The sequence below is a fragment of the Rhodococcus ruber genome (genome assembly GCF_027270735.1).
Lineage (GTDB): Bacteria > Actinomycetota > Actinomycetes > Mycobacteriales > Mycobacteriaceae > Rhodococcoides > Rhodococcoides rubrum_A.
On record NZ_JAPWIJ010000017.1, the window covers coordinates 1 to 55,827 of the forward strand.

At 63.8% G+C, this 55,827-nt stretch carries 57 protein-coding genes, 2 tRNA genes and 1 riboswitch (1 of these 60 only partly in view); of the genes, 32 read left to right on the forward strand and 27 right to left on the reverse strand.

Annotated elements, in window-relative coordinates:
• Positions 1–1,250: 1,250 nt before the first annotated feature.
• The gene (locus O4220_RS26035) at positions 1,251–1,535 is read right to left on the reverse strand and encodes a GNAT family N-acetyltransferase (protein WP_269608446.1); all 285 of its coding nucleotides are present in this window, start codon (positions 1,533–1,535) and stop codon (positions 1,251–1,253) included.
• Between the two features lie 186 nt (positions 1,536–1,721).
• Here O4220_RS26035 and O4220_RS26040 point away from each other — a divergent pair, with 186 nt between their 5' ends.
• Complete coding sequence (locus O4220_RS26040) at positions 1,722–2,492, forward strand: hypothetical protein (RefSeq protein WP_269608447.1); 771 nt, start codon at positions 1,722–1,724, stop codon at positions 2,490–2,492.
• Between the two features lie 229 nt (positions 2,493–2,721).
• The gene (locus tag O4220_RS26045; RefSeq protein WP_269608448.1) at positions 2,722–3,042 is read left to right on the forward strand and encodes a homoserine dehydrogenase; all 321 of its coding nucleotides are present in this window, start codon (positions 2,722–2,724) and stop codon (positions 3,040–3,042) included.
• Between the two features lie 4 nt (positions 3,043–3,046).
• Here the strand turns inward: O4220_RS26045 and O4220_RS26050 are convergent, their stop codons facing one another.
• Positions 3,047–3,409 carry a helix-turn-helix domain-containing protein gene (locus O4220_RS26050; protein ID WP_269608449.1) on the reverse strand — a complete coding sequence of 121 codons (363 nt, stop codon included), beginning with the start codon at positions 3,407–3,409 and terminating at the stop codon, positions 3,047–3,049.
• A 65-nt stretch (positions 3,410–3,474) separates the two neighbouring features.
• On the opposite strand from O4220_RS26050, the gene O4220_RS26055 reads away from it, so the two are divergent.
• Together O4220_RS26055 and O4220_RS26060 are read left to right on the forward strand one after the other, a co-directional pair.
• On the forward strand, positions 3,475–4,131 hold the full coding sequence (locus tag O4220_RS26055; protein ID WP_269608451.1) for an FMN-dependent NADH-azoreductase: 657 nt from the start codon (positions 3,475–3,477) through the stop codon (positions 4,129–4,131).
• Positions 4,132–4,151: 20 nt separating this feature from the next.
• Positions 4,152–5,429 (forward strand): LCP family protein, encoded by a 1,278-nt coding sequence (locus O4220_RS26060; protein WP_269608452.1) that lies wholly within the window; start codon positions 4,152–4,154, stop codon positions 5,427–5,429.
• Positions 5,430–5,477: 48 nt separating this feature from the next.
• Here the strand turns inward: O4220_RS26060 and O4220_RS26065 are convergent, their stop codons facing one another.
• The 6 genes from O4220_RS26065 to O4220_RS26090 all read right to left on the reverse strand — a co-directional run bounded on the left by O4220_RS26065 (position 5,478) and on the right by O4220_RS26090 (position 11,071).
• On the reverse strand, positions 5,478–6,218 hold the full coding sequence (locus O4220_RS26065; protein ID WP_269608453.1) for an ABC transporter ATP-binding protein: 741 nt from the start codon (positions 6,216–6,218) through the stop codon (positions 5,478–5,480).
• Positions 6,211–7,047 carry an ABC transporter permease gene (locus tag O4220_RS26070; protein WP_269608454.1) on the reverse strand — a complete coding sequence of 279 codons (837 nt, stop codon included), beginning with the start codon at positions 7,045–7,047 and terminating at the stop codon, positions 6,211–6,213. Before O4220_RS26070 ends, O4220_RS26065 begins: the two co-directional genes overlap by 8 nt.
• Positions 7,025–8,038, reverse strand: a complete 1,014-nt coding sequence (locus O4220_RS26075; RefSeq protein ID WP_269608455.1) for an ABC transporter substrate-binding protein — start codon at positions 8,036–8,038, stop codon at positions 7,025–7,027. Before O4220_RS26075 ends, O4220_RS26070 begins: the two co-directional genes overlap by 23 nt.
• Positions 8,035–8,757: a TenA family protein gene (locus O4220_RS26080; protein WP_269608456.1), complete on the reverse strand. Its 723-nt coding sequence runs from the start codon at positions 8,755–8,757 to the stop codon at positions 8,035–8,037. The genes O4220_RS26075 and O4220_RS26080 overlap by 4 nt, the downstream gene beginning before the upstream one ends.
• Positions 8,751–8,850: riboswitch (TPP riboswitch) on the reverse strand. (Overlaps the previous gene by 7 nt.)
• A 63-nt stretch (positions 8,851–8,913) precedes the next feature.
• Positions 8,914–10,311 (reverse strand): sugar porter family MFS transporter, encoded by a 1,398-nt coding sequence (locus O4220_RS26085; protein ID WP_269608457.1) that lies wholly within the window; start codon positions 10,309–10,311, stop codon positions 8,914–8,916.
• Between the two features lie 118 nt (positions 10,312–10,429).
• Positions 10,430–11,071, reverse strand: a complete 642-nt coding sequence (locus O4220_RS26090; RefSeq protein WP_269608458.1) for a hypothetical protein — start codon at positions 11,069–11,071, stop codon at positions 10,430–10,432.
• A gap of 98 nt (positions 11,072–11,169) precedes the next feature.
• On the opposite strand from O4220_RS26090, the gene O4220_RS26095 reads away from it, so the two are divergent.
• From O4220_RS26095 to O4220_RS26140, 10 genes are all read left to right on the forward strand, one after another.
• Positions 11,170–12,732 (forward strand): carboxylesterase/lipase family protein, encoded by a 1,563-nt coding sequence (locus O4220_RS26095; RefSeq protein WP_269608459.1) that lies wholly within the window; start codon positions 11,170–11,172, stop codon positions 12,730–12,732.
• A 130-nt stretch (positions 12,733–12,862) separates the two neighbouring features.
• A complete protein-coding gene (locus O4220_RS26100) occupies positions 12,863–14,383 on the forward strand; it encodes an ATP-dependent DNA ligase (protein ID WP_269608460.1) in 1,521 nt (506 codons plus the stop codon).
• 111 nt (positions 14,384–14,494) lie between these two features.
• Positions 14,495–15,334 carry a nitrilase-related carbon-nitrogen hydrolase gene (locus O4220_RS26105; protein ID WP_269608519.1) on the forward strand — a complete coding sequence of 280 codons (840 nt, stop codon included), beginning with the start codon at positions 14,495–14,497 and terminating at the stop codon, positions 15,332–15,334.
• Entirely contained in the window at positions 15,334–16,755 is a 1,422-nt protein-coding gene (hydA, locus tag O4220_RS26110) for a dihydropyrimidinase (protein WP_269608461.1), read from the forward strand. The genes O4220_RS26105 and hydA overlap by 1 nt, the downstream gene beginning before the upstream one ends.
• A 3-nt stretch (positions 16,756–16,758) precedes the next feature.
• On the forward strand, positions 16,759–17,790 hold the full coding sequence (locus O4220_RS26115) for a TIGR03842 family LLM class F420-dependent oxidoreductase (RefSeq protein WP_269608462.1): 1,032 nt from the start codon (positions 16,759–16,761) through the stop codon (positions 17,788–17,790).
• Positions 17,787–18,722 (forward strand): ABC transporter permease, encoded by a 936-nt coding sequence (locus O4220_RS26120; protein ID WP_269608463.1) that lies wholly within the window; start codon positions 17,787–17,789, stop codon positions 18,720–18,722. Before O4220_RS26115 ends, O4220_RS26120 begins: the two co-directional genes overlap by 4 nt.
• Entirely contained in the window at positions 18,719–19,498 is a 780-nt protein-coding gene (locus O4220_RS26125) for an ABC transporter ATP-binding protein (protein ID WP_269608464.1), read from the forward strand. Before O4220_RS26120 ends, O4220_RS26125 begins: the two co-directional genes overlap by 4 nt.
• Positions 19,495–20,238, forward strand: a complete 744-nt coding sequence (locus O4220_RS26130) for an ABC transporter permease (protein WP_269608465.1) — start codon at positions 19,495–19,497, stop codon at positions 20,236–20,238. The genes O4220_RS26125 and O4220_RS26130 overlap by 4 nt, the downstream gene beginning before the upstream one ends.
• A gap of 12 nt (positions 20,239–20,250) precedes the next feature.
• Positions 20,251–21,387: an ABC transporter substrate-binding protein gene (locus O4220_RS26135; RefSeq protein WP_269608466.1), complete on the forward strand. Its 1,137-nt coding sequence runs from the start codon at positions 20,251–20,253 to the stop codon at positions 21,385–21,387.
• Positions 21,388–22,692: an aspartate aminotransferase family protein gene (locus O4220_RS26140; protein WP_269608467.1), complete on the forward strand. Its 1,305-nt coding sequence runs from the start codon at positions 21,388–21,390 to the stop codon at positions 22,690–22,692.
• 103 nt (positions 22,693–22,795) lie between these two features.
• Here the strand turns inward: O4220_RS26140 and O4220_RS26145 are convergent, their stop codons facing one another.
• On the reverse strand, positions 22,796–24,178 hold the full coding sequence (locus tag O4220_RS26145; RefSeq protein ID WP_269608468.1) for an FAD-binding oxidoreductase: 1,383 nt from the start codon (positions 24,176–24,178) through the stop codon (positions 22,796–22,798).
• Positions 24,179–24,410: 232 nt separating this feature from the next.
• Here O4220_RS26145 and O4220_RS26150 point away from each other — a divergent pair, with 232 nt between their 5' ends.
• Complete coding sequence (locus O4220_RS26150) at positions 24,411–24,722, forward strand: hypothetical protein (protein WP_032378924.1); 312 nt, start codon at positions 24,411–24,413, stop codon at positions 24,720–24,722.
• Positions 24,723–24,729: 7 nt separating this feature from the next.
• Here O4220_RS26150 and O4220_RS26155 read toward each other — a convergent pair whose 3' ends face one another.
• Both O4220_RS26155 and O4220_RS26160 read right to left on the reverse strand, forming a co-directional pair.
• On the reverse strand, positions 24,730–25,374 hold the full coding sequence (locus O4220_RS26155) for a Type 1 glutamine amidotransferase-like domain-containing protein (protein ID WP_269608469.1): 645 nt from the start codon (positions 25,372–25,374) through the stop codon (positions 24,730–24,732).
• A complete protein-coding gene (locus tag O4220_RS26160) occupies positions 25,371–25,811 on the reverse strand; it encodes an HIT family protein (protein ID WP_269608470.1) in 441 nt (146 codons plus the stop codon). Before O4220_RS26160 ends, O4220_RS26155 begins: the two co-directional genes overlap by 4 nt.
• 253 nt (positions 25,812–26,064) lie before the next feature.
• Here O4220_RS26160 and O4220_RS26165 point away from each other — a divergent pair, with 253 nt between their 5' ends.
• From O4220_RS26165 to O4220_RS26175, 3 genes are read left to right on the forward strand one after another with little or no spacing between them, the layout of a single operon-like run.
• The gene (locus O4220_RS26165) at positions 26,065–27,183 is read left to right on the forward strand and encodes a Re/Si-specific NAD(P)(+) transhydrogenase subunit alpha (RefSeq protein ID WP_269608471.1); all 1,119 of its coding nucleotides are present in this window, start codon (positions 26,065–26,067) and stop codon (positions 27,181–27,183) included.
• A complete protein-coding gene (locus O4220_RS26170; RefSeq protein ID WP_269608473.1) occupies positions 27,183–27,506 on the forward strand; it encodes an NAD(P) transhydrogenase subunit alpha in 324 nt (107 codons plus the stop codon). The genes O4220_RS26165 and O4220_RS26170 overlap by 1 nt, the downstream gene beginning before the upstream one ends.
• The gene (locus tag O4220_RS26175) at positions 27,506–28,927 is read left to right on the forward strand and encodes an NAD(P)(+) transhydrogenase (Re/Si-specific) subunit beta (RefSeq protein WP_269608474.1); all 1,422 of its coding nucleotides are present in this window, start codon (positions 27,506–27,508) and stop codon (positions 28,925–28,927) included. The genes O4220_RS26170 and O4220_RS26175 overlap by 1 nt, the downstream gene beginning before the upstream one ends.
• 51 nt (positions 28,928–28,978) lie before the next feature.
• On the opposite strand, the gene O4220_RS26180 is transcribed toward O4220_RS26175, so the two are convergent.
• Complete coding sequence (locus O4220_RS26180; protein ID WP_269608475.1) at positions 28,979–29,692, reverse strand: hypothetical protein; 714 nt, start codon at positions 29,690–29,692, stop codon at positions 28,979–28,981.
• A 581-nt stretch (positions 29,693–30,273) separates the two neighbouring features.
• Here O4220_RS26180 and O4220_RS26185 point away from each other — a divergent pair.
• Both O4220_RS26185 and O4220_RS26190 read left to right on the forward strand, forming a co-directional pair.
• A complete protein-coding gene (locus tag O4220_RS26185; RefSeq protein ID WP_269608476.1) occupies positions 30,274–30,600 on the forward strand; it encodes a hypothetical protein in 327 nt (108 codons plus the stop codon).
• A 103-nt stretch (positions 30,601–30,703) separates the two neighbouring features.
• Positions 30,704–31,729 (forward strand): phosphotransferase family protein, encoded by a 1,026-nt coding sequence (locus O4220_RS26190; RefSeq protein ID WP_269608477.1) that lies wholly within the window; start codon positions 30,704–30,706, stop codon positions 31,727–31,729.
• Positions 31,730–31,734: 5 nt separating this feature from the next.
• Here O4220_RS26190 and O4220_RS26195 read toward each other — a convergent pair whose 3' ends face one another.
• Both O4220_RS26195 and O4220_RS26200 read right to left on the reverse strand, forming a co-directional pair.
• Positions 31,735–32,208 carry an acyl-CoA thioesterase gene (locus O4220_RS26195; protein WP_269608478.1) on the reverse strand — a complete coding sequence of 158 codons (474 nt, stop codon included), beginning with the start codon at positions 32,206–32,208 and terminating at the stop codon, positions 31,735–31,737.
• 10 nt (positions 32,209–32,218) lie between these two features.
• The gene (locus tag O4220_RS26200; RefSeq protein ID WP_269608479.1) at positions 32,219–33,436 is read right to left on the reverse strand and encodes a benzoate/H(+) symporter BenE family transporter; all 1,218 of its coding nucleotides are present in this window, start codon (positions 33,434–33,436) and stop codon (positions 32,219–32,221) included.
• Positions 33,437–33,615: 179 nt separating this feature from the next.
• On the opposite strand from O4220_RS26200, the gene O4220_RS26205 reads away from it, so the two are divergent.
• Positions 33,616–34,362, forward strand: a complete 747-nt coding sequence (locus O4220_RS26205; protein WP_269608520.1) for a GntR family transcriptional regulator — start codon at positions 33,616–33,618, stop codon at positions 34,360–34,362.
• Between the two features lie 2 nt (positions 34,363–34,364).
• Here O4220_RS26205 and O4220_RS26210 read toward each other — a convergent pair whose 3' ends face one another.
• Together O4220_RS26210 and O4220_RS26215 are read right to left on the reverse strand one after the other, a co-directional pair.
• Positions 34,365–34,829, reverse strand: a complete 465-nt coding sequence (locus tag O4220_RS26210; protein ID WP_269608480.1) for a PTS sugar transporter subunit IIA — start codon at positions 34,827–34,829, stop codon at positions 34,365–34,367.
• Positions 34,826–35,056 (reverse strand): PTS glucose/sucrose transporter subunit IIB, encoded by a 231-nt coding sequence (locus O4220_RS26215; protein WP_269608481.1) that lies wholly within the window; start codon positions 35,054–35,056, stop codon positions 34,826–34,828. Before O4220_RS26215 ends, O4220_RS26210 begins: the two co-directional genes overlap by 4 nt.
• A 179-nt stretch (positions 35,057–35,235) precedes the next feature.
• Between O4220_RS26215 and O4220_RS26220 the strand changes: the two genes are divergently transcribed.
• Genes O4220_RS26220 through nagB form a run of 3 tightly spaced genes read left to right on the forward strand, consistent with a single transcriptional unit; the run spans position 35,236 to position 38,462 of the window.
• Complete coding sequence (locus O4220_RS26220) at positions 35,236–36,483, forward strand: PTS transporter subunit EIIC (protein ID WP_052065898.1); 1,248 nt, start codon at positions 35,236–35,238, stop codon at positions 36,481–36,483.
• Positions 36,480–37,673 (forward strand): N-acetylglucosamine-6-phosphate deacetylase, encoded by a 1,194-nt coding sequence (locus O4220_RS26225; protein ID WP_269608482.1) that lies wholly within the window; start codon positions 36,480–36,482, stop codon positions 37,671–37,673. Before O4220_RS26220 ends, O4220_RS26225 begins: the two co-directional genes overlap by 4 nt.
• Positions 37,674–38,462, forward strand: a complete 789-nt coding sequence (nagB, locus tag O4220_RS26230) for a glucosamine-6-phosphate deaminase (protein ID WP_269608484.1) — start codon at positions 37,674–37,676, stop codon at positions 38,460–38,462.
• 1 nt (position 38,463) lies between these two features.
• Here nagB and O4220_RS26235 read toward each other — a convergent pair whose 3' ends face one another.
• The 4 genes from O4220_RS26235 to O4220_RS26250 all read right to left on the reverse strand — a co-directional run bounded on the left by O4220_RS26235 (position 38,464) and on the right by O4220_RS26250 (position 41,337).
• Positions 38,464–39,291 carry a shikimate 5-dehydrogenase gene (locus tag O4220_RS26235; protein ID WP_269608485.1) on the reverse strand — a complete coding sequence of 276 codons (828 nt, stop codon included), beginning with the start codon at positions 39,289–39,291 and terminating at the stop codon, positions 38,464–38,466.
• Positions 39,292–39,301: 10 nt separating this feature from the next.
• A complete protein-coding gene (locus tag O4220_RS26240; protein ID WP_420030470.1) occupies positions 39,302–40,024 on the reverse strand; it encodes an HNH endonuclease family protein in 723 nt (240 codons plus the stop codon).
• 94 nt (positions 40,025–40,118) lie between these two features.
• The gene (locus O4220_RS26245) at positions 40,119–40,346 is read right to left on the reverse strand and encodes a hypothetical protein (RefSeq protein ID WP_269608486.1); all 228 of its coding nucleotides are present in this window, start codon (positions 40,344–40,346) and stop codon (positions 40,119–40,121) included.
• Positions 40,347–40,416: 70 nt separating this feature from the next.
• Positions 40,417–41,337 (reverse strand): NADP-dependent oxidoreductase, encoded by a 921-nt coding sequence (locus O4220_RS26250; protein WP_269608487.1) that lies wholly within the window; start codon positions 41,335–41,337, stop codon positions 40,417–40,419.
• Positions 41,338–41,440: 103 nt separating this feature from the next.
• On the opposite strand from O4220_RS26250, the gene O4220_RS26255 reads away from it, so the two are divergent.
• The 7 genes from O4220_RS26255 (at position 41,441) to O4220_RS26285 (ending at position 50,487) form a co-directional block, all read left to right on the forward strand.
• Positions 41,441–44,269: a DEAD/DEAH box helicase gene (locus O4220_RS26255; protein ID WP_269608522.1), complete on the forward strand. Its 2,829-nt coding sequence runs from the start codon at positions 41,441–41,443 to the stop codon at positions 44,267–44,269.
• Positions 44,269–45,021, forward strand: coding sequence for an SWIM zinc finger family protein (locus tag O4220_RS26260; protein ID WP_269608489.1), 753 nt, complete (start codon positions 44,269–44,271; stop codon positions 45,019–45,021). The genes O4220_RS26255 and O4220_RS26260 overlap by 1 nt, the downstream gene beginning before the upstream one ends.
• A 78-nt stretch (positions 45,022–45,099) precedes the next feature.
• Positions 45,100–46,608, forward strand: a complete 1,509-nt coding sequence (locus tag O4220_RS26265; protein WP_269608490.1) for a CoA-acylating methylmalonate-semialdehyde dehydrogenase — start codon at positions 45,100–45,102, stop codon at positions 46,606–46,608.
• A gap of 6 nt (positions 46,609–46,614) precedes the next feature.
• Positions 46,615–47,754, forward strand: coding sequence for an isobutyryl-CoA dehydrogenase (locus O4220_RS26270; protein WP_269608491.1), 1,140 nt, complete (start codon positions 46,615–46,617; stop codon positions 47,752–47,754).
• Positions 47,751–48,809: an enoyl-CoA hydratase/isomerase family protein gene (locus O4220_RS26275; RefSeq protein WP_269608492.1), complete on the forward strand. Its 1,059-nt coding sequence runs from the start codon at positions 47,751–47,753 to the stop codon at positions 48,807–48,809. Before O4220_RS26270 ends, O4220_RS26275 begins: the two co-directional genes overlap by 4 nt.
• Complete coding sequence (gene mmsB / locus O4220_RS26280; protein WP_032402879.1) at positions 48,806–49,714, forward strand: 3-hydroxyisobutyrate dehydrogenase; 909 nt, start codon at positions 48,806–48,808, stop codon at positions 49,712–49,714. Before O4220_RS26275 ends, mmsB begins: the two co-directional genes overlap by 4 nt.
• A complete protein-coding gene (locus O4220_RS26285; protein ID WP_269608493.1) occupies positions 49,711–50,487 on the forward strand; it encodes an enoyl-CoA hydratase in 777 nt (258 codons plus the stop codon). The genes mmsB and O4220_RS26285 overlap by 4 nt, the downstream gene beginning before the upstream one ends.
• A gap of 44 nt (positions 50,488–50,531) precedes the next feature.
• Here O4220_RS26285 and O4220_RS26290 read toward each other — a convergent pair whose 3' ends face one another.
• Genes O4220_RS26290 through O4220_RS26300 form a run of 3 tightly spaced genes read right to left on the reverse strand, consistent with a single transcriptional unit; the run spans position 50,532 to position 53,371 of the window.
• Positions 50,532–51,404 (reverse strand): hypothetical protein, encoded by an 873-nt coding sequence (locus tag O4220_RS26290; protein WP_269608494.1) that lies wholly within the window; start codon positions 51,402–51,404, stop codon positions 50,532–50,534.
• Between the two features lie 54 nt (positions 51,405–51,458).
• The gene (locus O4220_RS26295) at positions 51,459–51,992 is read right to left on the reverse strand and encodes a MarR family winged helix-turn-helix transcriptional regulator (protein WP_269608495.1); all 534 of its coding nucleotides are present in this window, start codon (positions 51,990–51,992) and stop codon (positions 51,459–51,461) included.
• Between the two features lie 35 nt (positions 51,993–52,027).
• Positions 52,028–53,371, reverse strand: coding sequence for a DUF2254 domain-containing protein (locus O4220_RS26300; RefSeq protein ID WP_269608496.1), 1,344 nt, complete (start codon positions 53,369–53,371; stop codon positions 52,028–52,030).
• Between the two features lie 106 nt (positions 53,372–53,477).
• On the opposite strand from O4220_RS26300, the gene O4220_RS26305 reads away from it, so the two are divergent.
• Positions 53,478–53,548 (forward strand) — tRNA-Cys (locus O4220_RS26305).
• Positions 53,549–53,595: 47 nt separating this feature from the next.
• Here O4220_RS26305 and O4220_RS26310 read toward each other — a convergent pair.
• The 4 genes from O4220_RS26310 to O4220_RS26325 all read right to left on the reverse strand — a co-directional run.
• Complete coding sequence (locus O4220_RS26310; RefSeq protein WP_269608497.1) at positions 53,596–54,183, reverse strand: class I SAM-dependent DNA methyltransferase; 588 nt, start codon at positions 54,181–54,183, stop codon at positions 53,596–53,598.
• Between the two features lie 14 nt (positions 54,184–54,197).
• Positions 54,198–55,115, reverse strand: a complete 918-nt coding sequence (locus O4220_RS26315; protein WP_269608498.1) for a hypothetical protein — start codon at positions 55,113–55,115, stop codon at positions 54,198–54,200.
• 60 nt (positions 55,116–55,175) lie between these two features.
• Positions 55,176–55,248: transfer RNA gene (locus O4220_RS26320), tRNA-Arg, on the reverse strand.
• A gap of 69 nt (positions 55,249–55,317) precedes the next feature.
• Positions 55,318–55,827, reverse strand: partial view of a DUF305 domain-containing protein gene (locus O4220_RS26325; RefSeq protein WP_269608499.1) — the 3' portion only. 207 nt of this gene lie beyond the right edge of the window; the window shows 510 of its 717 coding nt (coding positions 208–717); its start codon lies off the right edge, out of view; it ends in the stop codon at positions 55,318–55,320.

Below are 55,827 nucleotides of genomic sequence, written 5' to 3' on the forward strand. Positions count from 1 at the left end.
CCAGTATGCCCCCGACCATCCGGTCGGGGGCATACTGCATTTCGAAACCATCGCCTCCACAACGCATTCGAGTGCGATCTCCCATCCGATTCCCAGGGCGTCGAACATCCATGTCTCACGATTGTGTGCGGTGTCCGAAGACTGCATATCGGAGCGAACAGATCGAGGCGCCGCCGGCTAACCCAGCGAAGGAGTTCAGCAAACGCGTTCGCGTTTGTCAGGCGCGAGCGGAATCGTCAACGAATTCGTATGCGTCTGACAAACGCGAGCGCATTCGCCAGACGCGTGCAGGTTCGCCACACCGATGAACGCCAATCCCGCGAATCTGACCAATGAGCACGCATCTGCCAGAAGCCCCGCGCAGATCGACCGGTCCTCCCGAGTGTTCCGTGCACCGCTGCACGCACGAAAGACACTGTCGAGTCCGGGGACATATGAGACACGCACGGCCACGGTCCACACCGCTGACGGCGTAGGGCTTCCGCACCGCACGAACGCGCGCGCAGCCGCCAGTCGCCCGCAGAATCGCATCCAGTTCAATGACCGATCCCCACGCATCTGACACACACGCGCGCACATGCAGCTGCGACAACCCGCACACGTTCGATCCGACGGTTGTGCCTTCGGCCGCGTCGAAGCTCCACTGCTCAGATCGCACGCCGGCAGCATCGACGTGTGGCTGAGTGCGCACGGACCTGTATGTCCACTCGAAATCATCTATCTTGCAATGACATTCGAGACAACTGCCCGGTCCCCGCTACCGAATGAATTAATTCGGTGGAGTTCGAGACTCAGGCCGTGCATGATCATTGCACAGGCACATCGTAGAGACCGTGGAGGTGGACAATGGCAGCAGAATCGAAGTACGCGAGCCGACGAGTCGTCTGCGCTCGGTTTACGGTTATTGCCAATCATACTCTCTGAGTAGAGCTTCGGTCCGAAGGTGATGGTGACACCCTTCGAATTCTTCGCCGCGCAGCACATCGCTGTCTTCGGCATCCATACTTGTTGTAGGAGAACAGATGTACCACTACGAACAAATCATGAACGAACATCGACAACGCGTCGAGCGTGGTGTTCGGAACTACGAACGGCTTCGCATCTCGGCGGAAAGGGCAGCGAAACCGTCTGCTAGCGAGGGAAACTCGCGAGAAGCGGTGGCTGTCGACGATGGGGTATCCAACGACGGCGATGATCCGACGTCCGAGTCCAACCTCCGCGTCGAAACGTCGTCGTCCGTGAGCTGAGGCTCAATGTACGACCAGATCGGAATAGCGATCGCCCGCCGCCGCGATGAAGTCGCGAACGAACCAGCACGCAGGGACCACCCGGAGTCCCTGCGTGCTGGTGTCGTCGAGTGCGTGCTCGGTGAGTGTGGCTGCGAGTCCACGGCCACGAAATCGAGGAAGCGTGACGGTGTGATGGAACGTCCTGAGGCCGTCGGATTCGATGTATTCCGAGTAGCCGGCCAGCTGAGAGTCGACGTGGATCTCGAACCGAGTGTTCGCACTGTCATGGGTGATCGTCACCTGCATGGTGGTACCTCCTGGCCGAGTTCGCTCACCTCACCGTAACCGGCACTCGTCCGGCGGGGTGTTCGGCGGTTACTCGAGCGTGGGTCGAAGCAGTAGGGTGAGGTAAACCGAGTCGTGCAAGCGCCACCCGTCGCAACACCGCTCTTCATAAGTACGGGGCGCTCTCGAGGCTGAAGGTGGCAATCCGTGGAAGACACATCCGACCGGGGAATCAAGGCATTCATTCGAACCGTGGCGCAGCGCGGTGGACGCGCGGAGCGGCTGACCACTTCTCGCCGTAACCCCGTGCAGGTCTGGTCGATGGACGGGAAGTCTTCGTGCATCGTTCGAGTGCGATCGAAGGTGACCGGGGACTGGAAGGCTCGCAGGCAAGACGAGTCACTCGAGAGCGACGACACCGGTTCGTCGTATTGGGTGTTCGTCGACCTCGCGAACGAAGAGCCGCGCTTCTACATGGTGTCCTCGGAAGAGATGGCTACCGATATTCGCGGAGAAGTCGATCTGTGGGTTCAGGATTCGCCTCTCCGTACCAGAACCGGGCATCACGCAATCGCGGTGGACCGGGTGGCGCATGGCAGTGAGCGGTGGGACTTGTTGGGGCTGAGCTCCACGTTGGACACCACGCTCGATGTCGGACCCGAGCAGACGTGGGTTCGTACCCCGCGGGTGAAGGCACCCCGCAAATCGGCCAAGGTTGCCGTGGAGGAAGAAGTCGTCGACAACCGCGTGCGGGTCGTCGCCGATTGCGAGGGCTATCGACTGAGCGGCCGCTACGACCCCGAGACCCAGCGACTGGAGATCACCGCCGGTCCGATGGAGGGGCGACGGTTCGACAACCCGTCCGTCGCCGCCAGTGCCGTCGCCACCCACATCAGCGGGGATGTCGAAGAACGCGACGGCTGGCAGTTCTGGCAATTGGACACCCCCGATCGCGCTCCGCTGGGATCGTTTCAGTAGAGAACATCTGACCGAACCGGCTTCGTTGTGAGTCCTCACCAAATTGTTCTATCTCGGTTAAACGGGCCAAGGGCCCGATTAACCTTGCGCTCGTAGGACGAGCTCCCTGTTTTAGCCACTGGGTCGAATCGATGTTCGAGAGTTCGTTCGTACATCGAAGTTCGAGTATCAGCGAGCTCAACGGTCGACAGTGCGAGGGGTGCTGTCGACCGTGGGAGAGGTATTCACCATGGAGCATTCCTACCGGTCAGGGTCAGCCCACGCGTCCCGTTTCGTGTTCCTCATCGCGCAGTTCGTCGATCGACGGATCCCAGCCGAGTTCTTCTCGGCCCGGTTTCGCGAGCTGCAGAACACTCAATCCGTGTACCTCGACGCCGACGTGTCGTCCGTCATCGGAATGTTGTCGGTGGACGTCGGCGCGTATCTGGGTGACGTCGAGATCCGCGGAGTCGACTACATCGACTCCGAACAGTTGTGGAGGGCGGCCGGGCAGGCGTTCCGCGATCTGATGACCGTCCAATCCGAGCACATCGAGCGTGAGGCAGGCTGACGGTCTACCTGAAGCGATCGCGTTGCCGCAGCAGATCTTCGAGCCTGAATCGGCGATGGGTTCCGCGCATTTCGATAGGTAGATCGCCCGCATCTGCCAACCGCCTGACATAGGTGTCGGAGACCCCGAGTACTGCCGCGGCCTGCGAGGTCGTGAGTAACTCGTCCACCGTTCCGATTGCCACTGCTCGGCCGGTAGACAGCTGGGTGAGGAGTTCGAGCACAGCACTGCGTGCCGCGTCGTCGAGTGGAACTGCCGAATCTCCGATTCTGACGTCGACGTCCGTGCCGCTCCGCTTGTGCACGACGGCCGCGAGTTGAGTGGCCGCGCGCGAGCTGAGAGCGGGCATGACGAATCGGAAGTCCATTCGACCAGGATAGGAGCGGGCAGTACGCATAGGCTCGAGGCACCCGACTCGCAAGGAGTGTTTCAGTGCCGCAGTTGTTGCATCTCGATTCGTCCGCCGACCCGGTGCGTTCGATCAGCCGTCAGGTGACGGCCCGCTTCTCGGACGGTTGGCATTCGATCGGAACCGACCATTCCGTGATCCATCGAGACCTACACCTGAATCCGCTGCCGCACCTCCCCACTTCGGCGTTGCACTGGGCACCCCACTTGCGTACAGCCGACGAAAATGTGGAGGCGTCCGCCGAGGCTCTGCAGATCGAACTGATCCAAGAACTGATCTCGGCAGACGTCGTGCTCATCGGCGCACCTATGTACAACTGGTCGATCCCGTCGACCTTGAAGGCATGGATCGACTACGTGCATGTTCCGGGCATCACCGTCCCGTTCGACGGCGATACGGCACCCCTCGTCGGCAAACCTGCAGTTGTGGTGACCAGCCGCGGCAACGACTACAGCCCCGGTACCGACGCTGCGTCGGCCGACCACACCACGGCCCAGCTGCGGCAGGTCCTCGGGGTCGCGCTCGGAATGGACGTCCACTTCGTCCCGATCGATCTGACTCTTGCCGCACGGGTGCCGGCGCTGGCACCTCGGATTCCGCAGGCGCAGGCCAATCTCGAGGCTGCGTTTGTCGCCGTCGAGGAACTCGCTCTGCAATTGGGCGGGGCATTGCCCAGGTAGGACCCGAGTAGCCTGGCGAGGTGCTACCGAACGGCCCAGGCAACGACACCACCCGCGGCAACCGCGGATCGGGTCGGCATCGTATCCACACGGCGTCGCGTCATCGTGGTCTCGCGCTTCGTATCGGACGGGTCGTCGTTGCCACTGCTGCGGTTGCTTCGGTTGCGGTGAGTGGCATCGGGTTCGCGGTCTACCGTGAGGCGACCACCGGACTGACCACATCCGACGCTCTCGACGGTATCGCGAACAACGATCCGAGCGGCAACGGCCAGGACACCAACATCCTGTTGATCGGCCTCGACAGTCGCAAGGACATGGACGGAAACGACCTGCCCGCCGAGTTCGTCACCGATGAACTACACGCGGGAGACAGCGATGTCGGCGGCTACAACACCAATACGCTGCTGCTGCTTCATCTTCCGGCCGATGGCGGACGTGCGACTGCGTTGTCGATTCCTCGTGACGACTACGTGGACGTCCCCGGGTACGGCAAGCGAAAGATCAAGGAGGCGTACGGGCTTGCCAAGGCCGACGCCGACACGGAGTTGCTCGACGAGGGCGTCACCGATCCGGCCGAGCGTGAACGGCGAGCGAGAGAAGCGGGCCGGCGATCGACGTTGACTGCGGTTCGCGACCTGCTCGACGTGCCGATCGACCATTTCGCCGAAGTGAACCTCCTGGGTTTCTACGACGTGGCGACGGCCGTCGGCCCCATACAGGTGTGCTTGAACAATCCGGTCGACGACAGCTATTCGGGGGCGAACTTTCCAGCCGGGGCTCAAGAGCTGAGTGCCTCGCAGGCGCTGTCCTTCGTACGGCAACGTCACGGCCTCGACAACGGCGATCTCGACCGAACCAAACGGCAGCAGGCTTTTGTCGCCGGGGTGATGGCCAAGCTCAGCTCCTCCGGTGTTCTCGCGAACATCGGCGAACTACGCGCGCTGGTGGCGGGAACCAAGAACGATATCGTCATCGACGCGTCACTGGATCCGATGACGCTCGCCGGGCAAGCCGGTGCGGTCATGCAGGGCGACATCGACTTCTACACGCTGCCGATCATGGGTTACGACACGATCAACGGTCAGGACGTCAATCTCGTCGACGTCGACTCCATCAGGGCCGAGACCGCACAGTTGATCGGCAATGCACCGCTGCCCACACCGTCGATCACCGAGGCGCCAGCCCCGACGACGGGAGCTCAGCCACTGGCGATTGCCCCACCGAATCCGATCGAGGATCTGCCCGCGGCACCCGACGAGGGTGTGCACAGCGACGGCGGCATTCCCTGTGTCGACTGAGCCCTGTGTCGACCGAGCCCTGCGTCGACCGAACTCGCGCCGGTCAGGTCACGGCGCGCTCAGCAGAACATCCATCAGCTGCTTCTCCACCGCAGCGAACTGAGGTGTCGTTACGATCTCCAGTCCGCGTGGGCGGGGCAGGGCCACCTCGACCTGCCGTCGGACATGGGCCGGCCTGGGGGAGAGGACGATGACACGATCGGAGAGGTAGACCGCCTCGCGGATGTCGTGCGTGATCATCAGCACCGTCCATCGAAACTCCGACCAGACCTGCTGCAACCAGGACTGCATGTCGCTGCGGGTCAACGAGTCCAGCGCTCCGAACGGCTCGTCGAGCAGTAGCACCGACCGCCCCTGCACAACAGTGCGCAGTAGCGCTGCTCGCTGGCGCATGCCACCGGAGAGCTCGGATGGCCTGGCCGACTCGTATCCGTCGAGGCCGAACACCGGGAACAGTTCCCGCGCCCGCGCCCGCGCTTCCTTCTTCGCGACCCCCTGCACTTCGAGTCCGAGAGTCGTGTTGTCCAGCACGGACCGCCAGGGAAACAGAAGATCCTTCTGCGGCATGTAGGCACACGGCGGCACATTAACCGTGCCGGAATCGGGTCGGTCGAGCTCGGCCAGCATGTTGAACACCGTGCTCTTGCCGGATCCACTGGGTCCGATGATCGAGACGAATTCGCCGGGTTGCGCACCGAACGACACGCCGTCGAGCACAAGCTTGTCGCCGAACGATTTGGTCAGTTCGCGAACATCGATGCTGTTGTCGGAGGTATTCGGGTCAGACATGTAGTCCCGCCGAACCGTGGCGTGCCCACGGAGCAACCAATCGCTCCACCACGAAGGTGGAGACGAAGAGGACCACACTGATCACGGCTGTGACGGCCACGGCGGCAAGGACCAGGTCGGTTCTGAACGAGTTCTTCTGTTGGCTCATGTAGATGCCGAGCCCTGCACTGGCTCCGGCGTATTCGGCGAAGATCGCCCCGACGACGGCGTAGGTGATGCCGATACGCAGCGCTGTGAAGAACCGGGGGAGAGCCGACGGTAGTCGTACGTACCGAAACTGTTGCCAGCGTGAGGCTCCCATGCTCACGAGAAGAGATCGAGCATCGCGATCGGCCGCCGCGAAGCCCTCGATGAGCCCGATGGCCATCGGGAAGAACGTGGCCAGAGCGATCACCAGAACCTTGGGCAGCAAGCCGAAGCCGAACCAGATGATCAGCAAGGGTGCGATCGCAATGATCGGCAGTGTCTGCGACACGACGAAGAGCGGTACGAACGCGCGCCGGAGCCACGGCGAGAAATCCACCGCAACAGCCAATAGCCAGGCGAGGGCCAGGGAGACCGCGAAACCGACGAGCGTCACCTGCAGGGTCGCGGCCGCGTTCTCGGTGATCGCGTCGCGTTGCGCCCAACCCTGCACGACGACGCGACCGGGCGATGGCAGCACCTGCGGGCGGATGCCGCTGACCTGGACGTAGATCTGCCAGGCGGCTACCAGTGCGACGACGACGGTGACTGCGGGCCACGCCCAGCGGACCGAGGCTCGGATTCCGCTGAAGGAGAACGTGTCTCGCTCAGCGGTAACCGGCTTACCGATCGCCGAGATAGTCATTGGTGAAGTAGGTCGACCAGTCCGGCTCCGTCGTCAGAGGGGCACCGTTCTGATCGGCCAGTACGCCGCTCTCGTACAGGAACTTCGAGTACGCCGTCCACTTGTCGAGGCTCTGTCTTCCGACCTCGCCGGAGGCATCCTTCATGTACTTCGCCGCGAGCATTTCCTGGCTCTCGAAAACGAGCGACTCGTCGGTGAAGGTTCCGGGGTTGGCGTCGATCAGATCCTGGGCAGCTCTGTCCGGATCGTCGGCAGCGAGTTGGTACCCGCGTTGCAGGGCCTGGACGAACTTCTTCGCCTCGTCCGGGTGCGCAGCGAGCCAGGGCTCGTTGCCACTGATGGTGAGAGCATAGGCATCGGGAAATCCGTAGTCGGTGTAATCGAAGTACTTCATCGGGGTTCCGCTGTGTTCGGCTTCGATGCCTTCCCACGCGAAGTAGGAGACGGTGAAGTCCGCGGTACCGGAATACACCGCCTCGTACGCCGAGGTTCCCAGCACTACGGTCTCGTATTCGCCTGTGCCACCGTCGTTCTTGATGACCTGCTGGAGTCCGGCTTGCTCACCGGATTCGCCGAAGCCGGCATAGACCTTGCCGTCGAGTGCCTTCGGGCTGGGGATGTCGTCTCGATCTGCGCGAACTCCGATGCCTGTCGCCCAATGCTGCAGTGGTGCGAGAACGGATACGGTCTGTGCGCCCGCCGAGGTGGCGAACACCCCCGAACTCTGTGTGCTGATGCCGAACTCGGCGTTTCCGGCATCGACGAGGGTGTCCGCTGCAGTGTTGTTGTAGGGCAGAACTTCGACGTTCAAGCCGGCGTCGGCGAAATACCCTTCTTGCAGAGCAACGTAGAGACCGGTGTGATTGGTGTTCGGGGTCCAGTCGAGGGCGAACCGAATGGTGTCGGAATCGGTCGATTCCGAGCATCCTGCCAGTCCCGTGGTCGCCACGACCGCCGCTGCAAGCGTGGCGAGAATGCGAGCGGTTCTCATGCGTACACCGCACTTTCGGCCAGGGGCCACGGTGTGGGATGTAAAGCGCTGTCCCAGAACATCAGTTCGTATCTCGACGCGACGACGAAGGCGTCGATCATCTGCTCGCGCTGATCGAGTGTCGCGGCCGCGGCGGCGTCGTCCACGAAAGTCTTCGCAGCGTCGACGATGGCATGGAATTCGGGTGCGTCGTAGGCAGCGACCCACCGCGCGTAGGGGTGATCGGGATCGCGATCGAGAACCGTCTTCGCTGCTTCGGCGAGTGAGCGGCCGACATCGGCGTAGATCCAGAAACACGGCAGCACCGCCGCGGCCGCCACGGGATACGGCTCGGTTGCCGACGTGGCGGTCAGATACGACGTGTAGCCCAGGCACGCAGGTGAAGGCTCCGGCGTAGCCGTCGACGAGGGGAGTGAACCTCCGGTCAGCATGGCCTCGTGCGACGACGCCTCGTCCATGGCGCTCGCGGCGGCGCTCGCCCAGAATGCCCCGGCGAGCGGGTTCGGAGCGTGTGCTGCCAGCAAGGACAAAGACTTCACGTACCCGCTCAGATAGAGCGAATCCTGCTCGAGGTACCGACGGAACGCGTCGAGCGGAAGCGTCCCGGCACCGAGCAGTCGGAGAAATTCCAGGTTGTCGATCGCGTGTCGAATGTCCGCAGAGGCATCCCACAGGAGATCGGTGAAGCGGACCGGGTCCGCAGATACAACAGGCGTCATCGCCTTGACATCCCTTCGTCAGTATTACCTGCATCAGGTTCGGCGGGTTTGATCTCAGCATCCGCATCGGCGGACACACCCCGTGTCAGAACGAAAGCGACAGTAACACCGGTCACCTGGTGTGGGTGCCGTCGCCCCTGTATCTGCGGTCCGGACTCACCCCAGCATGTCCTCGAGTTCCATGCCCTTGGTCTCCGTGATCTTGGCCTTGACGAAGAAGAACGACAAGGCGGCGAACAGTGCGAAGCCGGCGTAGATGACCCACAGTCCCACCGTCGACGTCAAGGGCGGGAAGGCAAGGGTGACAGCGAAGTTGGCGACCCAATTGGCTGCGGTGCCTATTCCGAGTGCCATGGCTCGCATGCGGTTGGGGAACATCTCGCCGAGCATGACCCACATGATCGGACCCCAGGTGGATGCGAAGAAGATGACGAAGAGATTGGCACCGACCAGAGCGATAGCACCCCACGGAGCGGGGAGCGTGACGTCGTCGCCGCTGCCGATCGACTGCGAGAAGGCGACGGACGCCATGACGAGACCGACGAACATGCCGAGTGAACCCGCCAACAGCAACTTGCGCCTGCCGATGCGGTCGACGAACAGGATGGCCACGAACGTCATGACCACGTTGATCACCGCGGTGATGACGGAGGTGGTGAACGACTGATCCTCGCTGAAGCCGACCGAGCGCCACAGCGTCGTCGAGTAGTAGAAAATCGCGTTGATGCCGACCAACTGCTGCAGCACGGCCATCGTGATGCCGACCCACACGATCGGTTGCAGGCCGAACTTGGGCCCGCGGATGTCGGCGAACGACGAACGCGACTCCTTGCGCAGAGTCAGCCTGATCTCGTGCACGCGCTCGTCGGGATGCAGTTCGCCGGTGATCTCGGCGAGCACTCGCGCTGCTTCCTCATCGAGATGCTGACCCACCAGATAGCGCGGGGATTCCGGAATCAGTGTTGCCAGCAGCCCGTACACCAGTGCGGGAACGACGCCGACGAGAAACATCCAGCGCCATGCTTCGACGCCGAACCACAGGTCGTTGGACGCCCCGTCTGCAGCGCCTGCGAGAAGCGCGTCGGACAGCAGGGCGGCGAAGATGCCGATGGTGATGGCCAGTTGCTGGAGCGAGGCCAGGGAGCCGCGCCATTTGGCCGGTGCGATTTCGGCTATGTAGGCCGGTGCGATCACCGAGGCGATGCCGATGCCGAGTCCGCCGAGCACTCGCCACAGCATGAGATCGGGAACGCTGAACGCGAATGCCGAACCGACCGAGGAGATGGTGAACAGGGCCGAGCCCAGCAGCATCACTCTCTTGCGTCCCCAACGGTCCGCAAGGCTGCCGGCGAACCATGCACCCACTGCGCATCCGATCAGGGCGATCGCCACCACGAAGCCGGTGGTGAACGAGCCGAGGGAAAAGTGATCTTCGATCGAGTCGACGGCTCCGTTGATGACCGAGCTGTCGAAGCCGAACAGGAAGCCGCCCACAGCTGCGGCGACACTGACGCCGATGACCTTCGCTGTGTGGTGGTCCGAGGTCTGATTCATGAGTGACGCACCTTCTGGCCGCGCGCATGGGCGTCGGCCGCTGGGGAGACCGTACGGCAGAGATTGTCGTACCGTCCCCGGACATTACGCCTGGTCCTTCGCCGCGCGAACGACGCCGTCAGCGGAGGTCGAAATCCTCGGCCGAGACGGTGAAGCCATGGCCGACCTGATCGGTGCAGGTCACCCCGGACTCCTCGTCGACGCTGCACTGCAGGCCGTTGGTGGATCCGCTGCCGGGGACGGTGAGCACCTCGCCGTACGGTAGCGCCGCCGCGGGGCCGTCGAAACGATGGAACTTGGGATCGCCGAGACTCTCGAACTTCGCCGGAGATCCAGCGATCAACTGCACGGCATTGGGTTTGACGGCTGCTTCCGAAGCGCCGCTTCCGGGAACCTTCGGTGCCGAATCGGGGAGCGAACCGTGGCAACCGGCGATCGAGGTGTTCAGGACGGCGATACCGCACTCGAATTTTCCGCTGGGGCTCGAAAAGTAGTACCAGCCCGGTGCTTTGCCTGCGTAGTCCTTCGAATTGGCCTGCGCCGCTGCCGAACTCGTCGGCGTTGCCGTGGTGGACGTCGTCGGCGTCGTGGACGTAGGTGGGGATGCCGGCGTACTGCGGGGCGTCGTCGGAAGAGCGGTGATCGGGGTGGGACGGTCGGTGACGATCGTCGCCATCGGCCCGTCGCCTCCACCGGAACCACAGGCGGCCAGTAGGCCGACTGCCACGACTGCCGCTGCCGCACATACGATTCTTTTCAACGTCGATTCCTTCGCTCGGGGGCGTCGACGCCGAACGTAGCGCCGCCGAGCCCAGGGATGATGTTGGTACGTTGGGCAGCGACCGAACAGGAGGCTCGATGGGCAACGCGTCCGACTCCACCGTGCGTGTGAGCACGCCGTACGGCGACGTCCTCGGCTATCCGGTTGCCGCCGACGCATCGCCTGTCGTGGCGTGGAGAGGTATTCCCTACGCGACACCGCCGGTGGGGAAGCTTCGGTTCGGATCGCCGCGACCGTTGCAGCCGTGGTCCGGAGTACTCGACGGTCTCGAGTTCGGCGCGATGGCACCACAGGGTCGCGACAGTCCGGTGCCGATCGATCCGTCGCTGTCGATCTCCGAGGACTGCCTCACGCTCAACGTGTGGGCCCCCCGGCCCGATGGAGAGCAACGTCCGGTGCTCGTGTGGATCCACGGCGGTGCGTACTCGCTCGGATCGTCCGCTCAGCGGGTGTACGACGGGCGGAACCTGAGTGAGAACGGCGACGTGGTGGTGGTGACCGTCAACTTTCGCCTCGGTGCCTTCGGGTTCCTCGACCTGTCGTCGTTCTCCACCGACGAGCACACCTTCGAGACCAATCTCGGACTGCGAGACCAGATCGCAGCACTCGAATGGGTGCGTGAATGCATCGCCGCGTTCGGTGGCGATCCCGATCGAGTCACTCTGTTCGGTGAATCCTCCGGGGGCGCATCGGTCACCACATTGATGACGTCTCCGAAGGCCGAAGGCCTGTTCCAGCAAGCGATCGTGCAGAGTGCTCCTGCGACGTCCGTGTACGGCCCCGATCGAGGTGCCGCAGTGGCGTCGAGATTCCTGGAATTGGTGGGTGTCGACCGGGAAGACATCGGCGAATTGTTCGATATGCATTTCAGCAGGCTGGTCACTGCAGGAGACACGCTCTGCTACGAAATTCCCACGAGAGTTCCTGGAACACTCGGTCTTTCGCCGGTCGTCGATGGAGACATCGTTCCGCGCTACCCGGTGGCGGCGTTCCAGAAGGGTCTCTCGCACAAGATCCCACTGATCATCGGCACCAATCACGACGAGCCGTCGATCTTCCGATTCATGAAGTCCCCGCTGATGCCGATCACCTCCGACACCGTCTCGGAGATGTTCCGGGCCATTGCGCACGATCACGCCGATCTGCCGGCCTATCGCGTCGCCGAGATCATGGCGGCATACCCGGACAGGGACAAACCGGCCGGCGCACAAGCTATGTCGCGTGATGCGGGATTCGTCATGCCGAGCATGTGGATCGCCGACGCGCACAGCAGGCACTCGCCGACATGGATGTACCGGTTCGATCACGCGACGCCGATGCTCAAGGCGGCTCGCGTCGGGGCCGGACACGCAACCGAACTGCCGTACGTCTTCGGCAACTTCGGGACGCTGAACCGAGACCCCACGTTCTGGCTCGGCGGACGAAAACCGGCGATGGCGGTGGCGGCGCGAATGCAGAGACGGTGGCTCGCTTTCGCACGGTACGGCGTGCCCGCTGCGCTGGACGCGTCCAAGCATTGGGCTCCCTACACCGAAAAGACGCGTTGGACGCTGGTCATCGATACGTCCGACGCACTTGTCGAGGACCCCGACGGCGACATGCGCGCTGCATGGGGCGACCGTGTGCTGGGATTCAGCTGACACGTCGTCCTGCCTTTGGTCGTTCCACAGGCATGAAACGAACGTAACAGCAAGAACATCAGCCGCAGGAGTCTCACCGGTAACAATTGGATGTCAGCAGCCTGTCGGTAGGTGCCGTTATGTTCGGTGAGTGTTGATGTCCAGGATCGTCGAAGCCTCCCGTGCCGTAGCCGCGACGCGCTCGCGCAAGGTCAAGATCGAGCAGCTGAGCGCGCTGCTCGCCGAGGCGGAGATCGGTGACATCGAACCCGCTGTTTCGTGGTTGTCGGGGGAGTTGCGGCAGGGTCGAATAGGAGTCGGGTGGCGCACTCTTGCCGATCTCGAGGTCACCTCCGCCGAGGCTTCGACGCTGACGGTGACCGCGGTCGACGATGCGATCTCCGCGGTCGCATCGACCTCGGGGGCGGGATCGGCTGCGCGGCGAGTAGCGCTGTTGACGGACTTGTTCTCACGCTGCACCGCGGAGGAACGGCAGTTCCTGATCAGGCTCGTCACCGGTGAACTTCGTCAGGGGGCGCTCGAGGGAATCATGGTCGACGCAGTCGCTGCCGCCACGAACCTTCCGCAGGCTCCGGTGCGTCGCGCATTCATGCTCTCGGGTCGCCTGTCTGCCACCGCGGTTGCCGCCATCACCGGTGGCGTCGAGGCGCTGGATGCGTTCCGGCTCGAGGTGGGACGCCCGGTCCGCCCGATGCTGGCCTCGCCCGCAGAATCTCTTCGCGCGGCATGGGAGCAACTGGACGGCGACGTCACCGTCGAATACAAGCTCGACGGCGCTCGTATTCAAGTGCACCGTTCCGGAACCGACGTGAGCATCTACACGCGGACCTTGCGAGACATCACTGCGAGCGTGCCCGAGTTGGTGGAACTCGTACTCGCCCTGCCGTGCGACTCGGTAGTACTCGACGGAGAGACCCTCGCGCTCGACGACAGTGGGCGGCCGCGGCCGTTCCAGGAAACGATGAGCCGTTTCGGCGCAGAGAGTGCTCACGAGCTTCTGCTGCAGCCCTACTTCTTCGACTGTCTGCACCTGGACGGAACGGATCTGCTCGATGTGCCCCTCGAAGAGCGACTGGCCGCACTCGAACGAGTGGCACCGGGGCATCGAATCCCCAGCGCCGTTCGCCCCGATGCGGACGGAGCGGCGGCCCAGTTCGACGCTGCGCTCGACGCCGGACACGAGGGCGTCATGCTCAAAGCTCTCGGTGCGCCGTACGCCGCCGGGCGACGCGGAAAGAGCTGGCAGAAGGTCAAACCCGAGCACACGCTCGATCTCGTCGTACTCGGTGCCGAGTGGGGATACGGTCGCCGCACCGGTTTCCTGTCCAACCTTCACCTCGGAGCTCGCGATCCCTACGGCGGCGACCCCATCATGGTCGGGAAGACGTTCAAAGGATTGACCGACGTTCTGTTGCAGTGGCAGACGGACGAATTCCCCAAACACGAGCGAGAGCGCGACGAGCACACCGTGTACCTGCGCCCGGAACTGATCGTCGAAATCGAACTCGACGGCGTGCAGGTGAGCTCGCGCTACCCGGGCGGAGTGGCCCTACGATTCGCGCGCGTGCTGCGATACAGACCCGACAAGAACCTCGGCACCGCAGACACCATCGACGCCGTACGCGCATTGCTCCCGAACTCGAGCTCCTGACCCGGTGGGCACCCCTCTGACGATTAATACATACGAAACCGGGCGAACGATCCCGTAACACGGCGCAAAATATCTTGAGGGTGCAAGCCAGCGAGAGATGGAGTGCCAATGATGTCCACAGTTCGAGCTGCTCTGGTCCAAAGCAAGTGGACCGGTGACAAAGAATCGATGATCGCGGCACACGAGGGGTTTGCTCGGTCCGCCGCCGAGCAAGGCGCGAAAGTCGTCTGTTTCCAAGAACTTTTCTACGGACCGTACTTCTGCCAGTTGCAGGACGCGAAATTCTACGAGTACGCCGAATCGGTACCTGGGCCCACGGTGGACCGCTTTGCCGCACTGGCGAAAGAACTCGGCATCGTGATGATCCTGCCCGTCTACGAGCAGGAGCAGCCAGGTCTTCTCTACAACACTGCGGCCGTGGTCGACGCGGACGGCACTTATCTCGGTAAATACCGCAAGCACCACCTTCCTCACGTCAACGGATTTTGGGAGAAGTTCTATTTCCGTCCGGGAAACCTGGGGTGGCCGGTGTTCGACACCGCCGTCGGCCGCATCGGTGTCTACATCTGTTACGACCGGCATTTTCCCGAAGGATGGCGCGCTCTCGGACTTGCCGGTGCCGAGATCGTGTTCAATCCCTCGGCCACCTCGCGGGGTCTGTCGAATTACCTGTGGAAACTCGAGCAACCGGCCTCGGCCGTCGCGAACGAGTACTACGTCGGTGCGATCAACCGCGTCGGAATCGAATCCGAGTACGGCGACGACGACTTCTACGGCACCAGCTACTTCGTCGATCCCGAGGGCAAATTCGTCGGCGAGGTGGCGTCGGATTCCGAGCCCGAGATCGTCGTTCGAGACCTGGACATGGACTTGATCAAGGTGGTCCGCGACCGGTGGGCCTTCTATCGTGACCGCAGACCCGACGCCTACGGCCCACTGGTGCAACCCTGATGGCCACCACCTTCGTGCACGGTGGAACCGTGGTATCCACCACCGGCGCACAGGAATTGGATGTGTTCATCGACGGTGAGACCATTGTCGCGGTGCTGGCGCCGGGCTCGGTGTCACTGGCCGCGGACCTGAAGACATCTGCAGACGTCGTCATCGACGCCACCGGAAAGTACGTGATTCCGGGTGGCGTCGACGGGCACACCCACATGGAGATGCCGTTCGGCGGCACGTTTGCATCCGACACCTTCGAAACCGGAACGCGCGCAGCGGCCTGGGGTGGTACGACGACCATCGTGGACTTCGCGATTCAAACTCCCGGCCAGCGCGTACAGGACACTCTGGCGCAGTGGCACGAGAAAGCGGCGGGGAAGTGCGCCGTCGACTACGGGTTTCATCAGATCATCGGTGATGTCACCGACGATTCCTTGAAAGCCATGAGCGAGTTGGTTTCCGAGGGTGTCACCAGCTTCAAGCTCTTCATGGCGTACCCGGGCGTGTTCTACTCCGACGACGGTAAGATATTGCGCGCCATGCAATCTGCGGCCGAAACGGGTGCGTTGCTGATGATGCACGCGGAGAACGGCATCGCCATCGACGTGCTCGTGGCGCAGTCGATCGCGCGTGGAGACACCGCTCCGTACTTCCATGGCACGTCGCGGCCGTGGCAACTGGAGGAAGAGGCGACGCACCGAGCCATCATGCTGGCCCACGTCACCGGTGCACCGCTCTACGTCGTACACGTCTCTGCCAAGCAGGCTCTGGAACAGATCGCCCAGGCTCGGGGCAACGGACAGAACGTGTTTGCCGAGACCTGTCCGCAGTACCTCTATCTGTCGCTCGAGGAGCAACTCGGTGCACCGGGCTTCGAGGGGGCCAAGTGGGTCTGCTCGACGCCACTGCGGTCGCGAGCCGAGGGGCATCAGGACGAGTTGTGGCGGTACCTGCGCACAGGAGATGTGGCGACCGTCAGTACCGACCATTGCCCGTTCTGTATGAAGGACCAGAAAGAGATGGGTATCGGCGATTTCTCCAAGATTCCCAACGGAATCGGGTCGGTGGAACATCGGATCGATTTGATGTTCCAGGGTGTGAAGAGCGGAAAGATCACCCTCGAGAAGTGGGTGGACGTCTGTTGCACCACCCCGGCCCGGATGTTCGGCATGTACCCGAAGAAGGGCGTCATCAGCCCCGGAGCAGATGCCGACATCGTGATCTACGACCCGAACGGGCATACCAGTATCGGAGCCGAGAAGACCCACCACATGAACATGGACTATTCGGCGTACGAGGGTTTCGAGATCGACGGCCACGTCGACACCGTGCTCTCCCGCGGGCGCGTCATCGTCGACAGTGGGTCCTATTCCGGCACTGCGGGACACGGCCGCTTCGTTCGCCGCGACCTGTCACAGAATCTGATCTGAGCCATGGACATCGGGGTGGTGCTGCAGTGCAATCCGCCGGCGTCGCGGGTGATCGATCTGGCCAGACAGGCCGAGACGCATGGGTTTTCGCACGTATGGACGTTCGATTCGCATCTGCTGTGGCAGGAACCGTACGTCATCTACAGTCAGATTCTGGCCGCGACGAGGCGCGTGACCGTGGGCCCGATGGTCACCAATCCGGCGACGCGCGATTGGACGGTGACGGCATCGACGTTCGCGACGCTCAACGACATGTTCGGCAATCGAACCGTCTGCGGCATCGGTCGGGGTGATTCCGCGGTCCGCGCCCTCGGAGGGAAGCCGACAACACTTGCCTCGCTTCGAGACTCGATCGAGGTGATACGAAGTTTGGCCAACGGGCGTAGCGCCCGGGTGGGTGAGACGACAGTGCAGTTTCCGTGGGCGGAGCACTCGAAGCTGGAGGTGTGGGTCGCGGCGTACGGACCCAAAGCCCTCGAGCTCACCGGGCAGGTGGCGGACGGCTTCATCCTGCAGTTGGCAGATCCGGATATTGCTGCCTGGACGATCGGCCGAGTGCGTGCTGCGGCAGAGCAGGCGGGCCGCGATCCGGATTCGATCTCGATCTGTGTGGCAGCTCCCGCCTATGTCACCGACGGTACCGAGGCCGGCCTCGAACATGCCCGCGACCAATGTCGGTGGTTCGGCGGGATGGTCGGTAACCACGTCGCCGATATCGTCTCGCGCTACGGCGGCGATGGCGGCGGTGTTCCACAGGCGCTCACCGACTACATCGCGGCGCGTACCGGGTACGACTACAACGAGCACGGACGGGCCGGAAACTCGCACGCCGAGTTCGTTCCGGACGAGGTGATCGACAGATTCTGTCTGCTCGGATCTCCGGCCGATCACATCGCCAAACTGAAGGACCTCGAGACTCTCGGGGTCGATCAGTTCTCGGTGTACCTTCAGCACGACGCCAAAGCCGCGACGCTGGAAGCGTACGGAGAGAGCATCATTCCGCAGATCCGTCCGAGTGTGACGGCGACGTCGTGACGAGTGTTCTCGATCAGGCGGCGGTGATAGCTCCTACTCCCGCCCGCTCGGCGCAAGGACTTCGCCGTCCGGTCATGGCCATGGCCGCAATCGTGGTTTTGCTGGTGTTGTGGGAGCTGGTGAAAGTACTCGTCCCCGAGAACGGGGTGAGTATTGCCGGTGTACGGGTGTTGCCGCGCACCGATGATGGTGCGCTTCCGCATGTGTGGTCGGTGTTGGCGGCGCTGACCGAGCCGGAGGTGAACGTCGCCGGGGCACGCAGTGTCGGTGCCGCAATCGTCTCCAGCGGCCTGTTCACGTTCGGGCTTGCGGTGCTGGGGTTCGCCCTGGGTGCGGTGGTCGGTCTCGTTCTGGCTGTGGTCATGCAACGTTTCGCCTGGGTGGAGCGCTCCGTGTTGCCGTACGTGATCGTCTCGCAGACGGTTCCGCTCATTGCGTTGGCACCGCTCGTCGCGGGCTGGGGCGGGAAGATCGCCATCGGTGGGTACGCCTGGCAGCCGTGGATGAGCATCACCGTCATCGCGTCGTACCTCGCGTTCTTCCCGGTGGCGGTGGGGATGTTGCGCGGGCTACGTGCACCCGACCGGGCGTCCCTGGATCTGATGCACAGTTACGCGGCCGGATGGTGGACCACGCTTCTGCGGCTACGGCTCCCAGCCTCGGTGCCGCACCTGATCCCGTCTCTGCGGCTGGCGGCTGCTGCCGCTGTGATCGGTGCAGTCGTTGCCGAGATCTCGACCGGAACCACCGGCGGTATCGGCAGGCAGATCATCGTGTTTTCGCAACAGGCGACGGGCGACGCGTCTCGTCTGTACGCAGCCGTTCTGGGTGCGGCGGTGCTCGGACTCGTGGTCACCGGATTGGTGGCCCTGCTCGATATCGCTCTTGGCCGATACGCAGGCCGGACTCCTGCACGAAGGGCGGATCGATGACCGTGCATGCCGTTCACGTCGAGAGCGTCGGTAAGACGTTCGATGGGGGAGTGACAGCGCTGGACAGTGTGTCGCTGTCGATCGCTCCCGGCGAATTCGTATCCCTGATCGGACCTTCGGGCTGCGGCAAGTCGACGCTGCTTCGCGTCATCGCAGATCTCGAGCAACCCACCTCCGGTGCGGTGTCGGTGTTCGGTCTGACGGCACGGCAAGCTCGCGTCGAACAGAAGTACGGCATCGCATTTCAACAGGCAGGACTGCTCGATTGGCGAACAGTGCAGTCGAACGTTGCGTTGCCGCTCGAGCTGCACAAGGTGGCCAAACGGGAACGCGCGGATCGGGTACGCGAACTGCTCGAACTCGTGGGACTCACCGATTTTGCGGAGAGCTTCCCCAGCCAGCTGTCCGGCGGCATGCAGCAACGCGTGGCGATTGCTCGTGCATTGGCCCGAACGCCGGGACTGTTGCTGATGGACGAACCGTTCGGCGCACTCGACGAGATGACACGCGAGAAGATGCAGAACGACCTGTTGCGCATAGCCGAGGAGTCGAGCGCAGCAGTGGTGTTCGTGACCCACTCCATTCCCGAAGCCGTGTATCTGTCCGATCGAGTGGTCGTGATGTCTCCGCGGCCGGGGCGGATCGTGGACACGCTCACGATCGACACCTTCGGCTCCGACGGGGACCCACGCGAATCGACGGAATTCTTCGCCGCCATCACCTCGGTTCGGGATGCACTGCACGGGCGCATGATCCGCGGTGCGGACCTCCGATGAAAGTCTGGCTGCCGCCGGTGGTGTTCGGCGTCGTCCTGCTCGGATTGTGGCAGCTGCTGACCGTCGTCGCCGGGGTACCGTCCTTTCTGCTGCCGTCACCGAGTGCGATTGCCGAACAGTTCGCTCGTAACGCCGGCAACATCGGATCGGCAAGTGTGGCAACCGGAACCAACGCGCTGGTGGGATTGATCGCAGGGTCGGTCCTCGGTCTTCTCGCAGCGATGACGGCCGTTCGCCTTCGGATCGTCGACGAACTTCTCACTCCGCTGGCGGCGGGTGCCGCAGCCGTTCCCATCGTCGCCCTCGCCCCGGTGTTCAACTCGATGTTCTCCTCGACCACCGATCTATCGCGCCGCCTCGTCGTGACCATTGTCGTGTTCTTCCCGGTATTCGTCAGTGCGGCAAAAGGACTCCGTCAGGTATCACCGGTGCATCAGGACCTGATGACGTCGTATGCGGTCGGCGGCTGGCAGTTCACACGCATCGTTCGCCTCCCGTCCGCGGTGCCACACATCTTCACCGGGTTGCGGGTTGCTGCTCCGAATGCTGTCATTGCTGCCATCATCTGCGAGTACTTCGGTGGACTGCAGAACGGTTTGGGGTCGCGGATCACCTCCGCCGCGTCGAACACCGCTTACCCCCGGGCATGGGCCTACGTCGTAGGTGCCATCGCAGTCGGGTTGCTCTTCTTTCTGGTCGTTCTCTTGCTCGAGAAGCTCGTGTCCCGCCGTCGTACCTAGGAGAAGTCGAACGTGAAGATCACTCGAACCCCCCGACGCCTGCTGGCCGTCGTCATGGCACTTGCGGTAGTCGCCTCGGCCTGCAGCACCACCACGACCGAAACCGATACCGGTGACGACGGGAACACCACGATCAAGCTGCAATTGCAGTGGTTCAAACAGGGCCAGTTCGCGGGCTATCTGGCGGCCGTCGATCAGGGCTTCTACGCCGAGCAGGGACTGAACGTCGAAATATTGGACGGCGGAACGGATATCGTTCCGCAGACCGTGCTGGCGCAGGGACAGGCCGATTATGCGGTTGCCTGGGTCCCGAAAGCGCTCGCTTCCCGCGAGGCCGGGGCGGGCATCACCGACGTCGCTCAGATTTACCAGAAATCCGGCACATTGCAGGTCTCGTTCGAGGATCAGAACATTGCCTCACCCGCCGACCTTCGCGGCAAGACTGTCGGAAACTGGGGCTACGGCAACGAATTCGAATTGTTCGCCGGCATGACGAAGGCCGGAGTCAGTCCATCCGACGTGACGTTGGTGCAGCAGCAGTTCGACATGAACGGCCTGCTGTCCGGCGATATCGCTGCTGCACAGGCCATGTCGTACAACGAGTACGCACAGCTGCTGGAGACTGTGAACCCGGCGACCGGTGCGCTGTTCACCGCAGACGATTTCAGTTCGCTGAACTGGAACGACGACGGGGTTGCCATGTTGCAGGACGCGATCTGGGCCAATACCGACAAGCTCTCCGACGAGGCGTACCAGGATCAGACCGTCAAATTCCTGGCGGCATCGTTGAAGGGCTGGATCTTCTGCCGAGACAACGTCGAGAAGTGCCGCGACATCACCGTCGCTGCGGGGTCCACACTGGGCGCGAGCCATCAGCTCTGGCAGGTCAACGAAGTCAACAAACTGATCTGGCCGTCGGGTGACGGCATCGGGATGATCGACGAAGCCGCCTGGCAGCAAACCGTCGACATCGCGAAGACCACGAAGAACGCCGAGGGCTCGACGGTGCTCACCGCTGATCCCGATGCCGAGGCCTACACCAACGAGTACGTGGGCAAGGCATTGGATTTGTTGAAGGCCGACGGTGTGGACGTCACCGGAGAGTCGTACGCTCCGATGGAGGTCACACTGGAGGAAGGCGGCAAGTAGATGGATCACGTGTTCTATTCCTGGTCGGCGCAGGCCGAACTGAACCCGATCACCGTCGAGGGTGCCGAGGGGTCGTGGTTCTGGGACGACAAGGGCAACCGATACCTGGACTTCTCTTCCCAATTGGTCAACGTCAATCTCGGGCATCAACACCCCGACGTGGTGGCCGCCATCGTCGAACAGGCCCAGGTTCTGACGACCATTTCTCCGACCGTGGCCAACAACAAGCGCAGTGAACTCGCCGCGTTGATCGCCGAGCGGGCACCGGGTGATCTGAACCGCGTGTTCTTCACGACGGGTGGTGCCGAAGCCGTCGAGCATGCGGTACGGCTGGCGCGACAGCACACCGGGCGTACGAAGATGCTTGCCGCGTATCGCTCGTACCACGGTGGAACCGGCGTTGCGATCGGTCTCACCGGCGAGCCGCGGCGATGGGGCACCGAGCCGACCAATGTCGACGTCGTACGCTTCTTCGGACCGTACCCCTACCGGTCGCCCTGGGGCACAACGACTCCCGAGGACGAAACGGCTGCAGCGCTGGCACACCTCGAACAGGTCATCGTGCTCGAAGGTGCGCAGAACATCGCCGGACTGATCCTCGAATCGGTCATCGGCACCAACGGTGTACTGATCCCGCCGCCCGGATATCTGGCCGGCGTCCGAGCGCTGTGCGACAAGTACGGGATCGTGTACATCGCCGACGAAGTGATGGTCGGGTTCGGGCGAATCGGCGAATGGTTCGCGTGCCAGGCCTGGGATGTGACACCGGATCTGATCACGTTCGCCAAGGGCGTCAACTCCGGATACGTGCCCCTCGGCGGGGTAGTGATCTCGGAGAAGATCGCCTCGCAGTTCGACCACAAGCCCTATCCCGGCGGGCTGACGTACTCCGGCCACGTACTCGGATGTGCGGCCGGAGTTGCGTCGATCGGCGTGTTCGAGCGCGACAAGATCCTTCCGCACGTGCGTCACGTCGGCGAGGACGTACTCGGTGCGGGCCTGTCGAAGCTAGCCGAATCTCACCCGAGCGTGGGCGAGGTGCGCGGAAAGGGGTTCTTCTGGGCCGTCGAACTGGTCAAGGACGGTGAGACGAGGGAACCGCTGGTGCCTTTCGCCGCGTCGGGCAAGGACGCGGCGGCCATGGGCACGGTAACCGCAGCGGCGAAGTCCCGCGGTCTGTGGCCGTTCGTCGCCGGAAATCGACTCCAGATCGCCCCGCCGCTGACGACGTCCGAGGACGAGATTCGTCAGGGACTGGAAATCCTCGACGAGGTACTGACCGTGGCGGACGGGTTCACCGTTTGACTCGGGGTCGTGCGCGGAAACTCGACCCCTGCTACGAGGCAGGAGTGGAGCCTGCGGAACGACCCGAAAACACTGCGCGCACGTGCGGCGCCAGCCGCTCTGCTCAGAGCACAGCACCCGGGTTGAGGATGCCCGCCGGGTCGAGAGCGGTCTTGATGCGGCGGGTGAGTTCCATGACGTCTTCTCCGACTTGATCAGGCAGCCAAGCCTTTTTGAGGCGACCTACGCCGTGTTCTCCGGTGATGGTGCCGCCCAACGAAATTGCCAGATCCATGATCGCTCCGAAGGCGACGTTGGCTCGGCGGGTCATGTCGGGGTCCTCAGGGTCGAACACGATCAGTGGATGCGTGTTGCCATCGCCGGCGTGAGCGATGACGGCGACCAGGACGTCGTACTTCACGGACAGTTCGGCTATTCCGTCGACCAGGGCGGGGAGGGCAGGCAGCGGAACACCGACGTCCTCGAGCAGCAGGCTGCCGAGTCGTTCGACCGCGGGAATGGCGAATCGCCGTGCGGCAGCGAAGGCCTCACCCTCGTCGGGGTCGTCGGTGGTGAAGACATCCGAGGCACCGGCCTCGGTGCACGCGGCCGCCATGATCTCGATTTCGCGCCCCCGATCGGCACCTGGTGAGTCGGACCGAGCGATGAGCATCGCTGCTGCCTCGCGGTCGAGTCCCATGTTCATGGCGTCCTCGACGGCACCGATGGACGCGCGGTCCATGAATTCGAGCATCGACGGCCGCAAGGTACGGGTGATGGCCAGAATCGCAGTCGTCGCATCGTGCACCGACGCGAACGAGGCAACCACGGTGCTGGCCGGAGGTTGTGCCGGGATCAGTCGCAGGGTGATCTCGGTGATGATGCCCAGGGTGCCCTCGGATCCGACGAAGAGCTTCGCAAGTGACAGTCCGGCAACATCTTTCAAGCGTGGTCCGCCGAGCCGAACAGCAGTTCCGTCGGCGAGGACGACCTCGAGTCCGAGAACGTAATCGGTGGTGACGCCGTACTTCACGCAGCACAGCCCGCCGGCGTTGGTGGCCGCATTGCCGCCGATGGAACACATCTCGAACGACGACGGATCCGGCGGGTACCACAGGCCGTGTTCGGCGACTGCCTTCTTGACTTCGGCGTTGAGCAGCCCGGGTTGTACGACGGCGATGCGGGTCACCGGATCGACGGTGATCTCGCGCATCAACTCCGTGGTGAGCACGATTCCGCCGTCGACAGCAGTGGCGCCGCCGGACAATCCCGAACCGGCACCGCGAGGAACGACCGCCACGTTGTGCTCGGTGGCCCAGCGCATGACGGCGCGAACGTCCTCGGTGGACTGCGCGCGGACCACGGCCAGCGGGGTACCTGCGTCGGGGTCCTTGGCCCAATCGCGTCGGTATCCCTCGGTGATGTCCGGGTCGGTGACCACGGCACCGGCAGGAAGCAGGGATTCGAGTTCGCTCAGGCGGGCATCCGCATCTGTCGTCACCGACATCCGGTTCTCCTCACGTCGAAAATATGACCGTCGCCACTCGAGTCTGTCACGGGCGGAAATGATGCGCGGATGGGGGATGTCGTCGAGAAATTGGAGTCACATCAGTAACACCAGCCTCAGGCGTTACCAGATCGATGCGTCGTCGACACGCAATCTTGTAGTTCGCCACGCTAGCGTCCAGCGCAGCGAACCTCGCGCCCCATGTGACGCGAGTCGACAAGGAGGCTGCACCATGATCGATCCCGGAAGTGACTCCTGGAACTACGTGGCGGCGATGTTCTCGTACGAATTTCTCGGTGGGGGAGTCGAATACGACACCATCGAGCGAATCCATCGAGGTGAAATCGACGAGTGGGTTCAGGCCTTGGCGCACTCCGGGCTGTTCGAGAAAGCCACCGTGTCGCATATCGCGGACTCGTGGCGAGCGGCACCGCGCCAGCTGTTCGACATGCTCGTCCTCGATGCGGACGAGATGACGGCACGACGATGCTCCCTGGCGTGGTCGTCACTCGATCGGCTGGCTCCACTGGCCCGCCTGGGTTGATCGGCGTTCAGCCACCCAGAATCCGAGTCCCCGAGTCGTCGACGACGATCGCCTGTTCGTCGGTCAAACCGTGGCAGCGAACACCATCGCGGCGTAAGCGCTGCAGGGTAGCCCAACCCGAATCGTTCTCGTCCAGAACGGAATTCAGGTGGGGGACAATCGAGAAGTCCACCAGATTCAGGCCGTCCCATACCGTGTCTGTGCCGGTGGCGGGTCGAACCTCGCCGGGATCGTCCGCGTCCTCGACTCCGATCAATGACGGAGCCGCCACACACGCACCCGCGCTGTAACCGCCGTAGGCGATGGAGCCCCCTCGAACACGCTCGCTCAGAATTCTGTCTGCGCCCGAGCGGGCGAGCTGGGCGCGCAGGACGAACGTGTTGCCGCCGCGCACCCACACCGCACCGAATCCGTCGAGGGCACGCTCGAAGGCTGCCGGTCGACCCACGTATTCGCGTAGGTCCACCTCTGTCGGTCGATACCCGAGAGCGCGCAACGGGGCGAACTCGCTGAGGAGCGATGAGTCGCGCGCTGCGGTGGGCCACGCGTCCGACGCGTTCGCAATGACGGCGAGATCTGAGGGCGGCCCGGTGAGTTGGACGAAGGCGTCGGAGTGGCCGCCGAATCGGTACGACGACAGGAACAGTTTCACGCCGTCGGTTCTTCGTTCAGCCGAGTCAGCCCGACGCGGACGGCCTCCGCGACTCGATCGGGCTCGCGCAGGCGACGCGTCACGAATCCGGCCGCGAACCGCAGCCGATCACTGTGCCATCGCGGAACCACGTGGAGATGAAGGTGAAAAACCGTCTGAAAGGCGGCCTTGCCGTCGTTGATGACGAGGTTGGCTCCGTCGGCGCGCAGGTCCGAGTGCCGCACTGCGCGCGACAGGGTGTGCCCGACGCGAAACACCTCGGCCGCCGCGTCCGGATGGCTCGAGTTCAGGTCGGTGGCGTGCTCGCGCGGAACGACGAGGAGGTGCCCGCGACTGATCGGCCGAATGTCGAGGAAGGCGACGGTGTGGTCGTTCTCGAACACTCGATGGGCGGGGGCGTCGCCGGCGACGATCGCACAGAAGATGCAAGATTCCACGGGTATCACTGTAGGGTCCGATCATCAGCGATAGGCCTGTGTGACGTGCACCACAAATGCGCGTCCCGTAGTCGGGGAATGCCGAACGGACTCGATTCAGAACGAATCGGACAGAGTTCCGGGTTACCCGCGGTCTGTTTCCTCTGGCTACTATCAGGGACCTTGTGCCTTGTCGCATGGGTTCGTCCACTCGTCGCAAGTTCGGGGCCGTTGGCCGACACGTGGACACCATTCAACGCAGGAAGACGGAGATTTGGATACATCGCAGAGCACTGAGAAGGGTTCGGGATCCACGACGGTCGTCGGTGTGGTCCGGGAATCGGGGGAGGGCGAGCGTCGTGTCGCTCTGGTGCCCAAGATCGTTGCCTCCCTGACGGGCAAGGGCGTCGAGATCGTAGTGGAATCGGGTGCCGGACTCGGCGCTCTGATTCCGGACGAGCTGTACGTTGCAGCCGGAGCGACGATAGGTGATCCATGGTCGGCGGATGTCGTGGTCAAGGTCGCGCCCCCGTCCGATGCCGAGATCGCCAAGCTGACATCGGGTTCGACGCTCATCGGATTCTTGGCACCGCGCAACGCAGACAACAGCATCGGCGCATTGAAGGCCGCAGGAGTGCAGGCCTTCGCTGTGGAAGCGATTCCCCGTATCTCCCGCGCCCAGGTGATGGACGCGCTGTCTTCGCAGGCAAACGTTGCCGGCTACAAGGCCGTGCTGTTGGCTGCCTCGGAATCGACCAGATTCTTCCCGATGTTGACCACCGCCGCAGGCACCGTCAAGCCCGCTACCGTGCTGGTACTCGGAGTCGGGGTGGCGGGTCTGCAAGCGTTGGCCACCGCCAAGCGTCTCGGCGGCCGACCCACCGGGTACGACGTGCGGCCGGAGGTGGCAGATCAGGTTCGATCCGTCGGCGCACAGTGGCTCGATCTGGGAATCGACGCAGCCGGTGAGGGTGGATACGCGCGTGAGCTGACCGAAGGCGAGCGTGTCCAACAGCAGAAGGCGCTCGAAGAAGCCATCAAGGGCTTCGACGTGGTCATCACCACGGCGCTGGTACCCGGCCGACCCGCGCCCCGGTTGGTCACCGCCGCAGCTGTCGAAGGCATGAAGCCCGGCAGTGTCGTCGTCGACCTTGCCGGCGAGACGGGCGGAAACTGTGAACTCACAGAGCCCGGTCAGACCGTCGTCAAGCATGACGTCACCATCTGCTCCCCGTTGAACCTCCCGGCCTCGATGCCCGAGCACGCCAGCGAGCTGTACTCGAAGAACATCTCGGCATTGCTCGAACTCATGTTGGTCGACGGCACGCTCGCCCCCGATTTCTCGGACGAGGTCCTTGCCGGCGCCTGCGTGACACGTGAGAAGGAGAACTGATGTACACCCCGCTGCTCGCGAACATCGCGATCCTGGTGCTCTCCGGGTTCGTCGGCTTCGCGGTGATCTCCAAGGTGCCCAACACCTTGCACACCCCTTTGATGTCGGGAACCAACGCCATCCACGGCATCGTCGTGCTCGGTGCCCTCGTCGTACTCGGCAAGGTCGAGGACCCCTCGATCGGCTTGCAGGTCATTCTGTTCGTCGCGCTGGTGTTCGGAACGGTCAACGTCATCGGTGGATTCGTGGTCACCGACCGCATGTTGTCGATGTTCAAGTCCAAGCCCGTCCCCGCCAAGATCGAGAAGGGGGCTGACTCCTGATGGACAATCTCGTCAACATTCTCTACATCGTCGCCTTCGGCATGTTCATCTACGGGCTGATGGGGTTGACCGGCCCGAAAACCGCCGTACGGGGCAACCAGATCGCTGCGGTCGGTATGTTCATCGCCGTCGCGGCAACATTGATCTCGATCCGCGACACCGGAAACTGGATCCTGATCGTCGTCGGACTCGTCGTCGGCGTCGCGCTCGGAATCCCGCCTGCACGCCGGGTGAAGATGACCGCGATGCCGCAACTGGTGGCGCTGTTCAACGGCGTCGGCGGTGGCACGGTCGCATTGATCGCGTGGGCCGAGTTCCTGGACACGTCCGGGTTCTCGAGCTTCAACCACGGTGAGTCGCCGACGGTACACATCGTCATCGGCTCGCTGTTCGCGGCGATCATCGGTTCGATCTCGTTCTGGGGATCGCTCATCGCATTCCTGAAGCTGCAGGAAACGCTGCCCGGCTCGCCCATCACCATCGGCAAGTTGCAGCAGCCGCTCAATGCCCTGCTGCTCATCGGCGCCGTCGCCGCTGCGGTCGTCATCGGCATCAACGCCACTCCTGGTGGCGGAGTATCGCAGTGGTGGATCGTCGCGGTTCTGGTGCTCGCGGGCATCCTCGGTCTGACGGTGGTGCTGCCGATCGGCGGCGCGGACATGCCGGTGGTGATCTCGCTGCTCAACGCTTTGACGGGCTTGTCGGCAGCGGCCGCCGGTCTGGCGCTGAACAACACGGCCATGATCGTCGCGGGCATGATCGTCGGTGCGTCCGGCACGATCTTGACCAACCTCATGGCCAAGGCGATGAACCGTTCCATTCCGGCGATCGTCGCCGGTGGATTCGGCGGCGGCGATGCTGCTGCCGGTCCGGCCGGTGCAAGCGGCGGAACGGTCAAGGCGACGTCCGCAGCCGACGCGGCGATCCAGATGGCCTACGCCAACCAGGTCATCGTCGTGCCCGGATACGGACTCGCCGTCGCGCAGGCGCAGCACGCGGTCAAGGACATGGCCAAGTTGCTCGAGTCGAAGGGCGTCGAGGTCAAGTACGCCATTCACCCCGTCGCCGGTCGTATGCCCGGGCATATGAACGTGTTGCTCGCCGAGGCCGACGTCGCGTACGACGCGATGAAGGAAATGGACGACATCAACGACGAGTTCTCCCGCACCGACGTCACGTTGGTCATCGGCGCGAACGACGTCACCAATCCGGCTGCGCGCAACGACCCGTCCAGCCCGATTCACGGAATGCCGATTCTGAACGTCGATCAGTCGAAGTCAGTCATCGTCCTCAAGCGGTCGATGTCGTCGGGATTCGCGGGCATCGAGAACCCTCTGTTCTTCGCCGAGGGCACGTCGATGTTGTTCGGTGACGCGAAGAAGTCGGTCTCCGAGGTGACCGAGGAGCTCAAGGCTCTCTAGTTACGACGTCCGCTCCGACCGGGTGGGACGCTTCCGGCATCGATCTCGATGTCAACGGAAGCGTCCCACTTTGCGTTGGACGGCCATGGCCGCCGTATCCAAAGGGTTGCGCGCTTCGCGGGCAGCGGCATCCGGGGAGTAGAGCATGACGATCGAGCATGCGGGCCACCAGACGAAGACGACCAGCAATGCGGTCGCGATCCCGACGATCGATGCGGCACCGGTGATGAGGGCCGCCGCCGCCACCGCAAGTGTCGCCGCGGTACCCAGACCGAGGACCACGGGTCGCCACGCTGAGGAGGCCACCATGGATGCGGCACCGAGCAATGCTGCCGTCGCGACCAGCTGGCCGTAGGGAAGCCCGGTGGACGAGACGGACGATTCAGCGAATTCACGAGCGAGCTCGCCGGTCACCACCGATCCGATGGTGCAGGCGATCACCACCCCGATTCCGTACGGCAGTTTTCGTAGCAGTGCGACCGCGGCGAGGACGGCGACGGCAATCAACACCGTGGTCACGTCGATCGCACCTATCGCGGCGATGGCCAGTGCGGCGACGGGTGTGGCCTCCGCAGACGCAGGCGATGCCATCTGCGGGGTAGAGATCAGCAGTACCAGTAGCGTGCTTGCGGACAAGCCCGACACTGCGGCTCGCGTGACGATTGCTCGTCGACGCGGATGTGCCGAGATACCACCCAGTCCTGCCGTGCTTCCGGTTCGATGGGATCTGCGGATCGGTCCGCTCTCGAGGCTCGACGGTGACATGAGAGCCACAGTGCCCGATCACCCTGAACGCCGCGTGTGAGGAACTCGAGAACGCCCTGATGGTTTCTCGGTAACGTTTCGATCACAGCATCTTTCCACGGCCCGATAGCTGACCTCCTTTGCGAGGATGGTCTCTCGAGGAGCCGGTGCAGGTAGGTAAAGCGGGCTCAATGCGGGCGAGAGGAATGTTTTCGTGCGCAGTAACGGTCTTAGATCCTGAAATCGGTTCGAGCCTCGCCGGGGGCGGATGTCCGTTTCTCGACGGTCGATGTCGGTGCTCGGTGCGGCGTCAGGCCGTCTACCTGGACATAGTTCCGTCCTTGTCCCCGGTCACAGTAATTCGTAACGCGAACTATGACTTCGTTGCAAGGCGTTGATTGGATGGGTCCGACTGTGTGACGATAGTCACATAGTCCAGCTCACCCAGGGCGAGACCGACCGAAAGGGCGTAGTTTCAGCCGCATCGGAAAACCGTATTCCGCCGTTACAGGCAAGTTGGTAACGATCTGAACACGGTCTTCGGACCCGTCGCAGGCGGGTATCGCCACGTATCGGACGCCGAAAACTCGAAGGAGAAGAACATGACCGCAATGTCTCAGGGACAGCTCGATATGGTCCGCGCGTTCTTTTGCAACGAGTTCCAAGCGGACTCGCTCGATCGGTCCGTCATGCCCGAACCTACCGCCGACGCCGTGAGCGAGTGGATCCATGCGTTGGCCACCAGCGGACTCTTCGCCCCGGCCGAGGTGCACAATATTTCGTCGGTCTGGAACGCGGAACCGGACGCACTGGTTGCTTTGCTTGTCGGTGAAGTGGACGAGATTGCCGTCAGGCGTCACGGTGCGTCGGTGCCTGCAGCCGCGATCGCTACTCCGGCGCTGATCTCGGCCTTCGAACGCGCCAGCTGACTCCCGGTGTCTCGGCCCTCGACAGGGCTGCGCTTGGCTACGATCATCCGATTGGATGACGGGAGTCGACGATTTTTTGTCGCGCAGCGAAACGAGGGCACGGATGGGCGTAGTGGGTTTGGACGAAGATGCGGTGTCGACCTGGATCGCAGGATTGGGAATCGGCGCGACGTCCCCGCTGACCTATCGTCGAATCGGAAACGGGCAGTCGAATCTCACGTACGAGGTGCGTGACGCGGGAGGATCCGCCTGGGTTCTTCGCCGGCCACCGCTCGGACACCTGCTGGCCTCGGCGCACGATGTGGTGCGCGAACATCGAATTCTGTCGGGGTTGCAGAACACTGCGGTGCCGGTTCCGAAAATGATTGCGCTCACCGAGGATTCGTCGATCTCCGACGTTCCGCTGGTGCTGATGAGTTTTGTGGATGGTGTCGTGGTCGATTCGGTCGCGGTGGCCGAGCGACTCGACACCGACCACCGTCGCCGAGTCGGGCTCGGTCTGACCGTAGCGCTCGCCGACATTCACCGCGTCGATCTCGAGTCGTCCGGTCTGGCCGACCTGGCAAGCCGCAAGCCCTACGCCGCTCGTCAACTCGCCCGATGGACCAAGCAGTGGGAGTCCTCACGCACCAGGGACGTGCCTGGCATCGATTCTCTCGCAGCCCGACTCGCAGCGGGCATCCCGCAGCAGCACGAAGTGACGTTGGTGCACGGAGATTTTCACCCCAGCAACGTCATCACCGCTCGCGACGACGGTCGAGTCGCTGCGGTCGTCGATTGGGAGCTGTGCACACTCGGGGATCCGCTGGCAGACCTCGGAGGGCTGCTGGCCTACTGGCCACAAGCCGACGATGGGGTGGCGGGCCCGTTCATGGCGTCGACATTGCCGGGATTCCCCACCAGGGCCGAGCTCGTCGAGTCGTACGCTCAGCACACGGGACGCGATGTCTCCGACGTCGGATTCTGGCAGGTGTTGGCGCTGTGGAAGCTTGCAATCATCGCCGAAGGTGTCATGCGCCGAATGGAAGCGGACTCACGGAACAGAGCGATCGCGGGCGGGCCCACCACGACTCTCATCGACGACATCGTCACCCGTGCGGTGAACACCGCTGACGACATCGGCCTGTAGAACCGTCAGCCTGTCGAGGTTCCGATCACCAGAGTGCGTGCTGCGCTTTCGATCTCGGGTGGGATCGCGACCGGTCTGCGCGTGACGCCGTCGACGTAGACGTGCACGAAACGGCCCCGGGCTGCCAGTTCCAGCGCATCGTCCTCGGCTTCCCGGAACAGCGCGAGCGAGTACACGATGCTGCGTGTACCCAACTTCTCGACGGCCAGGCCGACCTGAAGGCGATCCGGAAAACTCAACTCGGACAGGTAACGACACGACGTTTCCGCCACCACGCCGATCGCCGAGAGTTCTCGAATGTCCACACCCGTCGTCTTCATCAACCAGCCGTTGACGGCAGTATCGAAGTACGCGTAGTAGGTGACGTTGTTGACGTGGCCGTAATGGTCGTTGTCGTCCCACCGCGTCGGCACCGGCCACAATGCCGGAAAATCCGACGCACGAGACAACTCCGCGCTTTCGTTCACCTGATCCGCCATGAACGAGACACTAGCCAGTCTCCTCGGGCGCGGTAGCGATCGGGGACTGCCGTCGCAGGATCACCCGCACCGCGAGTCCGACCACCAACGCCCAGAATGCGGATCCGATTCCTGCGAACGTCAGGCCGGACGCGGCAACGAGGAACGTCAGAACGGTCGCTTCGCGGTCCGCCGCATGTTCGAGCGCCCCGAACAGGGACGCCGCGAGGGTCCCCAGCAGCGCAAGTCCGGCAACGGTTTCCACCACTCCGGCAGGTGCTGCGGCCACCAGAGTAGCCAGAGCCGTGGCCAGCAGCGCGAGCACCAGATACGAGCAACCGGCGGAGAACGCCGCGATCCATCGCCGCTTCGGATCCGGATGTGCAGCGGGATCGGCCGACAGCGCCGCACTGATCGCGGCGAGATTGATCGTGTGACCGCCGGCGAATGCACCCAGAACGGTCCCGGTTCCGGTGACCGTCATCGACGCACGCCACGGGATTCGGAATCCGAACGACGCCATGACCGTGGTGCCAGGAATGTTCTGCGACGCCATCGTGACGATGTACAGCGGCACCGCGATCCCTATCGTGGCCTGCCAGGTCCAGTGCGGAACCGTCCAGTCGATTCCGGGAACGAGATCCGACGTCGCGATCGAGGTGCCGCTGCCGATCAAGTCTGCGGCGATGACAGCGGCCGCTGCAACGAACGCTGCGGGTACTGCCCAGCGGGTGCTGAAACGGAGAACGACGAGCCAGACGACCGCTACCGGCGCTATCAGTGCGGGGGAGTCGGCGAAGGCAGCCACCGGTGCCGAGCACAGGGGTAGAAGAACCCCGGCCAACATCGCCTGGGCAAGAGGTACCGGAATTTTCGAGACCAGCGCGCCCAGTCTGGGCCACAGGCCCGTCAGGACGATCAGAACGCCGACCGTGACGAACGCACCCACGGCGGCGGGCCACCCTCCCGCCACGACGCCGGTCCCGGCCAGCAGCGCCGCGCCGGGCGTCGACCACGCCAAGGTGATGGGCTGTCGGTATCGGCGGGCCAGCCACATCATGCCGACGGCCTGCGTCACGCACAGCGCCGACAATCCCGAGGCCGCCTCTGTCGGGCTGGCACCCACGGCCCGCAGGCCGGTCAACACGACGGCGAAGGAGCTCGTGAAGCCCACCAGCGAGGCCACGATTCCGGCACTGATGGGGGTCGAAAGTGGCGTCGGCCTCTCGGCGGAATCGGCGGTGGTCACGAGTGTCGATCATGCACGGTGGGGCGCGGTCTGTCGCATCTTTTCCCAGTGGACCGAGGCCGCTGGGTTCCTCGGGTAGCGGAATGCTGTCGAGGTGGTGCCGCCGTCGCGTAGTCTTCGGTTGGACCGGACCAGTCCGTACCGCTGGCTCGGCGATTGACCGAAAGGCCGGCGCAGTGGTGATGCCCGTACATCTGAGGGACAGTCAGGTCCCGAAACATGAACAGTTGCGCGCAATTCTGTTGCACCGCTGCACCAAGGAGCTTCAGCCCGGCGATCTGATGCCGAGCGAGCGGAAGCTGATGGAGGACTACGGAGTCAGCCGCATCACCGTCAGGGAAGCGATCGGTCAACTCGTCAACGACGGACACCTGGTGCGCGTGCGAGGTAAAGGCACGTTCGTGGCCAGTCGTACCGTGCAATCTCGTCTGCACCTGGCTTCGTTCTCGGAGGAGATGCGCGCACAGGGTCTGACACCGACGACCGTGGTGCTCTTTGCCCGGCTCGAAAACCCCTCGGCGGCAACAGTTCGTGCCCTCGGCCTGGCCGACGGGGAGCAGACCTACCACGTCAAGCGCCTACGATTGGCCGACGCGGAGCCGGTGAGCGTCGATGACGGGTGGTTTCGTGCGGCGCTGCTTCCCGGTTTGATCGAACACGATCTGAGCAGATCCGTCTACGAGGCCGTGCACACCCACTACGGCTTGACCATCGACCGGGCCGAACAGACCGTCAAAGCGACCGCGGCCGACAGTGATACGGCGACCCTGCTGGGAACCAAGCGTGGTGCGCCGGTGCTGTACTTCGACCGAGTCTCCTTCAGCGGTGACGAGCCGCTCGAACACACGGAGAGCTGGTACCGATGCGATCGATACCAGCTGTCGATGGAGGTGGAAGGGCGGCGACGCACCACGCCGCGTCGGTGAGATCAGGGCAGCTCGAACAGGGGATCACCGGTCGCCACGTCTGTGCCGATGTGCGCGCTCGTGATCGAATCCGGTTTCGAGTCCATCAGGACGACCGGCACGACATCGGAGTAACCCGCTGCTGCGATCGCGGCAGGGTCGTAGGTGACGACGAGATCGCCTGCCTGCACTCGATCTCCCTCGGCTGCAACGAGATCGAAGCCTTCACCTTTCATCTTCACGGTGTCGATACCGATGTGTACAAGTACGCCCGCCTTGTCGTCGGTGAAGACGACGAACGCGTGCGGATGAAGCTTGAGTATCTTGCCTGCGACCGGAGAACGAACCTCGACGCGACCGTCGCTCGCGGCCGGCCGCAGTGCAACACCGGAACCCACCATCTGCGCGGAGAACACCGGATCGGGCACCTCACCAAGCGAGATCACTTGGCCGGCAACGGGGCTGAGGATCAGCTGGGCGTCGTTCACAGAATGTCTGCGATATCTTCTGCGAGCGTATCCGCTTCGGGGCCGACGATGACCTGAACGGCAGTGCCCTTGTGGAACACCCCATGGGCGCCCGCCGCTTTGAGTGCAGCCTCGTCCACCAGCGAGCCGTCCTTCACTTCGGTGCGAAGCCGAGTGATGCACGCTTCGATCTCGACGATGTTGTCGGCACCGCCGAGGCCCTTCACGATCGCGTCCGCCTTGGACATGTTCTGTTCCTACTCTCTTCTCGGCTGCGATCCTGTCGGCTGGATCACAAGTCTGGGTTGACACGAGCTTGCCACCTGGTCAAACTACAACTGGTAATGACCGGACAGTACCCCTGATGGCACTCGGTCACAACAGCGAAATCCGCCCTCGAAGGATCAGCCTCGAAGAGAAGGTCGCCATGACCCCGAAGAACACGGACTCGGTCGATACCGAGCCGAAGAAGGACTCCCGTTCATTGGCCGGGCTGCAACGGTTCGGTCGCAGTCTCATGCTTCCCATTGCCGTTCTGCCTGCTGCAGGAATCTTGCTGCGGCTCGGCCAAGACGACTTGTTGGGCAGATTCAGCGCGCTGGAGACCGCCGCCGCCGTCATCTCGGCCGCCGGTCAGGCTGTGTTCACCTGGCTTCCCCTGATCTTCGCCGTCGGTATAGCGATCGGCTGGGCCAAGAAGTCGGACGGCTCGACAGCGTTGGCTGCGGTCGTGGGATACATGGTGATGAACGGTGTCTTCACGGCGATGTCGCCGGTGGTGCTCGACGGCAAGGTCGATGCCAACGGTGACCCGGCGGTGATCGATTACGGCGTTCTCGCGGGCATCGTCATCGGTCTGCTCTCGGCTATCCTCTGGCAGCGGTTCTACCGTCAGAAGTTGCCCGATTATCTCGGGTTCTTCAGCGGCCGTCGGCTTGTGCCGATTCTGACAGCGATCACCGGTCTCGTTGTTGCCGTTGTCATGTCGTTCGTCTACCCGCTCTTCTACAGTGCGCTCAACTGGGTCGGCAACACCGTGGCCGACCACAGCGTGGTGGGCAGCGGCATATACGGATTCGCCAACCGCATGCTGATTCCGACCGGACTGCACCACATTCTGAATTCCGTGGTCTGGTTCCTCGTCGGCGACTACCAGGATGCGAGCGGCCAGCTGGTGCGCGGCGACCTCAACCGGTTCTTCGCCGGCGACCCCTCCGCTGGAGTGTTCATGACCGGGTTCTTCCCGATCATGATGTTCGCACTTCCCGCTGCGGCATTCGCGATCTACCGCAATGCCAAGCCGTCGCAGAAGAAGATCGTCGGTGGAATCATGTTGTCCACCGGCCTGACTGCCTTCGTCACCGGAATCACCGAGCCGCTCGAGTACTCGTTCATGTTCGTCGCCTGGCCGCTCTACATCATTCACGCAGTCCTGACCGGAACCTCGATGGCGCTGACCAATGCCCTCGGAATACACGACGGATTCTTCTTCTCCGCCGGTGGCATCGACTATCTGCTGAACTACGGAATCGCTACCAAGGCATGGCTGCTGATCCCCATCGGCCTCGTGTACGCGGTGATCTACTACTTCCTGTTCAGCTTCGTCATCAAGAAGTGGAACTTGCGTACCCCAGGCCGTGAGGACGATGTGGTTGCGGAACCGACCCAGGCATGACCGATCCGACCGATCCGACCGAGACGACGCTGCGAGGTCGGGTCGTCACAAGTGAGGAGGTCATCGAGGACGGCGTGGTTGCACTGACGGGAGATCGGATCTCGTGGGTCGGGCCGACTCGGCTCTGGGCGGGAGATGCAGTGTCGCAATCCGATTCGACCATCCTGCCGGGTCTGGTCGATGTACACTGCCACGGCGGCGCGGGGGCGTCGTTCCCCGATTCCGCACCCGCCGATCTCCTGACAGCGGTGCGTCACCACCGATCCCGCGGCACCACGACGATGCTTGCCTCGCTGGTGTCGGCACCGCCCGAACGGCTGATCGACCAGACGTCGCTGCTGGCCGAGCTGTACGAGTCCGGTGACATCGCCGGGGTACACGTCGAGGGTCCGTTTCTGTCGTACGCCCGTTGCGGCGCGCAGGATCCGGGTTCGCTCCGCCGCGGTGATACGGGTCTGCTGGCGGACATCATCGGAGCGGGCAGGGGAGCGGTCCGGTCGATGACTCTCGCACCCGAGGTCGACGGGTTCGCGTCCGTTGCGGAGATGCTGAGAGAGAACGGCATCGTGCCGAGCATCGGGCACACGGACGCCGACGCTCTCACCACCCGGAGGGGTATCGACACGCTCGGGAGCGGACCTATCACGGCCACGCACCTGTTCAACGGAATGCCGACCTGGCACCACCGAGCACCGGGGCCGGTGAGCGAATGCTTGGCATCCGCTGCGCGCGGAGGCATGGTGCTCGAATTGATCGGGGACGGAGTGCATCTCGCCGACGAGACGGTGCGCGCGGTGTTCGATCTCGTCGGTGGTGCGCAGATCGCGCTGGTGTCCGACGCGATGGCCGCCGCCGGTATGGCCGATGGCCGCTATCGACTAGGGCCACTGGACGTGACTGTCCATCACTCGGTCGCACGATTGTCTCGTGACACCGATCCCGATACAGCACCGATCGCGGGTGGCACCGCGACGGTGTTGGACCTGGTGCGCCGGGCCGTGCAGGACGCCGGTGTGTCGTTGGTCGAGGCAGTGCGGGCGGGGTCGTCGACACCGGCGGCGTTGATCGGTCTGGGTTCGGATATCGGCCGTCTACAGCAGGGAATGCGAGCCGACGTGTTGGTGGTCGACGCGACATTCGAGCCGGTGCAGGTCATCAGGGGCGGAATCGCGACAGAGGAGGAAAGCTAGATGGAGATCGTGATCCTCGACGGGGTGGACGCGGTGGATCGAACGGCCGCCGACATCGTCGAGCGCACAGTTCGATCAACCCACGTATCGATCCCCGTTCTGGGTTTGGCGACCGGATCCACTCCGGTGGGTACCTATCGCGAATTGGCGAGACGTCATCGCGAGGAGGGCTTGTCCTTCTCGCACTGTCGAGCGTTTCTGCTCGACGAGTACATCGGTCTCGCGAGAAGTGCGGAGCAGTCGTACTTTTCGTTCATTCGCGAGAACTTCGTCGACCACGTCGATCTGGACGACGCCGCGGTGTTCTCGCCCGACGGCGAAGCGCACGACATCGCGGCGGAGGCGCAGCGGTACGACGCGGCGATCGCTGCCGCCGGTGGCATCGATGTTCAGATCCTGGGAATCGGGACGGACGGGCACATCGGCTTCAACGAGCCCGGGTCCTCGTTGCGGTCCAGGACCCGGGTGAAGACGCTGACCGAACAGACCCGTACCGACAATGCTCGATTCTTCGACTCGCCCGAGGCTGTGCCGCATCACGTACTGACGCAAGGTCTCGGCACCATCGACGAAGCGCGTCACCTCGTCTTGATCGCGACGGGCGAGTCGAAGGCAGAAGCGGTGGCTGCGGCTGTCGAGGGACCGTTGTCGGCGCACTGCCCGGCGTCGGTGATTCAGTGGCACCCCCACGTCAGCGTGCTGTTGGACGACGCTGCGGCGTCGTCGCTGGCTCTCGCGGAGTACTACCGCTACGCCTACGCGAACAAGCCCCGGTGGCAACACTTGTGAATCAGCTGCGGGCGAACTCCGATGCGCGGGCGATCTGCTCGTCCGACGGCCGAACCCCGGTGTAGAGAACGAATTGCTCTGCCGCTTGCAGGGCGATGACCTCGGCACCGGTGATCACGGGCTTGTTCGCCGCTCGGGCTGCCACGATCAGCGGCGTCTCGGACGGCATGGCGACGACGTCGAACACGGACTGCGCCGCACCGATCTGTTCGTCGGTGAACGGAGTGGACTCGGCATCGGGACCCCCGGCCATCCCGACCGGGGTGACGTTCACCAACAGGTCCGCCGCCACTGCCTCGGCAGACCACTCGTAGCCGTAGGTCTCGGCAAGGGCCGGGCCGGTGCCCGCGTTACGGGCGACGACGGTACCGCGGGTGAAACCCGAATCCCGCAGTGCTGCAACGACAGCCTTCGCCATACCGCCGCTGCCGGCGACGGCCACCGAGAAATCGGGCGACACGGAATGGGTCGCCAGCAGGTTGGCTACGGCCTGATAGTCCGTGTTGTAGGCGTGCAGAACGCCGCCCTCGTTGACGATGGTGTTGACGGATTCGATTGCGCTCGCCGACCCGTGCATCACGTCGACCAGCTCGATGACGTCTTCCTTGAACGGCATGGAGACGGCGCAGCCTCGAATACCCAGAGCGCGAACGCCACCCACGGCGGCGGCAAGGTCGGTGGTGGTGAAAGCCTTGTACACGAAGTCGAGGCCCAACTCGTCGTACAGATAGTTGTGGAAGCGTGTTCCGAAGTTGCTCGGTCGGCCGGACAGAGACATACAGAGCTGGGTCTCACGGTTGAGAAAGCTGCGCGACGGTGCCGTTGACATTGGCTCGACACTACTCTTGGCACGTCGACGCGACCGAGACGAGAGCGCCCCGATCGGCCTCGGTGATCGGTAGCTCGTACTGCGCGGCCACCGAGAGGTACTTGCCGGCGTAGAAGCAGTGGTACGCCGGATTCGGCGGCATCCACTGCGACGGTGTCTTGTCACTCTTGGTCTGGTTGTCGGCTCCGTTGACCGCCAGCAGATTGAAATCGATGTCGTTGGCGAACCGAATGCGCTTGTCGGGCAACCACATGTTCGCGCCCATGTCCCAGGCGGCCGACAAAGGGTAGACGTGGTCGATCTGAATTTTCCCGGCATCGGATTTGGTGAACTGCAGCCGTTCACCGGAGTACGGGTCTGCGAGGGAACCCGACAGGACCACGCAGTCGCGGGTGCCTGCGCGGAACTCGATCTCCGTCATCGACAGCGCCAGTACGTTGTCGCGAGTTCCGCAACCGTCGTGGCCGCCCGGCCCGTCGTAGTCGTCCGTCCAGGCGGGGCCGAACACGCAGCCTTCGCCGCTTTTGCATCCGCGCTCGTACCCCAGGGCGTCGGGGCGGGCGGCGACCACGCGAACCTGGTCCAGTAGTTGCTCGATCTGAATCCGGGTGGGGCTGCCAGGTGCAGGTGCGGCGGGGGAGAAACCGGGGATGACGGATCGGTCGCACGACCCGAACGCGGCCATCACCGTGGCGGCGACCACCAGCGCCGCCGCTACCCACAATTTTTTCACTCGTGCCCCATCATCGATCGTCCGCGGTCGTCCCTCGGAGGAGCAGTGTGCCGGACGCTACCGACAGTGATGGTGGACGTTGCGTCGTGGAAGCTCACCCGCCGTCGTGAGCCTTGGCGGAGTTCACCTCGTCGGGTGTGCGTCGAACTGCCGAAAAGGTTGCCACGCCTGTGTTCAGGTCGACGACCAGATGGTTGCTCTGATCCGAATCTTGCTTGTGATGTTCCACGTGGTGGCTCTGTTCGGCACCGGTCGGCTGGTCGGGAACGTCGAATCCTCCGATGCCGGTTCCCAGGCTGCCGTCTCCACCCGAATCGCTCATGGCGCGCTCCTCTCGTCGAGATGCCTGTTTCCGAATGCGCAGTCGATCGTATTCCTGGTGGATTCTCGGATCAGCCGACCGGCCCGGCGCGGACTTCGAGGACAACCTTGCCGGCCACGTGCCCGTTCTCGACCAGGGCGAGAGCCTCACCTGCGCGTTCGAGCGGAAACACATGGTCGACACGCGGGTTCAGCACGCCCGACGCGGTCAGGTCTGCCAACCGTGCGAACGCAGCGGTCGTGCGATCGCGATCGACTCCCGAACCACCCCATTCGGACGCCAGCACCGGGTCTGCAACACTCACGATCGGTGTCCCAGACCCGGCGGCAGTCGCCGCCGCACGCAACGTCTCTCCGCCGACGAGATCGACGATGGCGTCCACCGGCCGGGTGGCCGCGGCGGAGATATCACCGCCGGATTCGACGAATCGGGCACCGAGGCTCTCGATCCACTCCCGTTTGCCCGCGCTCGCCACTGCGACGACGGCGATTCCGTCCGCCCGAGCAAGTTGCAGTACGGCCGAACCCACACCGCCACCCGCGCCCAGCACGAGAACGGTATCGCCGGCACTCGTAGCCAACTGGCGCAGCGCGTCGTACGCGGTGCCCGCCGCGACCGGCAGAGTGGCCGCCGCGGCCCAGGAGACCGTCTCGGGCTTGTGAGCGGTGCTCGACGCGTTGAACACTGTGTACTGCGCGTAGCCGCCGTGTCCCGACGCGGTTGCCCCGAATACGTGGTCGCCCACCGAAAAGTCGGTCACACCGGTGCCGACATCCGCAACGGTGCCCGACGCTTCCCGCCCGAGCACTGCCGGCAGAGTGATCTGCACCGTGTCTTTGCGGGTGCCCTTCCGCACTTTCCAATCTGCGGGATTCACCCCGGCCGCGCGCACGGCGACGAGAATCTGGCCCGGTCCGGGCTCGGCAACGGGTAACTCGAGGAGAGACTCGGTTTCGGGTCCGCCGTATTCGCTGAAGCCGTACGCGATCATGTGACCACTGTGCCCTATTCTCGAACCGATCGGCACCGCGTCGAGCAGCCTCGTCGGCCTGCCTCACCGAGGTGATGTCGGTGTGTCCTGGTTGGATGGACCGATGTTGCACGGTCTGTGGTCTCCCGGTGCCGGGCTGATGCTGTGGGACGACGAGATCACCACCGGCGACGAACCCGATCTGCCCTCGGCTCATGCGCAGGTGCTCACCAGAACGTTTCGGCACCGCGCTGCGGTGTCGTTTCCGCCAGCCGGACCCGGTGCGACCGCCCGGGCCCCGGTGCAGATTCCGGCCGTCGCGCTCGCGCCGCACGATGCGGCAGACCTGCTGCTGCGAACGCCATCCGACCACGCGCTGATCTCCGGAGACCTACGTTTTCTGGCGCACGTCACCCGTGGAATCGAACGTTGGGTCCGCGGCGGGCGGGTCGTTCCTGCGCTCACATTGATCGACGGGCAGTGGTGGCCACGGTGGCGTCTGGTCGGCGGTGAGCGTCAGCGAGCCTGGCTCAGCGAACTCGCCGTGTCGATGCCCTCGGTGCAGCGAGCGAACGAGCGGCCCAGGAAGATCCTCGACGACATGGTCGACGAGCTCACCGATCCGATCGTCAGATCGCTTCTGGGCAGACCCGACTCGGAACATCCGCTGCTGTCCGCGCTGATTCGAGACGACCCGTACGGCGATGGTACGCAACAGATCTCGACCCTGTTCGAGAAGTGGCGGGCAAGCCTCACCGTGGACGAACCGTCCCTGGTGTTGCGTCTGCTCGAACCCGATGACGACGAGGCCGACGCCGGCACCGACGAGTCGGCGGAGTCGTTCTGGACCTTGCAGGTGTGTCTGCGGGCAGACGGCGAAGCGCCGCGTCCGGTGCCGATGAGCCGCAAGGTCGATGCCACGTTGCTGTCGATCGCCGTGCGCAAACTCGGCGATGCAGTTGCCGCGTACCCGAGGCTGCGTGATCTGCCCTCGCAGGAAGGCACCCTGGATCTGCTGCTCCCCACCTCGGTCGTCATCGATCTGGTCGAACACGGTGCGACGGCGTTGCAGGCCACCGGCACGACGGTGTTGCTCCCGCGTGCATGGACCCGGCTGGACCCATCGATGAGGTTGCGCGTCGAGTCACCTGCAGTGACCAAAGCTGCTGCCGATCGCGCGGTCGGCATGGACGAGTTGGTGTCCTACGACTGGCAACTCCAACTGGGCGACATGGTGCTCACCGAGGCGGAGATGAACAGGCTCGCCGTCTCGAAGGGTGATCTCGTTCGGCTTCGTGGTCAGTGGGTGTTGGCCGACGGCGGTCAGCTGGCGCGGGCCGCCAAATACGTCGCAGAGCATCACGGCGACGGAACCGCGTTGGGCACGCTGATGCGCGAAATGACGCTGGCCGATCCACCGCCGGCTCCGGTCCAGGACATCCGTGCCACCGGGTGGGCGGCCACGCTGCTCGAGCCCGGCGCGGTGCCGGAGAAAATCCCCGTGCCCGACGGCGTGAACGCAGTGCTCCGGCCCTACCAGCAGCGGGGACTCGACTGGCTCGCGTTCATGAGTCGGCTCGGGCTAGGTGCGGTGCTTGCCGACGACATGGGCCTGGGCAAAACACTCCAGGTGCTCACGCTCCTTGCCCACGAACAACATCCGAAGCCGACGCTGCTGGTGGCTCCGATGTCGGTGGTCGGCAACTGGCAGCGTGAGGCCGCGAAGTTCACCCCCGCACTTCGGGTCCTCGTGCACCACGGCCCGGCTCGGTCGAAGGGCGACGAGCTCGATCGGGAGATCGCCGAGCACGATCTGATCGTCACGACATACGCGCTGATGGCCAAGGACCGTGCGCAACTTTCGGAGCAGACGTGGCGGCGCGTCGTACTCGACGAGGCTCAACACATCAAGAACGCCGGCACCGTTCAAGCGAAAGCGGCGCTCGCCATCCCGGCGGAACACAAGTTGGCTCTGACCGGCACGCCCGTGGAGAACCGTCTCGACGAGCTCAGATCCATTCTCGATTTCGCCAATCCGGGAATGCTGGGAAGGCCGTCCGATTTTCGGAAGCGGTTCTCGGTGCCCATCGAGCGGGAGAACGACGAGAACGCCGTCTCACGTCTGCGGGCCATCACGTCGCCGTTCATTCTGCGACGCGTCAAGACCGATCCGACGGTCATCTCCGATCTGCCCGAGAAGAACGAGATGACAGTGCGCGCCAACCTCACCGCCGAGCAGGCTGCGCTGTACAAGGCGGTCGTCGACGAGATGATGGCGCAGATCGCCGATGCGAAGGGTATGAAACGCAAGGGCGCGGTGCTGTCCGCACTCACTCGACTCAAGCAGGTGTGCAACCACCCGGCCCATTTTCTGTCCGACGGCTCGGCGGTGCTCAAGAAGAGTCAGCATCGGTCCGGCAAGATCGGGTTGGTCGAGGACATGCTCGATTCGATTCTGGGCGACAACGAAAAGGTGTTGTTGTTCACGCAGTTCAGAGAGTTCGGCGAGCTCGTTGCACCGTATTTCGCTGATCGTTTCGGAGCCGAAGTGCCGTTTCTGCACGGCGGAGTGAGCAAGACCAAGCGCGATGCGATGGTGGAGAAGTTCCAGAGCGACGACGGTCCACCGATCATGATGCTCTCGCTCAAGGCGGGTGGCACCGGACTGAATCTCACGGCCGCCAATCACGTTGTGCACCTGGACCGTTGGTGGAACCCGGCGGTCGAGAACCAGGCGACGGACCGGGCCTTCCGCATCGGGCAGCGTAAGAACGTCGAGGTGCGAAAACTGTTGTGTGTCGGCACCGTGGAGGAGCGAATCGACTCGATGCTCGTCTCGAAGCAGGGCCTGGCAGATCTGGCGGTGGGCACCGGGGAGAGCTGGGTGACCGAAATGGACACCGAGGAACTGCAGGAGTTGTTCCGGCTCAGCGAGGATGCGGTGGGTGAGTGATGGTCGACTTCTCGCAGTACGGCAAGCGTCGACAAGCCAAGGGCGGCATCGAGTCCCGGAACAAGCGCGGGGCCTTCGGGCAGACGTGGTGGGGTAGGCACTTCGTCGCTGCGATGGAGGACCTGGCCGATCCGGGTCGTATCGCGCGGGGGAGAACGTATGCACGTCAAGGTCAGGTTCTCACTCTCGGTGTCGAACGCGGGCAGATCTACGGCGAGGTGCAGGGTAGTCAACTCGAGCCGTTCTCGGCCTCGGTCACCGTCGAACCGCTGACCTCCGGTGAGGTGGCCGCGCTCGTCGATCGGGTGCGATCGAATCCCGGGATGCTTGCCGAATTGGCATCGAATGCCATTCCGCAGGCATTGGCCTCGATGTTGTTGCCGCACGACAAGGGTCAGCTCGATTTCGATTGCACGTGCCCCGACGACGGGTGGCCGTGCAAGCACGCGGCGGCGCTGATGTACATCGCAGCCGAACACATCGACGCGTCCGCGGCCACCATCCTGACGCTGCGCGGAGTGGACCTCGACCAACTGATCGAGGGCGTCGGCGACGGAGGTGACGAGTTCGATGCCGACGATTGGTTCGCCGATCGTGCGATTTTCCCCGACCTACCCAAGGTGACGTTCGCGCCCGCGATGGACGACCTCGACCCGCTGATCCTGCGTCGAATTTTCCGCGCAGACGGATCCACCGAGGCGGAGGTCAGCCGAACCTGCGCCGATCTGAGGCAGTTCTACGACCGGATGTGACGAAACCTGGACTTACGTGGACATCCAACTATAGGATGGGCGTACTTCAATTTCCAGGCTCGAGGACGGACTGATTCCATGGCTCGCGAACTCACACACTTCATCGGCGGCAAGCACGTCGCCGGCACCTCCGGAAAATTCGGGGACGTGTTCGATCCGAATACCGGCGAGGTGCAGGCTCGTGTCCCCCTCGCCGATGTGTCCGAGGTCGAGGCTGCGATCGCCGACGCCGAACAGGCTCAACGTGAGTGGGCGAAATGGAACCCGCAGCGTCGCGCACGCGTGCTCATGAAGTTCCTCGCTTTGGTCACTCGCGATATGGACGAGCTCGCGCGTCTGTTGTCCTCCGAGCACGGCAAGACCATCGCTGATGCCAAGGGTGACATTCAGCGTGGCGTCGAGGTCGTCGAATTCGCTGTCGGCGTCCCGCATCTGCTCAAGGGCGAGTACACCGAGGGGGCCGGTGGCGGCATCGACGTCTACTCGATGCGTCAGCCGCTCGGCGTCGTCGCAGGCATCACCCCGTTCAACTTCCCCGCGATGATTCCGCTGTGGAAGGCAGGCCCGGCCATTGCCTGCGGTAACGCGTTCATCCTCAAGCCCTCCGAGCGCGACCCGTCCGTCCCCCTCAAGCTCGCCGAGCTGTTCCTCGAGGCAGGACTCCCTCCGGGCGTGTTCAACGTCGTCAACGGCGGCAAGGACGCTGTCGACGTGCTGCTCACCGACGATCGCGTCAAGGCGATCGGTTTCGTCGGCTCGACGCCTATCGCCCAGTACATCTACGAGACGGCGGCCCAGCACGGTAAGCGCGCACAGTGCTTCGGTGGAGCCAAGAACCACGCTCTGGTGATGCCCGACGCCGATCTCGACGAGGTTGCCGATGCACTGCTCGGGGCCGCGTACGGCTCGGCCGGTGAGCGGTGCATGGCGATCTCTGTCGCGGTTCCGGTAGGTGAGGAGACCGCAGATGCGCTGGTCGCCAAGCTGACCGAGCGCGTCGCGAAGCTGAAGATCGGCCGCAGCGACGACGAGGACGCGGACTTCGGCCCGCTCGTGGGCAGCGATGCATTGAAGCGAGTCAACGACTACACCCAGATCGGCGTGGACGAGGGTGCCGAGTTGGTCGTCGACGGGCGCGGATTCAGCCTGGCCGGCCACGAGAACGGATTCTTCGCGGGCGCAACACTGTTCGACAAGGTGACCACCGACATGCGGATCTACAAGGAAGAGATCTTCGGACCCGTTCTGATCGTCGTCCGCGCGAAGGACTACGAGGACGCGCTACGCCTGCCCACCGAGCACGAGTACGGCAACGGCGTTTCGATCTTCACCCGCGACGGCGACACCGCCCGTGACTTCTGCTCCCGTGTCCAGGTCGGCATGGTCGGTGTCAACGTTCCCATTCCGGTCCCGATCGCGTACCACACGTTCGGTGGTTGGAAGCGTTCGGGATTCGGCGATCTGAATCAGCACGGTCCCGACTCGATCCGGTTCTACACCAAGACCAAGACCGTCACGCAGCGTTGGCCGTCGGGCACGAAGGAAGCAGCTGCGCAGAATCACTTCGTCATCCCGAACATGGACTGATCGGCCATGTTCACGTTGAACGAGGACGAGCGTGCCATCAACGACACAGCTCGCGACTTCGCGGACGAGTTCCTCGCACCGAACGCTGTCGAATGGGATCAGCAGAAGCATTTCCCGGTGGACGTTCTACGCAAGGCTGCCGGGCTCGGGATGGGCGGCATCTACATTCGTGAGGACGTCGGTGGATCGGGCTTGACCCGCGTCGACGCCGTGCGAATTTTCGAGCAACTCGCGACCGGGGACCCGTCCATCGCGGCGTACATCTCCATCCACAACATGGTTGCGTGGATGATCGACACCTACGGAAACGACGAGCAGCGGCAGCGCTGGCTCCCGGGACTGTGCTCGATGGACCAATTGGGTAGCTACTGCCTCACCGAACCCGGCGCTGGATCCGATGCGGCAAAGCTCGGCACCAAGGCCGTCCGTGACGGTGACGAGTACGTGCTGGACGGCGTCAAGCAGTTCATTTCCGGCGCAGGTACTTCCGAGGTGTACGTCGTCATGGCCCGCACCGGAGAGCCGGGTCCCCGCGGCATCTCGGCGTTCATCGTGCCGAAGGACACTGCAGGACTGTCGTTCGGAGCGAACGAGAAGAAGATGGGGTGGAACGCTCAACCCACCCGCCAGGTGGTCTTCGAAGGTGCCCGCGTTCCGGCTGCGAATCTGCTCGGCGGGGAGGGTGACGGATTTCGTATCGCGATGAACGGGCTCAACGGCGGACGCATCAACATCGCCGCGTGCTCGATCGGGGGCGCACAGTCCGCCCTCGACAAGGCCGTGTCCTACCTCGCCGACCGCAACGCATTCGGTGCCAGGTTGCTCGACTCGCAGGCCTTGCAGTTTCGGTTGGCGGATTTCAAGACCGAGCTCGAAGCTGCCCGAACCTTGCTGTGGCGAGCAGCGGACGGCTTGCAGAACGACGCAGCCGACAAGGTCGAAATGTGCGCGATGGCAAAGCGTTTCGGAACCGACACCGGATTCGAGGTCGCCAACGGTGCGCTGCAGCTGCTCGGCGGATACGGTTACCTCGCAGAGTACGGTGTCGAGAAAATCGTCCGTGACCTACGGGTCCACCAGATTCTGGAAGGTACCAACGAGATCATGCGCGTCGTCGTCGCTCGTTCGATCGTGGGTGCCGCATGAGTGACGTTCTCCTCGAGGTTTCCGGCGGGCTCGGTCGCATCACCCTCAATCGCCCGAAAGCCATCAACGCGCTTTCGCACGCGATGGTGCAACAGATCGCCCCGACGTTGGCGCAGTGGGCAACCGACGACACCGTCGACGCCGTCTTGCTGACCGGTGCCGGTGAACGGGGGCTGTGTGCCGGTGGCGACATCGTCTCGATCTACCACGATGCGAAAGACGGCGGTAGCGGCAGCAAGGACTTCTGGCGCGACGAGTACGTGCTCAATGCCGCGATCGCCCGATTCCCGAAGCCCTTCGTCGCGATCATGGACGGCATCGTCATGGGCGGAGGAGTAGGGCTGTCCGCACACGCGAACACTCGCATCGTGACCGAACGTTCCAAGATCGCGATGCCCGAGGTCGGCATCGGCTTCGTCCCCGATGTCGGTGGCACGTACCTACTCTCGCGTGCTCCCGGCGAGATCGGCACCCACTTCGCGCTCACCACCGCGCGAATGAACGCGGCCGACGCGATCGCGGTCGGATTCGCCGACCATTACGTTCCGTCGGACAAGCTCGAAGAGTTCTACGCGGCTCTCGAAACCGTGAGCGTCGGCGAGGCCGTTGCGACGTTCAGCGAGCCTGCGCCGGAGTCCGCAATCGCCGGTCAGCAGGGCTGGATCGACGAATGCTATGCGGGCGACGATGTGCAAGGCATCGTCGACGCCCTGGCCGCCAGCCCGGTACCGGAGGCGCAGCAGGCAGCCAAAGACATCGCGTCCAAATCACCGGTGTCGCTCGCGGTGACATTGCGGTCTCTGCGCCGGGCTGCGACGCTGCCCTCGCTCGAGGCCGTGCTGGACGAGGAGTACCGCGTGTCGGTCGCCTCGCTGAGCAGTCACGATCTGGTCGAGGGAATTCGGGCGCAGGTCGTGGACAAGGATCGCAATCCCCAGTGGCAGCCGGCCACGTCGGCGGACGTCACTGCCGAGGATGTCGACCGATACTTCGCGCCCCTGGGCGACGCCGAACTCGGTCTGTCGAAAGCACATACAGAAGGTGAGCAGTCATGAGCGAGAAAACGATCGGCTTCATCGGTCTCGGCCACATGGGTGGACCGATGGCCGCCAATCTGGCTGCGGCCGGCTACACCGTGCAAGGCTTCGATCTGGTGCCTGCGGCGCTCGAACAAGCAGCGAAAGACGGCGTCACTGTGGTGGAGTCGGCAGTCGCTGCCGTCGCAGATGCCGACATCGTCATCACGATGCTGCCCAACGGCAGGCTCGTCCTCGGGCTCTATGCAGACCTGCTGCCCGCGGCCGCACCTGGAACGTTGTTCATCGACTCCTCGACCATCGACGTCGCCGACGCCCACGCCGCGCACACGCTGGTTCGCGAGGCCGGTCATCGCAGTCTCGACGCGCCGGTCTCGGGTGGAGTCGGGGGAGCCGCAGCAGGAACGCTCACCTTCATGGTGGGCGGTTCGGAGGAAGACTTCTCCTCTGCCGCAGCAGTTCTCGACGTCATGGGCCGTAAAGTGGTGCACTGCGGCGCAGCGGGCAACGGCCAGGCCGCGAAGATCTGCAACAACATGATCCTCGGAGTATCGATGATCGCCATCAGCGAGGCTTTCGTCTTGGGCGAAAAGCTCGGCCTGAGCAACCAGGCACTGTTCGACGTGGCGTCGACTGCGTCCGGTCAATGCTGGGCGCTCACCACCAACTGTCCGGTGCCCGGACCTGTTCCGACGAGCCCGGCAAACAACGAGTACAAGCCCGGATTCGCGGCGGCGCTCATGGACAAGGACCTGGGCCTGGCTGCGAATGCACTGCGCGACAACGGGGTCGAGGGAGTGCTCGGTCTGCGCGCAGCCGAACTGTACGCGCGGTTCAAGGAAACGTCCGGCGGGGGAACCGACGTGGACTTCTCCGGCATCATCAACGACATCCGCGAACGCTCGAACGGAGCCGGCCAGTGACCGAGTACGAGACCATCCTGCTCGAGCGTCGGGGCCGCGTCGGCATCATCACGCTCAACCGCCCGAAGGCGTTGAACGCGCTCAACTCCCAGTTGATGCGTGAGGTCGTCTCGGTGGTCGAGGAACTCGATGCAGATTCCGAGATCGGTGCCATCCTGATCACCGGATCCGAGCGGGCTTTCGCGGCCGGGGCCGACATCAAGGAGATGCAGCCGAAGTCGTACATGGACGTCTACCTCGACGACTTCTTCGCGGCGTGGGACCGATTGGCGTCGGCTCGGACGCCGTTGATCGCGGCGGTGTCGGGATACGCGCTCGGCGGTGGATGCGAGCTCGCAATGCTCTGTGATGTGCTGATTGCCTCGGACACAGCGGTATTCGGGCAGCCAGAGATCAAGCTGGGCGTCATTCCGGGAATCGGCGGGTCACAGCGTTTGACGCGTGCGGTGGGCAAGGCCAAGGCCATGGAGATGTGCCTGACCGGTCGCAACATGAAGGTCGAGGAAGCCGAGCGAGCAGGATTGGTCTCGCGCATCGTGCCGGCCGCGGACCTGCTCGACGACGCCATCGCGACCGCGACGACCATCGCCGAAATGTCGCTCCCGATCACCATGATGGCAAAGGAAGCAGTGAACCGATCGTTCGAGTCGAGTTTGAGCGAGGGTGTTCTGTTCGAGCGCCGCGTGTTTCATTCGACGTTTGCCACGGAGGATCAGAAGGAAGGCATGTCGGCGTTCATCGAGAAGCGGACACCCAACTTCCGGCACCGCTAGCTGATCTTCCGGGTCGTTCCGCAGGCTGCACTCCCGGGGTTGCCCTACCTGTCGGGAGACAGTAGGGCGGCACCGCGGGCCGACACCAACTCGGGCATCGACGGCACCAGAGTGGGCAGACCGGTCCGCAGTTCCAGTGACCGCGCAATCGAGGTGACGTTCGCACCGCCGCCGAGTACGACGATCGACTGCGGTCTGGCCCCGGACAATTGGATCGTCTGCTCGACGAGCATGCCTGCATACCGTACGGGGCCGGCAATCAGATCGTCGAAGTCGCGCCGTGTGAGTACGTGGCGGGCGGTCCCGGACGGATCCGCTGTGCTGACGACAGAGTCGGCGCTCAGTTGTTCCTTGATGGACCGGCTGGCGTCGATTCCGACGCGAACCCCGTTGGCGGAGAGCAGTCGACGGACCGAGTGATCGAGATCGTCGCCGCAGAACGTGGCGGTACGCCGCGTCATCAGCGTCCGAGACGACGCGAGATCGACGACGGTGACGGTGGTTCCGGTGCTACCGATATCGCACAGGGCGGTGACCCCGTGGTTCGGTACCAGCCCGATGAAACGCAGATAGCGCACTTGCGCAGCGGTTTCCGGTACGAGTGACGCCGTGCGGGCGGTGCCGCGGGTAGCGACCGAGCCGGGATCGGTGGCTACCCGGTACGCGATGGCCGAGAACTGCACCGGCAGCGACATTGTCGCCGCGATGGAATGTATGGCATCGACACCGGTAGCGATGGTGGTGGCCAACGACTGCCCGGGCGCGCGGAGCACCGTCCGCGAGACGATGGGTGTTCGGTGCGGGCTGTCCAGATACGTCAGAATTGCGCGTGCACCGTGCGCACCCGCCCCGACCCCCAACACCAGCACCCCGCCCCGCCCTTCAGCAGATCGACTCTGCACTCTCCGCACGGTCATTCCACCATGAACGGTACGGGTGTGCCATTGCGTTGTGACGAGTCACGACAGAACTCAGAACGATGTGGTTATGTCATCACTATCGAAATCGCCTGCATCCGAACGCAGTTCCGCCAAGATGCGGATGAGTGCGATCAGCTTGTCGCGAGCGAGCCCCGGACGGGCGAACACGAGCGAGTTCAGACGCTCGGTGGCTTCCACCGCCAACGTCCGTCCAGCGTCGGTGATTTCGACGAGAGTGGTGCGCCGATCGCTCGGATGCGGAATGCGGCGAACGTATCCGACGGATTCGAGCCGGTCGACAGCATTCGTCACGCTCGTGGGGTGTACCTGTAGTCGTGCGCTCGCCTTGGCCATCGGTAAAGCGCCGTTCTTGGTGAACGTCAACAACGTCAGCAGTTCGTACCGCGAGAAGGTCAGTCCGGTCGGCTTCAAGGCCTCCTCGACCCGGGCCAGCATGATCTGCTGCGCCCGCATCAACGACGTCACGGCCGCCATGCCGTCGGCGGCGTCGGACCACCCGTGCTCGGTCCATTGGCGATGGGCCTCGGCAATGGGATCGAGTGGAAGCGGCGAAGGGGCTGGCATACACACCATCCTCCCACGGTGTCCGGTTCGTGCGTCTACCGAATGACGGTGCGAAGTACGGCGAGTGGCACTCGATCGGTGATCGCTGCTCGGGTCCGCGAAATCTGCTCGCGGGCATCGGCTGTCCGCGCGTTGTCGGTCTCGTCGACGGTCAGGGCTGCGTCCAGCAGACTCAGTTGCGCCAGCACGGAGTCGACATCATCGGTGGAGCGCGCAGCACGGCCGACTCTCTCGGCGAGGCGGATTCCGGCCTGGACCACCATGGGACTGCCGGTCCCGTAGATGCGCACGGCATCGAGCGCGTGGTCGATCAGCGACGAGACGGCCACGCGGCGAATGATCAGTCGCACGGTGCCGTCGGAGTCGCACCGTGCTCGGCAGGGCAGTGGGCGCTGGACGACCGCAACGAGTCCGACCGAGAGATCGTCGATGGCGTTGCGTGCGGTATACGGGTCGTTGACTCCGGTCGACAGCGCGCGTACCGCCATTTCCGTCATCTGTTCGACGGCGAAGGCGATGTCGTGCCGGGGTGTTCGGCTGGTGCCGATGTCGAACGATCCTCGTACTCGTCCGATCGCGTCCTCGGATATATCGGCCGATCGATCGGCGAGAATGTCTACGAGTGGCTCGCCGGAGACGACGTGGTCGCCCGGCACCCGATGAATCTCGATCAGAGTGCCGTTGTCGGCAGCGATGCTCAGCAGGGCGTCCTCGTCGATGTCGATGATCACCCCGGAGTCCTCGGCGAGAACCGTTGTGTAGACCGGCGGCTTGTGGATGCCTTCCGCCGATGCTGCGTCCTCGGGTTGCTCGAGCGGATACAGCGCGTCGACGGACTCGGAAAGCTCGTCGCGGACCCGGGCGGAGAGCGTCGCCACCTGGATCGACTGGGCGATGTGATGAATGAAGTAGACGAGTACACCGACGTCGACAACCGCGAGCGCGACGGCCACGTTGACGGCGATGTCGGGGACGAACACCGAACCGTCGGATTCGATCGATCGGATCGAGCGCAGGACCATCAGTGAGTACAGGAACGTTGCCCCGAAGATGCCGAGCACTATCTGGTTGCCGCGGTCGGCCATGAAGTTGCGCACCAGGCGAGGGCCGTACGACGAACTGGCAGTGGCGAGTACGGAAATGGTGATGGAGAACGACGTCGCGGCCACACCCAACATCGAGCCGCCGATCGCGCCGAGAATATCCCGGCTGCCACTGGCCCCGACGTGATAGAGCAGCGAACCCGTCAGATCCACTCGGGTGTCGAGCAGATAGCGATCTAGGCTGACGAGTGCTTGCGCGAGCAGGAGTGCAAAGACTCCCAGGACTGCGGGAATGAACCAGAACGACTCCCGCAACTTGGCAATGTGTTCCTTCATGAGCGACAGTCTTCCCCGGCGTGTCCGAATCAATCCTTCGGCGTTCGAATCACGATGATCGCAACCGTCGGCTTCGCCCGGCCGATGCGGCATCGTCATCGGTGATGCGGGTGTGGCCGAGTGGCTAGGCACCGGCCTGCAAAGCCGTTCACACGGGTTCGAATCCCGTCGCTCGCTCGAAGATCGGGACCGGCCGGCAACGGTCGGTCCCGATCGATCCCGTCTCAGGCCAGCAGCGTGGGCTTTCGAGCCACGGTCACAGCCCAGTCCGCGTCGTCGCGCCAGGGCCGTAGGTCCCAGGTCGCGAAACGATGTTCGACGACGAAGCCGACCGCGGCCAAATCCTCGTCGAGCATGTCGACGGTGTACTCGCGATCGGTGGCGAAACCGGTGACGAACACTCCGCCGCCGGACAGGTGGGCCCAGATGCGTTCCAGCGCAGCCCGTTCGGTGCCCGGCCTCATGTAGACGAGTACGTTGCCTGCCGCGACGGCCGCGTCGAACGTCCGTCCCAGGTCCAGCATCGCCAGATCGGCGACATGAACATCGAGTTCGGTGTGTGCTCGCGCGGCCTCGGCCAGAACCGGATCGAGATCCACTGCGGTCACCCGGTGTCCGCGGCGGGCCAGTTCGGCACCGAGTCGGCCGGTACCGCATCCGGCATCGAGAATGCTCGACGCGGGGGAGACCAACGCGTCGACCATGCGGGCCTCACCGTGCAGATCCACGCCGCGTTCGGCCAGGCGGTCGAATCGCTCGATGTACCGCTTGGAATCGTCGGCTGAGTTCTCGGCTTGCCAGCGTGTGGTCACCCCGCCAGGGTAGGTCAGCTCGGTTCTTCGAGGGCGGCCCGGGCTTCGGCCACGCGTGCCTTGGCCGCCTCGAGTGCCTCCGCTGTCGACTGGGCATGTTCGACGCTTGTTCTCTCCGCTGCCCGCGCGGATTTCGCTTTGGCTCTGGCGGCGTCCAGCTCGGCTTCGAGCCTCTCGACTTCCTTTGTGGCGCTGCGCCGTTCGGATACGACACGTTCTGTGTCGGAGTCGGCAGCTTCGGCGGCATCGCGTGCGGCATCGAACGCGGTTTCGGCAGCGTCGAATTCGGCGACCAGTCGATCGTGTTCGGCCTCGCGTAGCTGCTCGGCTTCGGAGGAGTTCTCGGGATCGGACTCGGGTACGTCATCGGCAGCCGGTACACCGTCGGGCTCGGGCTCGGTCTCGGTCTCGTCCTCGGGTGGGTCGGGAACGAGCGAGAGCAGCGCAGGCCCGAAGCCGCTGTAGGTTTCGGCCGTGACGGTTCGGCCCGCCCGCACGCGGTCGCGAATCTCGGGATCGGCCATCGCCGCGTTCAGGGTGTTGGCGATCTCGCGCGCAGCACTGTCGCCGACGGTCGCTCCGAGGTCGCGTCCCAATGCGATTGCTTTTTCTGTCAGTGCGCGTATCGAAGTGCTTCGAGCAGTGGACAATTCGCGCAGGCGGGCGCCGTCGCCCCGCTGCTGAGCTCGTTCGAGCTGCTCGCCGAGCTCGAACAGTTCCGCGAGTGCCGATTCGTCTCGCCGGGCGAGGCTGTTGACCAACCACGCAACGACCGTCGGCTTACGCAGTGCACCGACGCTGGCGGCACCGGACTTGTCGCCGGACTTCTTGAACCGGGCGACATATGCGGAGCGATGCGACACGAAATCGGCGGGAGCCAACGAGTACAGGTCGTCGACGACCGCGGCGATGTGGGGGAGATCCTCGGACATCGAAGTCCACCGTCTCGTTCGAGCAGTCACAGGGTTGCGGTGACATGCGTGAAAGATGTGTGCCCCCGGCAGGATTCGAACCTGCGGCCTTTCGCTCCGGAGGCGAACGCTCTATCCCCTGAGCTACGGGGGCGCACCGGCTCGAGCCGGCGTGCCTGTTGGGCTGTACGAAAGACTAGCGCATACGTGACCGGAGCCGAAATCACCCCTCGGGCAGCGGCTGCGCACCCTTCGCGGCAAGCATCTGCTTCATCAGCGTCGACTCGCTGGTCTGCGTGGCCACCATGGAGTTCGCCAAGTTGATCACCGCAGGAGACTGAGCATGAGTCTGGGCGTACTCCATCATCGCCAGGCCGCCCTCGTGGTGGCGCAGCATGAGCTGCAGGAACATCACGTCGACGTCCGTGCCGGTCGCCTGCCGAAGCGCAGTGAGCTCCGCGGAACTGGCCATGCCGGGCATTGCCCTGGTGGGATCGGAGGACCCCGGTTCCATCGACATCCCACCCATCGAGTGGCCATGAGAGTCGTCGGCTGTCATCCAGGTCATGTAGCCGTCGGTCGAAATCGATGCGCGGTCCCACAGAGCCAGCCAGCCCTGCATCTGGCCCACCTGATTCTGCTGCGAGGTGAGCATGTCGAACGCCAGATTCTTGACGGCCTGATCGGGAGCATTGGTCAACGCCACCGCGGCCATCTCGATGGCCTGGTTGTG

Bases quoted from the DNA above. Each gene is read 5' to 3' on its own strand.
- O4220_RS26035 (WP_269608446.1), bottom strand. From the start codon at position 1,535: ATGCAGGTGACGATCACCCATGACAGTGCGAACACTCGGTTCGAGATC.
- O4220_RS26045 (WP_269608448.1), top strand. From the start codon at position 2,722: ATGGAGCATTCCTACCGGTCAGGGTCAGCCCACGCGTCCCGTTTCGTG.
- O4220_RS26050 (WP_269608449.1), bottom strand. From the start codon at position 3,409: ATGGACTTCCGATTCGTCATGCCCGCTCTCAGCTCGCGCGCGGCCACT.
- O4220_RS26065 (WP_269608453.1), bottom strand. From the start codon at position 6,218: ATGTCTGACCCGAATACCTCCGACAACAGCATCGATGTTCGCGAACTG.
- O4220_RS26070 (WP_269608454.1), bottom strand. From the start codon at position 7,047: ATGACTATCTCGGCGATCGGTAAGCCGGTTACCGCTGAGCGAGACACG.
- O4220_RS26075 (WP_269608455.1), bottom strand. From the start codon at position 8,038: ATGAGAACCGCTCGCATTCTCGCCACGCTTGCAGCGGCGGTCGTGGCG.
- O4220_RS26080 (WP_269608456.1), bottom strand. From the start codon at position 8,757: ATGACGCCTGTTGTATCTGCGGACCCGGTCCGCTTCACCGATCTCCTG.
- O4220_RS26085 (WP_269608457.1), bottom strand. From the start codon at position 10,311: ATGAATCAGACCTCGGACCACCACACAGCGAAGGTCATCGGCGTCAGT.
- O4220_RS26095 (WP_269608459.1), top strand. From the start codon at position 11,170: ATGGGCAACGCGTCCGACTCCACCGTGCGTGTGAGCACGCCGTACGGC.
- O4220_RS26105 (WP_269608519.1), top strand. From the start codon at position 14,495: ATGTCCACAGTTCGAGCTGCTCTGGTCCAAAGCAAGTGGACCGGTGAC.
- hydA (WP_269608461.1), top strand. From the start codon at position 15,334: ATGGCCACCACCTTCGTGCACGGTGGAACCGTGGTATCCACCACCGGC.
- O4220_RS26115 (WP_269608462.1), top strand. From the start codon at position 16,759: ATGGACATCGGGGTGGTGCTGCAGTGCAATCCGCCGGCGTCGCGGGTG.
- O4220_RS26125 (WP_269608464.1), top strand. From the start codon at position 18,719: ATGACCGTGCATGCCGTTCACGTCGAGAGCGTCGGTAAGACGTTCGAT.
- O4220_RS26130 (WP_269608465.1), top strand. From the start codon at position 19,495: ATGAAAGTCTGGCTGCCGCCGGTGGTGTTCGGCGTCGTCCTGCTCGGA.
- O4220_RS26140 (WP_269608467.1), top strand. From the start codon at position 21,388: ATGGATCACGTGTTCTATTCCTGGTCGGCGCAGGCCGAACTGAACCCG.
- O4220_RS26145 (WP_269608468.1), bottom strand. From the start codon at position 24,178: ATGTCGGTGACGACAGATGCGGATGCCCGCCTGAGCGAACTCGAATCC.
- O4220_RS26150 (WP_032378924.1), top strand. From the start codon at position 24,411: ATGATCGATCCCGGAAGTGACTCCTGGAACTACGTGGCGGCGATGTTC.
- O4220_RS26170 (WP_269608473.1), top strand. From the start codon at position 27,183: ATGTACACCCCGCTGCTCGCGAACATCGCGATCCTGGTGCTCTCCGGG.
- O4220_RS26175 (WP_269608474.1), top strand. From the start codon at position 27,506: ATGGACAATCTCGTCAACATTCTCTACATCGTCGCCTTCGGCATGTTC.
- O4220_RS26180 (WP_269608475.1), bottom strand. From the start codon at position 29,692: ATGTCACCGTCGAGCCTCGAGAGCGGACCGATCCGCAGATCCCATCGA.
- O4220_RS26185 (WP_269608476.1), top strand. From the start codon at position 30,274: ATGACCGCAATGTCTCAGGGACAGCTCGATATGGTCCGCGCGTTCTTT.
- O4220_RS26190 (WP_269608477.1), top strand. From the start codon at position 30,704: ATGGGCGTAGTGGGTTTGGACGAAGATGCGGTGTCGACCTGGATCGCA.
- O4220_RS26195 (WP_269608478.1), bottom strand. From the start codon at position 32,208: ATGGCGGATCAGGTGAACGAAAGCGCGGAGTTGTCTCGTGCGTCGGAT.
- O4220_RS26215 (WP_269608481.1), bottom strand. From the start codon at position 35,056: ATGTCCAAGGCGGACGCGATCGTGAAGGGCCTCGGCGGTGCCGACAAC.
- O4220_RS26220 (WP_052065898.1), top strand. From the start codon at position 35,236: ATGACCCCGAAGAACACGGACTCGGTCGATACCGAGCCGAAGAAGGAC.
- O4220_RS26225 (WP_269608482.1), top strand. From the start codon at position 36,480: ATGACCGATCCGACCGATCCGACCGAGACGACGCTGCGAGGTCGGGTC.
- nagB (WP_269608484.1), top strand. From the start codon at position 37,674: ATGGAGATCGTGATCCTCGACGGGGTGGACGCGGTGGATCGAACGGCC.
- O4220_RS26235 (WP_269608485.1), bottom strand. From the start codon at position 39,291: ATGTCAACGGCACCGTCGCGCAGCTTTCTCAACCGTGAGACCCAGCTC.
- O4220_RS26245 (WP_269608486.1), bottom strand. From the start codon at position 40,346: ATGAGCGATTCGGGTGGAGACGGCAGCCTGGGAACCGGCATCGGAGGA.
- O4220_RS26250 (WP_269608487.1), bottom strand. From the start codon at position 41,337: ATGATCGCGTACGGCTTCAGCGAATACGGCGGACCCGAAACCGAGTCT.
- O4220_RS26255 (WP_269608522.1), top strand. From the start codon at position 41,441: ATGTTGCACGGTCTGTGGTCTCCCGGTGCCGGGCTGATGCTGTGGGAC.
- O4220_RS26260 (WP_269608489.1), top strand. From the start codon at position 44,269: ATGGTCGACTTCTCGCAGTACGGCAAGCGTCGACAAGCCAAGGGCGGC.
- O4220_RS26265 (WP_269608490.1), top strand. From the start codon at position 45,100: ATGGCTCGCGAACTCACACACTTCATCGGCGGCAAGCACGTCGCCGGC.
- O4220_RS26270 (WP_269608491.1), top strand. From the start codon at position 46,615: ATGTTCACGTTGAACGAGGACGAGCGTGCCATCAACGACACAGCTCGC.
- O4220_RS26275 (WP_269608492.1), top strand. From the start codon at position 47,751: ATGAGTGACGTTCTCCTCGAGGTTTCCGGCGGGCTCGGTCGCATCACC.
- mmsB (WP_032402879.1), top strand. From the start codon at position 48,806: ATGAGCGAGAAAACGATCGGCTTCATCGGTCTCGGCCACATGGGTGGA.
- O4220_RS26290 (WP_269608494.1), bottom strand. From the start codon at position 51,404: ATGACCGTGCGGAGAGTGCAGAGTCGATCTGCTGAAGGGCGGGGCGGG.
- O4220_RS26295 (WP_269608495.1), bottom strand. From the start codon at position 51,992: ATGCCAGCCCCTTCGCCGCTTCCACTCGATCCCATTGCCGAGGCCCAT.
- O4220_RS26300 (WP_269608496.1), bottom strand. From the start codon at position 53,371: ATGAAGGAACACATTGCCAAGTTGCGGGAGTCGTTCTGGTTCATTCCC.
- O4220_RS26315 (WP_269608498.1), bottom strand. From the start codon at position 55,115: ATGTCCGAGGATCTCCCCCACATCGCCGCGGTCGTCGACGACCTGTAC.